This window comes from Fictibacillus arsenicus (assembly GCF_001642935.1).
GTDB classification, from domain to species: Bacteria; Bacillota; Bacilli; order Bacillales; family Fictibacillaceae; genus Fictibacillus; species Fictibacillus arsenicus_B.
In genome coordinates, this window is record NZ_CP016761.1 from 1,036,307 (window position 1) to 1,092,413 (window position 56,107).

The 56,107-nt window shown below is 39.1% G+C and carries 64 protein-coding genes and 2 pseudogenes (2 of these 66 cut by a window edge); 45 read left to right on the forward strand and 21 right to left on the reverse strand.

Translation table 11 applies throughout. The features are described from left to right. From ABE41_RS05470 to ABE41_RS05490, 5 genes are all read left to right on the forward strand, one after another. Positions 1-22, forward strand: partial view of a 5'-methylthioadenosine/S-adenosylhomocysteine nucleosidase family protein gene (locus ABE41_RS05470; RefSeq protein ID WP_066287296.1) — the 3' portion only. Its footprint begins 650 nt before the window's first position; the window shows 22 of its 672 coding nt (coding positions 651-672); the start codon falls outside the window, past its left edge; the stop codon is at positions 20-22. 587 nt (positions 23-609) lie between these two features. Continuing rightward, on the forward strand, positions 610-948 hold the full coding sequence (locus ABE41_RS05475) for an RNA polymerase sigma factor (protein WP_066287299.1): 339 nt from the start codon (positions 610-612) through the stop codon (positions 946-948). Positions 949-1,193: 245 nt separating this feature from the next. Beyond that, complete coding sequence (locus ABE41_RS05480) at positions 1,194-2,447, forward strand: L-lactate MFS transporter (protein WP_066287300.1); 1,254 nt, start codon at positions 1,194-1,196, stop codon at positions 2,445-2,447. Between the two features lie 129 nt (positions 2,448-2,576). Further along, the gene (locus ABE41_RS05485) at positions 2,577-3,029 is read left to right on the forward strand and encodes a GNAT family N-acetyltransferase (RefSeq protein ID WP_066287302.1); all 453 of its coding nucleotides are present in this window, start codon (positions 2,577-2,579) and stop codon (positions 3,027-3,029) included. Positions 3,030-3,295: 266 nt separating this feature from the next. After that, entirely contained in the window at positions 3,296-3,955 is a 660-nt protein-coding gene (locus tag ABE41_RS05490; RefSeq protein ID WP_066287305.1) for a YrrS family protein, read from the forward strand. Positions 3,956-4,047: 92 nt separating this feature from the next. Here ABE41_RS05490 and ABE41_RS05495 read toward each other — a convergent pair whose 3' ends face one another. Then, complete coding sequence (locus ABE41_RS05495; protein ID WP_066287306.1) at positions 4,048-4,809, reverse strand: class I SAM-dependent methyltransferase; 762 nt, start codon at positions 4,807-4,809, stop codon at positions 4,048-4,050. Positions 4,810-5,054: 245 nt separating this feature from the next. Here ABE41_RS05495 and ABE41_RS05500 point away from each other — a divergent pair, with 245 nt between their 5' ends. The 3 genes from ABE41_RS05500 to ABE41_RS05510 are packed head-to-tail and all read left to right on the forward strand — an operon-like array spanning position 5,055 to position 6,898. Beyond that, positions 5,055-5,627 (forward strand): SurA N-terminal domain-containing protein, encoded by a 573-nt coding sequence (locus ABE41_RS05500; protein ID WP_066287308.1) that lies wholly within the window; start codon positions 5,055-5,057, stop codon positions 5,625-5,627. A gap of 28 nt (positions 5,628-5,655) precedes the next feature. Next, a complete protein-coding gene (locus ABE41_RS05505) occupies positions 5,656-6,162 on the forward strand; it encodes a DinB family protein (protein WP_066287311.1) in 507 nt (168 codons plus the stop codon). Between the two features lie 31 nt (positions 6,163-6,193). After that, the gene (locus ABE41_RS05510) at positions 6,194-6,898 is read left to right on the forward strand and encodes a polysaccharide deacetylase family protein (RefSeq protein WP_066287312.1); all 705 of its coding nucleotides are present in this window, start codon (positions 6,194-6,196) and stop codon (positions 6,896-6,898) included. Between the two features lie 51 nt (positions 6,899-6,949). On the opposite strand, the gene ABE41_RS05515 is transcribed toward ABE41_RS05510, so the two are convergent. Then, on the reverse strand, positions 6,950-7,402 hold the full coding sequence (locus ABE41_RS05515) for a universal stress protein (protein ID WP_066287315.1): 453 nt from the start codon (positions 7,400-7,402) through the stop codon (positions 6,950-6,952). A gap of 184 nt (positions 7,403-7,586) precedes the next feature. On the opposite strand from ABE41_RS05515, the gene ABE41_RS05520 reads away from it, so the two are divergent. Next, positions 7,587-8,150: a GNAT family N-acetyltransferase gene (locus tag ABE41_RS05520; RefSeq protein WP_066287317.1), complete on the forward strand. Its 564-nt coding sequence runs from the start codon at positions 7,587-7,589 to the stop codon at positions 8,148-8,150. Between the two features lie 16 nt (positions 8,151-8,166). Further along, the gene (locus ABE41_RS05525; protein WP_066287319.1) at positions 8,167-8,847 is read left to right on the forward strand and encodes an HAD family hydrolase; all 681 of its coding nucleotides are present in this window, start codon (positions 8,167-8,169) and stop codon (positions 8,845-8,847) included. On the opposite strand, the gene ABE41_RS05530 is transcribed toward ABE41_RS05525, so the two are convergent. Together ABE41_RS05530 and ABE41_RS05535 are read right to left on the reverse strand one after the other, a co-directional pair. Further along, positions 8,844-9,428 carry an MFS transporter gene (locus tag ABE41_RS05530; RefSeq protein ID WP_066287321.1) on the reverse strand — a complete coding sequence of 195 codons (585 nt, stop codon included), beginning with the start codon at positions 9,426-9,428 and terminating at the stop codon, positions 8,844-8,846. The genes ABE41_RS05525 and ABE41_RS05530 overlap by 4 nt on opposite strands. Before the next feature lie 168 nt (positions 9,429-9,596). Further along, complete coding sequence (locus ABE41_RS05535; protein ID WP_066287322.1) at positions 9,597-10,034, reverse strand: ArsR/SmtB family transcription factor; 438 nt, start codon at positions 10,032-10,034, stop codon at positions 9,597-9,599. A 257-nt stretch (positions 10,035-10,291) separates the two neighbouring features. Here ABE41_RS05535 and ABE41_RS05540 point away from each other — a divergent pair, with 257 nt between their 5' ends. The 7 genes and pseudogenes from ABE41_RS05540 (at position 10,292) to ABE41_RS05565 (ending at position 15,832) form a co-directional block, all read left to right on the forward strand. Next, entirely contained in the window at positions 10,292-11,179 is an 888-nt protein-coding gene (locus ABE41_RS05540; protein WP_066294656.1) for an AraC family transcriptional regulator, read from the forward strand. 107 nt (positions 11,180-11,286) lie between these two features. Beyond that, positions 11,287-12,402 carry a DNA polymerase III subunit beta gene (gene dnaN / locus ABE41_RS05545; RefSeq protein ID WP_066287326.1) on the forward strand — a complete coding sequence of 372 codons (1,116 nt, stop codon included), beginning with the start codon at positions 11,287-11,289 and terminating at the stop codon, positions 12,400-12,402. 10 nt (positions 12,403-12,412) lie between these two features. Continuing rightward, positions 12,413-13,303 carry an alpha/beta fold hydrolase gene (locus ABE41_RS05550; protein ID WP_066287328.1) on the forward strand — a complete coding sequence of 297 codons (891 nt, stop codon included), beginning with the start codon at positions 12,413-12,415 and terminating at the stop codon, positions 13,301-13,303. A gap of 11 nt (positions 13,304-13,314) precedes the next feature. After that, positions 13,315-13,788: pseudogene (locus ABE41_RS20920) on the forward strand (GNAT family N-acetyltransferase); the annotation flags it as partial. Positions 13,789-13,923: 135 nt separating this feature from the next. Further along, positions 13,924-14,202: pseudogene (locus tag ABE41_RS21330) on the forward strand (GNAT family N-acetyltransferase); the annotation flags it as partial. After that, positions 14,203-14,790, forward strand: a complete 588-nt coding sequence (locus ABE41_RS05560) for a GNAT family N-acetyltransferase (RefSeq protein ID WP_066287330.1) — start codon at positions 14,203-14,205, stop codon at positions 14,788-14,790. Between the two features lie 79 nt (positions 14,791-14,869). Further along, on the forward strand, positions 14,870-15,832 hold the full coding sequence (locus ABE41_RS05565; RefSeq protein WP_066287331.1) for an NAD(P)H-dependent glycerol-3-phosphate dehydrogenase: 963 nt from the start codon (positions 14,870-14,872) through the stop codon (positions 15,830-15,832). Between the two features lie 36 nt (positions 15,833-15,868). Here ABE41_RS05565 and ABE41_RS05570 read toward each other — a convergent pair whose 3' ends face one another. Beyond that, positions 15,869-16,825: a helix-turn-helix transcriptional regulator gene (locus ABE41_RS05570; protein ID WP_066287332.1), complete on the reverse strand. Its 957-nt coding sequence runs from the start codon at positions 16,823-16,825 to the stop codon at positions 15,869-15,871. An 86-nt stretch (positions 16,826-16,911) separates the two neighbouring features. Between ABE41_RS05570 and ABE41_RS05575 the strand changes: the two genes are divergently transcribed. Beyond that, positions 16,912-17,823 (forward strand): SDR family oxidoreductase, encoded by a 912-nt coding sequence (locus ABE41_RS05575; protein ID WP_066287333.1) that lies wholly within the window; start codon positions 16,912-16,914, stop codon positions 17,821-17,823. A 29-nt stretch (positions 17,824-17,852) separates the two neighbouring features. On the opposite strand, the gene ABE41_RS05580 is transcribed toward ABE41_RS05575, so the two are convergent. The 5 genes from ABE41_RS05580 to ABE41_RS05600 all read right to left on the reverse strand — a co-directional run bounded on the left by ABE41_RS05580 (position 17,853) and on the right by ABE41_RS05600 (position 23,227). Then, positions 17,853-18,608, reverse strand: a complete 756-nt coding sequence (locus ABE41_RS05580) for a hypothetical protein (protein WP_066287334.1) — start codon at positions 18,606-18,608, stop codon at positions 17,853-17,855. Further along, complete coding sequence (locus tag ABE41_RS05585; RefSeq protein ID WP_066287335.1) at positions 18,605-18,979, reverse strand: cupin; 375 nt, start codon at positions 18,977-18,979, stop codon at positions 18,605-18,607. Before ABE41_RS05585 ends, ABE41_RS05580 begins: the two co-directional genes overlap by 4 nt. A 15-nt stretch (positions 18,980-18,994) precedes the next feature. Beyond that, positions 18,995-20,560, reverse strand: a complete 1,566-nt coding sequence (locus tag ABE41_RS05590) for a hypothetical protein (RefSeq protein ID WP_066287336.1) — start codon at positions 20,558-20,560, stop codon at positions 18,995-18,997. 136 nt (positions 20,561-20,696) lie between these two features. After that, entirely contained in the window at positions 20,697-21,554 is an 858-nt protein-coding gene (locus tag ABE41_RS05595; RefSeq protein WP_066287338.1) for an alpha/beta fold hydrolase, read from the reverse strand. 134 nt (positions 21,555-21,688) lie between these two features. Beyond that, a complete protein-coding gene (locus tag ABE41_RS05600) occupies positions 21,689-23,227 on the reverse strand; it encodes an ATP-binding protein (RefSeq protein WP_066287339.1) in 1,539 nt (512 codons plus the stop codon). A 395-nt stretch (positions 23,228-23,622) separates the two neighbouring features. On the opposite strand from ABE41_RS05600, the gene ABE41_RS21335 reads away from it, so the two are divergent. The 4 genes from ABE41_RS21335 (at position 23,623) to ABE41_RS05615 (ending at position 27,811) form a co-directional block, all read left to right on the forward strand. Further along, a complete protein-coding gene (locus ABE41_RS21335) occupies positions 23,623-24,450 on the forward strand; it encodes an ATP-binding cassette domain-containing protein (RefSeq protein WP_253805441.1) in 828 nt (275 codons plus the stop codon). Between the two features lie 11 nt (positions 24,451-24,461). After that, positions 24,462-25,352, forward strand: a complete 891-nt coding sequence (locus tag ABE41_RS21340) for an ATP-binding cassette domain-containing protein (protein WP_253805442.1) — start codon at positions 24,462-24,464, stop codon at positions 25,350-25,352. Positions 25,353-25,739: 387 nt separating this feature from the next. After that, entirely contained in the window at positions 25,740-26,612 is an 873-nt protein-coding gene (locus tag ABE41_RS05610; protein WP_066287341.1) for a hypothetical protein, read from the forward strand. A 221-nt stretch (positions 26,613-26,833) separates the two neighbouring features. After that, positions 26,834-27,811, forward strand: coding sequence for a bile acid:sodium symporter family protein (locus tag ABE41_RS05615; protein ID WP_066287342.1), 978 nt, complete (start codon positions 26,834-26,836; stop codon positions 27,809-27,811). 713 nt (positions 27,812-28,524) lie between these two features. On the opposite strand, the gene ABE41_RS05620 is transcribed toward ABE41_RS05615, so the two are convergent. Then, positions 28,525-28,722, reverse strand: a complete 198-nt coding sequence (locus tag ABE41_RS05620) for a hypothetical protein (protein WP_156774225.1) — start codon at positions 28,720-28,722, stop codon at positions 28,525-28,527. A 213-nt stretch (positions 28,723-28,935) separates the two neighbouring features. Here ABE41_RS05620 and ABE41_RS05625 point away from each other — a divergent pair, with 213 nt between their 5' ends. The 3 genes from ABE41_RS05625 to ABE41_RS05635 are packed head-to-tail and all read left to right on the forward strand — an operon-like array spanning position 28,936 to position 31,973. Then, on the forward strand, positions 28,936-30,210 hold the full coding sequence (locus ABE41_RS05625; protein WP_066287348.1) for an ammonium transporter: 1,275 nt from the start codon (positions 28,936-28,938) through the stop codon (positions 30,208-30,210). Between the two features lie 60 nt (positions 30,211-30,270). Beyond that, entirely contained in the window at positions 30,271-31,245 is a 975-nt protein-coding gene (locus tag ABE41_RS05630) for a DUF294 nucleotidyltransferase-like domain-containing protein (RefSeq protein WP_066287350.1), read from the forward strand. Further along, positions 31,242-31,973: an exonuclease domain-containing protein gene (locus tag ABE41_RS05635; RefSeq protein WP_083207676.1), complete on the forward strand. Its 732-nt coding sequence runs from the start codon at positions 31,242-31,244 to the stop codon at positions 31,971-31,973. The genes ABE41_RS05630 and ABE41_RS05635 overlap by 4 nt, the downstream gene beginning before the upstream one ends. A gap of 35 nt (positions 31,974-32,008) precedes the next feature. Here the strand turns inward: ABE41_RS05635 and ABE41_RS05640 are convergent, their stop codons facing one another. Continuing rightward, on the reverse strand, positions 32,009-32,323 hold the full coding sequence (locus ABE41_RS05640) for a MerR family transcriptional regulator (protein WP_066287352.1): 315 nt from the start codon (positions 32,321-32,323) through the stop codon (positions 32,009-32,011). A gap of 204 nt (positions 32,324-32,527) precedes the next feature. On the opposite strand from ABE41_RS05640, the gene ABE41_RS05645 reads away from it, so the two are divergent. The 6 genes from ABE41_RS05645 to ABE41_RS05665 all read left to right on the forward strand — a co-directional run bounded on the left by ABE41_RS05645 (position 32,528) and on the right by ABE41_RS05665 (position 36,494). Beyond that, positions 32,528-33,097 carry a nitroreductase family protein gene (locus ABE41_RS05645; protein ID WP_066287354.1) on the forward strand — a complete coding sequence of 190 codons (570 nt, stop codon included), beginning with the start codon at positions 32,528-32,530 and terminating at the stop codon, positions 33,095-33,097. A 197-nt stretch (positions 33,098-33,294) separates the two neighbouring features. After that, positions 33,295-33,483, forward strand: a complete 189-nt coding sequence (locus ABE41_RS05650; protein WP_066287355.1) for an alpha/beta-type small acid-soluble spore protein — start codon at positions 33,295-33,297, stop codon at positions 33,481-33,483. A gap of 111 nt (positions 33,484-33,594) precedes the next feature. Beyond that, a complete protein-coding gene (locus tag ABE41_RS21205) occupies positions 33,595-33,741 on the forward strand; it encodes a hypothetical protein (protein WP_172827332.1) in 147 nt (48 codons plus the stop codon). A 22-nt stretch (positions 33,742-33,763) separates the two neighbouring features. Continuing rightward, complete coding sequence (locus ABE41_RS05655; protein ID WP_066287356.1) at positions 33,764-34,399, forward strand: FMN-dependent NADH-azoreductase; 636 nt, start codon at positions 33,764-33,766, stop codon at positions 34,397-34,399. 252 nt (positions 34,400-34,651) lie between these two features. Continuing rightward, the gene (locus ABE41_RS05660) at positions 34,652-35,050 is read left to right on the forward strand and encodes a hypothetical protein (protein WP_066287358.1); all 399 of its coding nucleotides are present in this window, start codon (positions 34,652-34,654) and stop codon (positions 35,048-35,050) included. Positions 35,051-35,192: 142 nt separating this feature from the next. After that, on the forward strand, positions 35,193-36,494 hold the full coding sequence (locus ABE41_RS05665) for an Nramp family divalent metal transporter (RefSeq protein ID WP_172827333.1): 1,302 nt from the start codon (positions 35,193-35,195) through the stop codon (positions 36,492-36,494). 254 nt (positions 36,495-36,748) lie between these two features. Here the strand turns inward: ABE41_RS05665 and ABE41_RS05670 are convergent, their stop codons facing one another. Further along, the gene (locus ABE41_RS05670) at positions 36,749-37,726 is read right to left on the reverse strand and encodes a D-2-hydroxyacid dehydrogenase family protein (protein WP_066287360.1); all 978 of its coding nucleotides are present in this window, start codon (positions 37,724-37,726) and stop codon (positions 36,749-36,751) included. Positions 37,727-38,036: 310 nt separating this feature from the next. Here ABE41_RS05670 and ABE41_RS05675 point away from each other — a divergent pair, with 310 nt between their 5' ends. Both ABE41_RS05675 and ABE41_RS20930 read left to right on the forward strand, forming a co-directional pair. Then, complete coding sequence (locus tag ABE41_RS05675) at positions 38,037-38,459, forward strand: DUF1801 domain-containing protein (protein ID WP_066287362.1); 423 nt, start codon at positions 38,037-38,039, stop codon at positions 38,457-38,459. 25 nt (positions 38,460-38,484) lie between these two features. Further along, a complete protein-coding gene (locus ABE41_RS20930) occupies positions 38,485-38,643 on the forward strand; it encodes a glycine zipper domain-containing protein (RefSeq protein ID WP_156774226.1) in 159 nt (52 codons plus the stop codon). A gap of 232 nt (positions 38,644-38,875) precedes the next feature. Here the strand turns inward: ABE41_RS20930 and ABE41_RS05680 are convergent, their stop codons facing one another. Beyond that, entirely contained in the window at positions 38,876-39,859 is a 984-nt protein-coding gene (locus tag ABE41_RS05680) for a nucleoside hydrolase (protein ID WP_066287364.1), read from the reverse strand. A gap of 166 nt (positions 39,860-40,025) precedes the next feature. Here ABE41_RS05680 and pepT point away from each other — a divergent pair, with 166 nt between their 5' ends. Together pepT and ABE41_RS05690 are read left to right on the forward strand one after the other, a co-directional pair. Then, positions 40,026-41,258 carry a peptidase T gene (gene pepT / locus ABE41_RS05685; protein WP_066287367.1) on the forward strand — a complete coding sequence of 411 codons (1,233 nt, stop codon included), beginning with the start codon at positions 40,026-40,028 and terminating at the stop codon, positions 41,256-41,258. Positions 41,259-41,579: 321 nt separating this feature from the next. Further along, positions 41,580-42,848 (forward strand): aminopeptidase P family protein, encoded by a 1,269-nt coding sequence (locus ABE41_RS05690; RefSeq protein WP_066287368.1) that lies wholly within the window; start codon positions 41,580-41,582, stop codon positions 42,846-42,848. 39 nt (positions 42,849-42,887) lie between these two features. Here ABE41_RS05690 and ABE41_RS05695 read toward each other — a convergent pair whose 3' ends face one another. Next, entirely contained in the window at positions 42,888-43,430 is a 543-nt protein-coding gene (locus ABE41_RS05695) for an NAD(P)/FAD-dependent oxidoreductase (RefSeq protein WP_066287370.1), read from the reverse strand. Positions 43,431-43,592: 162 nt separating this feature from the next. Between ABE41_RS05695 and ABE41_RS05700 the strand changes: the two genes are divergently transcribed. The 6 genes from ABE41_RS05700 (at position 43,593) to ABE41_RS05725 (ending at position 48,627) form a co-directional block, all read left to right on the forward strand. After that, positions 43,593-44,093 carry a GNAT family N-acetyltransferase gene (locus ABE41_RS05700; RefSeq protein ID WP_066287372.1) on the forward strand — a complete coding sequence of 167 codons (501 nt, stop codon included), beginning with the start codon at positions 43,593-43,595 and terminating at the stop codon, positions 44,091-44,093. 128 nt (positions 44,094-44,221) lie between these two features. Then, positions 44,222-44,581: a rhodanese-like domain-containing protein gene (locus ABE41_RS05705; RefSeq protein ID WP_066287374.1), complete on the forward strand. Its 360-nt coding sequence runs from the start codon at positions 44,222-44,224 to the stop codon at positions 44,579-44,581. 15 nt (positions 44,582-44,596) lie between these two features. Next, the gene (locus ABE41_RS05710) at positions 44,597-44,893 is read left to right on the forward strand and encodes a rhodanese-like domain-containing protein (protein WP_066287376.1); all 297 of its coding nucleotides are present in this window, start codon (positions 44,597-44,599) and stop codon (positions 44,891-44,893) included. Positions 44,894-44,991: 98 nt separating this feature from the next. Further along, a complete protein-coding gene (locus ABE41_RS05715; RefSeq protein ID WP_066287378.1) occupies positions 44,992-46,236 on the forward strand; it encodes an erythromycin esterase family protein in 1,245 nt (414 codons plus the stop codon). Between the two features lie 100 nt (positions 46,237-46,336). After that, positions 46,337-47,176, forward strand: a complete 840-nt coding sequence (gene ypfJ, locus ABE41_RS05720) for a KPN_02809 family neutral zinc metallopeptidase (protein WP_066287382.1) — start codon at positions 46,337-46,339, stop codon at positions 47,174-47,176. Positions 47,177-47,610: 434 nt separating this feature from the next. Beyond that, entirely contained in the window at positions 47,611-48,627 is a 1,017-nt protein-coding gene (locus ABE41_RS05725) for a Gfo/Idh/MocA family protein (protein WP_066287384.1), read from the forward strand. A gap of 41 nt (positions 48,628-48,668) precedes the next feature. Here the strand turns inward: ABE41_RS05725 and ABE41_RS05730 are convergent, their stop codons facing one another. From ABE41_RS05730 to ABE41_RS05745, 4 genes are read right to left on the reverse strand one after another with little or no spacing between them, the layout of a single operon-like run. Then, positions 48,669-49,757, reverse strand: coding sequence for a GerAB/ArcD/ProY family transporter (locus tag ABE41_RS05730; protein WP_066287385.1), 1,089 nt, complete (start codon positions 49,755-49,757; stop codon positions 48,669-48,671). Between the two features lie 20 nt (positions 49,758-49,777). After that, positions 49,778-49,999: a hypothetical protein gene (locus ABE41_RS05735; protein ID WP_066287391.1), complete on the reverse strand. Its 222-nt coding sequence runs from the start codon at positions 49,997-49,999 to the stop codon at positions 49,778-49,780. A gap of 4 nt (positions 50,000-50,003) precedes the next feature. Beyond that, a complete protein-coding gene (locus tag ABE41_RS05740) occupies positions 50,004-51,209 on the reverse strand; it encodes a Ger(x)C family spore germination protein (RefSeq protein WP_083207677.1) in 1,206 nt (401 codons plus the stop codon). 15 nt (positions 51,210-51,224) lie between these two features. Continuing rightward, positions 51,225-52,814: a spore germination protein gene (locus ABE41_RS05745; RefSeq protein ID WP_066287392.1), complete on the reverse strand. Its 1,590-nt coding sequence runs from the start codon at positions 52,812-52,814 to the stop codon at positions 51,225-51,227. A gap of 164 nt (positions 52,815-52,978) precedes the next feature. Between ABE41_RS05745 and ABE41_RS05750 the strand changes: the two genes are divergently transcribed. Together ABE41_RS05750 and ABE41_RS05755 are read left to right on the forward strand one after the other, a co-directional pair. Continuing rightward, positions 52,979-53,464 carry a DinB family protein gene (locus tag ABE41_RS05750; RefSeq protein ID WP_066287394.1) on the forward strand — a complete coding sequence of 162 codons (486 nt, stop codon included), beginning with the start codon at positions 52,979-52,981 and terminating at the stop codon, positions 53,462-53,464. 18 nt (positions 53,465-53,482) lie between these two features. Next, a complete protein-coding gene (locus ABE41_RS05755) occupies positions 53,483-53,935 on the forward strand; it encodes an SRPBCC family protein (protein ID WP_066287395.1) in 453 nt (150 codons plus the stop codon). Between the two features lie 302 nt (positions 53,936-54,237). Here ABE41_RS05755 and ABE41_RS05760 read toward each other — a convergent pair whose 3' ends face one another. Further along, positions 54,238-54,513 (reverse strand): hypothetical protein, encoded by a 276-nt coding sequence (locus ABE41_RS05760; RefSeq protein WP_066287397.1) that lies wholly within the window; start codon positions 54,511-54,513, stop codon positions 54,238-54,240. 1 nt (position 54,514) lies between these two features. Then, positions 54,515-55,351, reverse strand: a complete 837-nt coding sequence (locus tag ABE41_RS05765) for a deoxyribonuclease IV (protein WP_156774227.1) — start codon at positions 55,349-55,351, stop codon at positions 54,515-54,517. A 143-nt stretch (positions 55,352-55,494) separates the two neighbouring features. Between ABE41_RS05765 and ABE41_RS05770 the strand changes: the two genes are divergently transcribed. After that, positions 55,495-55,722, forward strand: a complete 228-nt coding sequence (locus ABE41_RS05770) for a hypothetical protein (protein WP_066287403.1) — start codon at positions 55,495-55,497, stop codon at positions 55,720-55,722. 131 nt (positions 55,723-55,853) lie between these two features. After that, positions 55,854-56,107: the 5' end (the start) of an MBL fold metallo-hydrolase gene (locus tag ABE41_RS05775; protein WP_066287405.1), read on the forward strand. It continues 592 nt past the right edge of the window; only the first 254 of its 846 coding nucleotides appear in the window; the start codon lies at positions 55,854-55,856; its stop codon lies beyond the right edge, outside the window.

Consider the following 56,107-nt stretch of genomic DNA (forward strand, 5'->3'; position numbering starts at 1 on the left):
ATATTTAAAAAGATTTATTTGAAAAAATGTTATGAAGTAAAAGGGTGCGATTACGGAATGAAGCTCTGTCCAATTGCAATCAATAAAAATGCTAAAAGCACTGCGATTTGAGTGCTTTTTCGTTTGCTAATTTATATGCGATTCTCTATGTTTTTTAACTTTTTGTACTCCAAAAGAGAACCCGTTAGTATATATGCAGTACTGTTTTTTTGTTGCAATAATTAGCGGCTCGACCTGCAGATCGTATTTAGTAAAACTCGCGGATATATAGTAAAAACTCGCGGAATTATTGCAATAATTCGCGGGATTATGAATTAAACTCGCGGGAATATCACAAAAATTTCAGGAATTATAGGTTTTGAAAGACAAAAACAAGCTTAGAGGACGTAAAACTGTCTACCTTTTATTAGATTTTGAAGCGAATCCACTCTGAATAGATATTTTTTATGATCATTTTCTTATGAATTGCATGTGTAGGTACAATGTTTGGCTTCGGTTTGTCATTCTTGCAAAAAACTAATCAACTAAGTTGCACAATAATTATACAAAGATTTAACAATGTGGTTATGGGGTAATGTAAAATAAATCTATGAAAAGGGTGATGCTGTTATGAAACTGAAAAAAGAGTTAGATACTGAGCTCCTTGAAAGATTATTGTTTAAAGATCCTGAAGCTCTTAAACAATTAGTGAGTTCATACAGCACACTTCTATTTCAAATTGCCTTTCGAATAACTGGTGATCAAAAAGCTTCTGAAAAAATACTAAGTGATATATTCCGGGAACTTTGGGACAAGCCAAATAAATTTACTCAAACTGAAGATACATTTCATTCAAGTTACTTGATCAAACGCTGCAAAATCAAATGCGTTCAATTTGAAGAAACACATATTAAATCCCTTTTGTCAAAAAAATCAAAAAATTATATTGCGGCTTGCCGTTCTATCTGATAACATTAAAAGCGCTTACAACTTTTGCAAACTTGAATGGAAAATTTGCATGATCTGCTTATTTTCTATTTATAAAATAATGATGAATGATTTCTCTGCACGAGTATGTAGAGATGTTAGGCAACATTCTTAAAAGACTTATCACTGTATAAGTTCTTTTGGATGTTGCCTTTTTATTTTGTTTGCTTTAGGTGTAACAAGAAACAATACTTAACAAAATTAACTTTTTAGGGGGGATTTTTGAGATGAAAAAGACAAAAAACCGTTGGCTTATTGCATTGTCGGCTGTTGGTATTCATATTTCAATCGGGTCTGTTTATGCGTGGAGCAACTTCACAAATCCATTAATTGATAAGTTTGGCTGGTCCGCGTCACAAGTACAGATGACGTTCAGTATCGCAATTCTTTTCTTAGGATTGTCAGCTGCATTTCTAGGGCATTTTGTTGAAAAGCATGGTCCGAAAAAAGCAGGTATGCTGGCTGCAATTTTCTTTGGGATTGGTATTGCCGGATCTGGGCTTGCCGTTAATATTGGCTCTTTGCCTCTTCTCTACATTTTTTATGGAGTGCTGGGCGGTATAGGACTAGGCGTAGGATACATCGCACCGGTTTCAACACTTATTAAGTGGTTCCCTGACCGCCGCGGGCTTGCGACTGGACTTGCAATCATGGGCTTTGGTTTTGCGGCCGCAATTAGCTCGCCGATCATGGACGCATTAATCAAGTCCGTTGGGGTAGCGAACACATTCTTTATTTTAGGAATCGCTTATTTTGCAATTATGACACTTTCTTCTCTTTATTTAGAAAAACCAGAAGAGGGCTGGCTGCCGGAAGGATTTAAAGAAAACGTTGAAAGCGGAAAGGTGAAGATCAAGAAGGATCTTTCACAGTTAACCGCTAATGAAGCTGTAAAAACACGCCGTTTCTATTATCTGTGGATCATGCTTTTTATTAACGTAACGTGCGGAATTGCCATTCTTTCCGCTGCAAAACCTCTTGCGCAAGAAAGTATCGGTCTTTCTACAGCAGAGGCTGCGGCACTTGTCGGGGTGCTTGGATTGTTCAATGGATTCGGGCGTATCGGCTGGGCTTCCATTTCGGATTACATCGGGCGTCCAAACACGTACACGACGTTCTTTGTTTTACAGATTGCACTCTTTTTCATGCTGCCGCAAACAACATCATCAATCCTTTTCCAAGTGATGCTTGCGGTCGTTTACACATGTTATGGTGGTGGATTCGCATCGATTCCAGCTTACATCGGCGACTTGTTTGGTACAAAGCAAGTAGGTGCGATTCATGGGTACATCTTAACAGCATGGGCAGCGGCAGGTCTTGCAGGGCCACTGTTCGCAGCATGGATCAAAGACACAACAGGGTCATACGCAAACAGTTTATCATTCTTCTCAGGACTGTTCGTTGTTGCACTCGTCGTTTCAATTTTAGTTCGTTTTGATATGAAACGATTAGCCGCGAAACAAGAGAAGTCAGTTGCATAATCAACTATTGTAAAAATGCAGTGCTTTCATTGGCGGGAAAGCACTGTTTTTCTTTGTGTGAAATGCCTTCTTTTTGAGAAAATATGGTATTGTTAAGACGATACATAATTACAGTCAAAAGGGGAATTTATGAATAACAAACTTGTAGAGATCGTGGAACTAAATGCAGAAAATTGGTATGAATGCTGCACGTTAGAAGTGTCTGAAGAGCAATTAGGTCACATTGAGCCTAATGCAGTTTCAATTGCTCAATCTAAATTTGAACCGACTTTAAAACCTTATGCAATTCATTTTGAAGGCAAAACAGTTGGCTTTCTCATGTTTAATACGATTGAAGAAGAGCTTGGCGGGTATTGGATTTATCGAATCATGATCGATAAGAACTACCAGCAAAAAGGGATAGGGAAAATCGCGACACAATTAATGATTGAAGAAATGAGTACGCTGCCTAATGTTAAAAGAATTGTAGTAGGTTATCATCCAGAGAATTTAGGAGCGCATCAGCTTTATAAAAGTATGGGATTTGTTGATAACGGCGATAGGTTCGGTAAAGAGATGGCCGTTGTCTTGGATATTAAATAAAGTTTTTCGACTGCCTAATTTGGGCAGTCTTTTTTATTGAACAAGGAAAATACAAATATAATTGAAGAAATTTTATTTAAAAGCAAAGAAGACTTTCTGTAGCAATTTCTTACAAAGCTTCTAATACCCTCATGTTTTTACTCCTTATTTACGAATATTTGTTGAGTGATTAAATGAGATTCATATTTGATAGAACTCCTCATGTTGGAGTTCTTTTGTTTTGTTTCAGTAATTGAGGGAACGGTATTTTAAGGAGTGATTTATAGATGGGAAGATATAATCAAAAAGAAAAAAGCACGAAGAAAAGAAATGTTGTCCTTTTCAGTGCATTAGGTGCAGTTTTACTAGCTCTTTTGTTTTTACCGAAAGACGCACTATTAATGGGCAATGAAGAAGAAGAACCGGTTAAAAAAGAAAGTAAGGAACCAAAACATAAAGTTGTAAAGCTTCAGCCAGATAATGAAAGTGCATATGAAGATGATGAGAAGAGCACTGATTCTTCTCAAGCAGCGGAAGAAGAACAAGAACCTTCAGAAGAGATCGGCATAGATCCTGAAAAAGAGGCTGACAAAAAAGAGAAAGCCAAAAAAGCTGAAGAAGAGAAAAAGAAAAAAGCTGCAGAAGCCAAAAAGAAAGAACAAGCAGCTAGTCAGCCTAAAATTAACGAGCCAATTGGAACATCCCAAACCGGAACGCATACATCAAGCTATGAGGAAGGCAGCGTAGACTGGAATGAGAAATTAAAAGCTATTCGTCTCGCTACAGGACTGGATGAAAACATGACCGTGTGGAAGATCGCAAATGGTGGTGGACCTCAAAAATCAGTTGCAGAAGTAAGTCCAGACGGAAAGCCCGGTGAAAGGTATACGGTAAACCTTGAATGGGTTGACCAAAAAGGATGGAAAGTAACGAGCGTGAAGAAATAAAAAACGTCGGATTTCGCATGTGAACAAATTAATATAATGAAGCTGACTCCAAATAGGGATGAACCTATAATGGAGTCAGCTTTTTTTAATGATTAATTTTTCTTAGCTTTTAAAATGAAACGATGTTGCTTTACATCAAAATAACCCTTCAATTGAATCATCTCATGAATTTTATAAAGCTGAGCTATATAGTTTTTACTTTTAAAGTCAGGAACCTGCCACGGTATTGCTTTTAAATAATAGAGGAGAGCTCCAATATCATAAAAGCGCTGAATCGGAAATTCTTCTTTCGCTTCTAGAACTTCGAATCCATTTTCACATAATTCTTTCTCTGCATAAGCAAGCTCCCAATGTGAAAACTCATCATTTACGGGGGCACAAAGAGCATTATTAATATCTACATAATCTGAACCGCCAACCTGCTGAGTCAAAAAAATTCCATCATCCGTCATAATTCTGAGCACTTCATTTGGAGAATACGATTCATGTTTATTAATAATCAAATCAAACTGATTATTATCAAAAGGAAGCACGTCGTCCTCACCGATCTGGTATACTTCCACACCTAAAGGTTCAAGTCTTTTTCTGGCTACTGGAACATTCGGCGGATATCCTTCAGTTGCACATATTTTTTCAGGAAAAGGCTGGAGCTTCGATAAGAGCTCGCCACCGCCTGTCCCCATATCAAGCATTGAAGTTGATTTCTGTATGAGAGGTAAAATCATACTGCCATACGACCAAGAGAGCAAACTACTGCTCATCCTGTCGGTTTCAGTAATATATGAAAAATCCCATCCTGAAAAAGGCTTTTCAATATCTCTTAAGTAATTTTCAAATGATTGATCTTTTAGCATTATTGCACCTCCGTGATTTTTTTATGGTTTATTAGAAGCATTCTTTCGGAGGCCCTCTGCAAAAATAGCGTTTTTATATGTCATGTTCAAATGAATTCATTATTTACCCCTTCCACACATGTTCTCATAGTTTAGTTATTCTCTTTAATAAGGCTTTTTCCTTTGATTAAGCAGGGTTTTGAATGTTTTTGTCGAAATATTGCAGACGCCTATTTATTGAGGAGCGAGTGGATGAAGGATGAAGGATGGTTCTATTTGGAGCAGCTGCACTTATTCTGTTCATTTTGGTTGCTAGTCGAGGTGATCAGAGTTTTGCTCAATACATACGATCATTTGCGGACACAAAAATCTCAAATAAAGAAGTTCTATCGGATAACGAAATTAAAGAGCTCGCTTTTTTTTATGAGCATGTGATGAAGAAATCAAAGAAAGAAGCAACACAAACTGCCATTGATACTCTATTGAATGATAAAGCGATTCAACACGAGGCAAAAAAACTGAAGCTGAGTGTTTTAGATGAAGAAGTTCAAAAGACCATCAACTTTCAAATTGAAAATGCAAAAAAGATAGATTCACCTGAACTTACATCGCTGCTTGAAGGTTTAGATTTAACGATTGAGGAGTATTACCAAGATTACGCATATGAAAAAATCCGTGGAAAGCTAATAGAGAATAAGTTATTTGATGAGGTTACAAAAGATATTCAAGATCCTGAAGAAAAAGGCAAGGTATGGAATAAGGAGAAACAAAAACTAATTAAAAAGTATATGGCCATGAATCATGTAGAAATCGAGCAGTTAAAAAAGAAGTATCTGTAACTGAAAAAGAAATGAAGGAGGAGGATTAATGACGCGGACTCATCATGCCATTGAAATGTTTGATTATCACATTTGGGCAAATAAAACGTTGTTTAACCGTTTAGTAGAGCTTCAAAATGATGTTTATCATCAAGAAATTCAAAGTGTATTTCCGTCTATTTCTAAAGTAGTTTCACATATGTACATTGTGGATCAGTTATGGTTTCACATCATTTCTGGAGTAAGTATGAGTGAGGCCCTTGAAATTGAAAAAGTAGAAACGGATACGAGGAGCATTGAAAAAATAGTTCTTATGTTTCAGGAGTTATATGATCGGTATAGAGACTTATTAAACAATCAAGTAGACTTGGACGAAGTGGTTGTGCTGGATACACCATGGGCGGGACGAAGAGAAACGAGTCTCTCTGAGATGGTGATGCACCTTGTAACTCATGGGTCATATCATCGTGGAAATATTACGGCAATGCTTCGTCAAATGGGCCACCCATCGGTTACAACTGATTTAACATCCTATTGGTACGCTGATAGAACTTAGACACATAACGTTTTATCAAAAGGAGAAACAAATGAAAAAGGTATTACTTATCACTGTAATTTCTGCTGTAGTGTTGCTAGCTATCTCATACAGTCTATTTAAAATAAGCGGATCAAGAGATTTTCAGTTTTACGGCGGCCTTGTTACAAAAACGGAGACGACAGATAAGGTAGTTGCACTAACGTTTGATGATGGTCCTACAGATAACACAGATGAAATTTTATCGATTTTAAAAGATGAAGATGTTAAAGCTACATTCTTTGTTACTGGACGTGAAATAGAAGAGAATTTTGAAGAAGCGAAAAAGCTTGCGGAAGCTGGTCACGAATTAGGGAACCACTCTTATTCGCACAAAAGAATGGTCTTAAAGACACCATCCTTTATCGAAAAAGAAATCGAGAAAACAGACGAATTAATCCGGAAAGCCGGGTATGAAGGAACGATCCAATTCAGACCGCCTTACGGAAAAAAACTCATCGGACTTCCTCGATATTTAGACAAACATAACAGAAAGACAATTTTATGGAACTTGGAGCCAGACTCCTATCCAGATATCGCCTCTGATTCAGAAAAAATCGTGAAGCATGTAAATGAGAGAATAGAACCAGGGTCCATCATACTTCTGCATGTCATGTATGACAGCCGGGAAGAATCGATGAAATCAGTAAAAGGAATCATCAAGGACTTGAAGGCTCAAGGATATACGTTTCAAACCGTTTCAGAAATGCTGGAGTAAAAAGAGGAGCGCACTCTTGCTGAGTGGGCTCCTTTCCTATATTTGCTGGAATTATTTTGCGACAAGTACTGGCTGGTGTGCGTCGGATACGACTTTTTGACTGACGCTGCCTAGAAATAATTTTTTGAATCCGCTATGGCCTCGGTTTCCGATGACGATGAGATCGATGTTATGGGTATCCGCATACGAACAAATTGTCGCAGACGGGTCTCCATGCAGAATGGCTGACGTTGTCTTAATAGTGGGATCGACTCTTCTTTGCGCTTTATTCAGGATTTCTTCTCCATGACTTTGTTCGGTAATGGCGGCTTCTTTCACTTCAACAGTCGTGTTAGCCATACCTACAGGGTAAACGCCGCCATACAAGGGAAGAGTTACCTCATTCGTCACGTAAAGCAACGTTAATTCAGCACCCGTGTTTCTAGCAAACTCAATGCCATTGTGAAGTGCTACAAAGCTTCCTTCTGAACCGTCAACTGCTATGAGAATCTTTTTATATAACATCACGTGATCTCCTTTCATGCAGATTTGGCAACTATTCTCAAAAAAAGTTACCTTATAAAACATTACCCCTTGAAATGTTATGTAAACAATTACTCATCTCACTTTAAAGGGAATTTATTAGATGTTTAGAAATACACAAAGTAACCGATATAATAAAAAATTTATTAACAACACGGAGGTAAACATGAAACCAATCCTTCTAGACTTTCCAACAGAATTTAAAACAGACCGACTATTAATCCGCATGCCGATGCCTGGTGACGGCAAGGTTATGTATGAGGCAATTAATGCTTCTATCGAAGATCTAAAACCGTGGCTGCCCTTTGCTCATATAGATCAGACAGAAGAAGATGTAGAAGTGAATATTCGCGAGGCACATCTAAAATTTTTGAAAAGAGAAGATCTGCGTCTGCTCGTTTTTCTAAAAGATACTGGTGAGCTCATTGCATCATCTGGATTGCATCGGATTGACTGGGATATTCCAAAGTTTGAGATCGGTTATTGGATTGATTCACGTCACGCAGGAAAAGGCTATATGACAGAAGCGGTTCAGGGAATTTCTGATTTCGCAGTAAATGAGTTAAAGGCACGCCGCATCGAAATCCGTTGTGACACCAAAAATGTAAGAAGCGCTGCAATACCTGAACGGCTAGGCTTTACATTAGAAGGGATTCATCGGAACGACTCCCTTGCAGTAGGATCCACAACAATATTAAGAGATACGAGTGTTTATGTGAAAGTGTTTTAAATAGGAGGGCTTTCTTTTGATAAAAGCAGTTTTTTTCGACCTTTATGAAACGCTTATAACCGAATGGGATGGCAATCAGAAAAAAGCGGTATATTCCACCGATGAACTTGGGCTTGATTCAAAGATTTTTAAAGCTGAGTGGGATAACAGAAGAGAGCTGCGTATGAACGGAACCTATCCGGATCACCAAAGTGTATTAAAGGATATACTGAATTCCCATGGCAAGTCTTCAGATCGTGATATGATTGAAAAAGTTCATCAAAAAAGAATCTGGGCAAAGACAGTGCCTTTTCAAGAAATGCATCCAGAAGTTATAGAATTACTCGCAACCCTTAAAGAAAAAGGCAAGAAACTTGGCCTGATATCAAACTGCGCACCTGAAGAAGTCTCTTCATGGAGTAGAAGTAAACTAGCAGATTACTTTGATGCTGTTGTTTTTTCTTATGAAGAAAAGGTCGCAAAACCAAGTCCTGAAATTTATCATATAGCATCTAAAAAACTTGGGGTAACACCAGAAGAAGCTATATTCATTGGCGATGGTGGATCGAACGAATTAGTAGGTGCATCTGAAGCAGGGTTAAAAGCTTATCATGCCACTTGGTTTTTACCCGAAACTATTAGTAAAAAGATAAATGGATTCCCGAAATTAAATCATCCATTAGAACTTCTTGATCAAGTTGAATTAGCACATCATTAACGTGCTAGTTCTTTTTGTTTTGAGGCAATTGCAAATGATTGATGTGACAAATATGTGAGGAAGGTAAGGATGACAGCAGCCACTGTGATCAGCAGAGATACACCGATTACGATATGTTTTACACCGGCCATTTCACTCAGGAATCCAGCAATTACTATCGTGCAAATAAGTGAGACGCTTTGGAAAAAACCTAACGTAGCACCGATTCTGCCCATTTTCTCAGCGGGGATACTTTTTTGATAAAAAGTCTGAAACCCAGTATTAGCGAATGAGGAAAAGAAACCTAAGATGATAAAACCTGCACAGACAGGAAGAAAAGACTGTGAAAAAGCATAAATCAAATAGCCAAGGCTGAAGATTGCAGAACCAAAACCAATTAAATACGGAATAGGAATCTTACTTGCAAACACGGTCAAGAACAGCGAACCAGCTAAATAGCCAAGGCCAGTAATACTTACGAGTAAGCTGTACTGACTTTCGCTTAACCCGATAATAGATTGTGTAAAAACAACTTCTTGAGAGTCCAAGGCAATGGCGAAGGTCATGATGAGTTGAAAGAGGACGTAGATTGATAGAAACATACGGTTTTCTTTTAGGAACAAAAAGCCCCGCAACGGCTGTAACAGAGTCAGTCTTAGAAAAAATAAACAAGTTCAGTGCAACAAGATAGATGAAATCACCAACGTACGAAATGCCGACCGCTGATAACAGAAGACCAGGGTACTTCTAATCTTCAAATACTCGATTCATTACTTATTCTCCTCAAAAGTACATATAACTCGATATTCTTTTTTATCGTTATCTTGCGTGATCTGGCTTTCCCAACGCACAAAAAGCTGCTCGAGTTCTAAGAGAAACTGCTTCTTTTCATCATCGTTCAATAAAAGATTAGTAGATACTGAAGAAGGTGCTGCTGCGTTTTTGTCCTTTATTTCAAATCGGGTTGATTTTGATCGGTAGTATTTTTCGATGATTCCGCCTTTCTTTTGTTCTCTTATAAGTTCAAGAATTCCCCCATTATAGAGAAGTTGGATGTGATAATGAACGGTCCCAGCAGTTTTACCCAATTGATCTGCGACTTCTTTTGCCGTATATTCTTGTTCATTTAACAAGTGGATGATCTGGATACGTGTGGCGTTGGCAAGCAATTTTTGCTGATCAGCTGATATGGAAAGAGAAGTGGTCATGATTGTAACCTCCTGATAATCTAATTTTATAAATCATTCTATTTTTTTAGAACAAATCCTTCTTGTTAAAAAAATAATAAATAACCGCACAATGGCGAGGTATGTAAACTCGTGGATAAAATACTAAAACTTTTGGATTCATCTATAAAACTTTTGGATTGAATTCATGTAGAATACATATTAGGAAGAAGTTAGCAAAAAAGGTTAAGAACGAATAGCTTTTCGTGGATATGATAGAAGCAGGGTAGGTGATGGGGATGGATTATGAGGTTTGTATTCAGCGGACACTGGATTATATTGAGGAGAACTTGCACGAACGCATCACATTAGAGGAGCTTGCAGAGCTCGCTTGCTTCTCGCCTTTTCATTATCATCGGGTGTTTCATTTTCTAGTAGGCGAATCCGTCATGGACTATGTGAGAAAAAGAAGGCTCACGCATGCGGCCATCCGATTAATAGATTCTGATGAGAAAGTGATCGATATTGCATTGGATCTAGGGTTTCAATATCAAGAATCGTTCAATCGTGCTTTTAAAAAGTTCTTTGGTGTCTCTCCTAGACAGTACCGGAATACGACTTTTATTCCAAGGTCTCTTCATCAAAAAGCTTACCTGAATATGAGTAGTTTTACGGGAGGAATTTCAATGGAAATGAAATTAGTTACGAAACCTGCGTTCAACCTTATCGGATATGAACTAAAAACGAGAAACACAGACGGCGAAAACAACCGTGAGATCCCTAAGTTTTGGGTGAATTATATTCAAAACAATTTAGGAGCAAAAATACCGAATCCTCTTAACAGAAATGAACTCGGGCTTTGCACAGATTACAACATGACGACAGGTGAGTTCGTATATATCATTGGAATGGAAGTGGCGGAAGGGACACCGGCTCCTGAAGGCTTAACGTACAGAAGCTTCCCTGAAAAGGAGTATGCTGTTTTTACGACTCCTAAAGCGACAGAAGAAAACTTCCCGTCAACGATTCAGTCTACATGGGTAGAGATCTACTCAAAGTGGTTCCCGAATTCAGGCTATGAGCAAGAAGGGACCCTTGAGTTTGAGTTGTATGATGAAAGATGCATGAACAATGAAAAGCAAATCGATATCTATATTCCGGTAAAAAAACAAAGAGTAAAAGCATAGGAACAAGTAAGGCAGCTGCAATTGGCTGTCTTTTTTCTTTTTAAAAAAGACTTTCTTATTTTTTGTCGAATTATAAAACAGACACACTTATTGGAAGGAAGTAGTATATGGAGTTTATAATTGCACAGAGTATTTTCAGCAAAGGTCTTTCTGATGTTAGTAAAGCAGTTTCATCAAGGACACTATTACCTATTTTATCTGGCATAAAGATTGTTGCAGAAGAAGATGGAATCACTTTGATCGGCAGCAACTCAGACATTATCATTGAACGAACCATTTCGGTAACTGATGAGAAAGTTGAGATACACAAGACGGGTAGCATGGTTGTCTCTGCAAAATATCTAACTGATCTTGTTAAAAAGCTGCCCGAACAAATTCACGTTAAAGCGGATAATAACCAAATACATATACAAGCAGGAACAATTAGCACCAAGCTTAGTGGGATAGATGCGGAAGAATATCCTTCAATTCCTATAATTGTGGGCGATTCTATACATATATCAGCAGAAGAATTGAAAGACGCCGTGAAAACAACGGGGTTTGCAGCAACAAAAAATGAAACAAGACCTGTCCTGACAGGAGTGAACCTCACTTTTGCAGAGAACTCTTTCACTTCAGTAGCCACAGACTCACAACGCTTGGCATTCAAGAGAAGTGACATTCAAAGCTCAGGTGAAGGAAGCTTTGTTGTCCCGAAATCGAGCATAGATGAACTAGCAAAACTCATAAAACATTATTCTGGCATGGTAGAGATACAGTCAGCGGAAGGCTATATCCATTTTAAAACAGATGAGATTTCCCTGTATTCAAGATTAATTGCAGGGCATTATCCAGATACTTCTGCTCTGATTCCAAATGAAGTAAAAACGACCCTCGTGTTGTGCAAAGAGACACTGATTAAAGGAATCGACCGTGCGTGCTTGTTTGCTGGAGAGTGGAAGAACAATAATGTAGTGCTAAGTATAAATGAGCAAAAGCTGTCTATCTCATCTGGCTCATCCGAAATGGGCAGCATTGAGGAACTTCAAGAAATAAAGGCGATTGAAGGAGAGTCGGACTTAAAGATATCAGTTGACGGTCATTTCTTGCTGGATTCCTTGAAGACAATTAATGACGCAGAAATCAAGGTGAAATTTAGTGGTTCAATGAAACCAATCGTTATTGAATCTGCAAGAGAGGAATCAACCTACTTGCATCTGATCTCGCCAGTACGGTCCTATTAAGAGGTGCTCTGTGAAATTTAATAATGGTGAATATAAATTAAGTATTAATGGGATCAATCATTGGATAAAGATTGAAGGTTATGAGAACAAAACAATGCCTTTAATTCTTATCCATGGCGGGCCAGGCGGTAATCATTATAATTTTGAACGAACTGTTGGACGCATTATTTCTAAAGAAAGAACAGTTGTGTATTACGAACAAAGAGGATCAGGACGAAGTGATAAGCCAGAATCTGCTGATGACTACTCGATTGATTTGCTTGTGTCTGATTTAAAAGTGTTAAAAGATTTATTAGGAATAGAAAGAGCTGACTTGTTGGGATACTCATTCGGTGGAGAGTTAGCACTTGAAATAGCTTATGCTTTTCCAAATGACATTAATAAGCTGGTACTTTCTGGTCCAAGTTTAATGTATTCAAATATACAGCAGCTTATTCAGATACAGGGATTCATGTCTGTTGCTACTGACGCAATGCGAGATAGGATTGAATTTATTTTAAAAGAAAAAACATCACTAGAAGAAAAATTTAATCAAGTGTGGTCAATTGTAGACACTGAAACTGTAGATCACTTTTTGTTTGAAGATCAAAGTAATGCTGAACAAAATAGAAAGCTTTGGGAAGAAAGCGGACTGAAGAACACAGGACAAATGATGAAAGCATTGTATAAAAAACCGCCTCAAGTACCACTTATATATAGGTTAAACAAAATAAAACACAAAACATTATTAATCACAGGAATACATGATAGAAATACTGGATTGAGTGTTTCAAAAATGGTAGATAGAGAGCTTAACAACAGCAGCTTGAAGTTGTTTTCTAATAGTGCCCACTTTCCTGAAATGGAGGAAACAGAGAAATTTGTAAGATTAACATTAGAATTTTTGAATACAAAAGATTAAGGAGTCATTCAATGAACATCGTACCAACCTCAAAACTGAACAAAGTAAAAATTGATAGTTTTTTTATCGAGCATTGGGGAAGTTCAGATATGGTTATTTCAAGCGGAACGTTTCAATGTAGTAAATTAGATGGTTTTGCGGTTTTAAATGAATCAGAGGAAATCATAGGGCTTATTACATATAAATTTCACACTGGAATATGTGAAATCATCTCCTTAGATAGTTTAGTAGAAAAGAGCGGAATAGGGTCTTCGCTGATTAATAAAGTGGAACAAACCGCAATTGAAAAAGGGACTTCACAAATAAAAGTCATTACGACAAACGATAATTTGCTAGCTTTAAGTTTTTATCAAAAGAGAGGTTATCAGATTGTTGAAGTATTAGCTAATGCAGTTGATCAGGCCAGGAAGATTAAACCTGAAATACCTCTTACCGCAGATAACGGAATTCCGATACGTGATGAAATCGTCTTGCAAAAGTGTTTAAGAATTGAACAAGAACTACGAGATGACATTAAGTATATCACCCCTGATAAATCCTTATCAGCAGAAGTGTTTTTATTGTTGGTTAATGATGTTTGGCCAGGAGAATACAAGGAATCATTTACCTTCGAGGCATTACAGAGAACGATTAATATAACAGCCTGGGAGAAAGGTAGATTGATAGGCTGTGTGCGAATATTATCAGATGGTTATTTTTTTGGAACGATTTCAGAGATTCTCGTACTTCCAGATTATCAAAATAGGGGTATAGGGAAACGACTGATGCAACTTGCTTGGGAAGCCAGCCCCACCTCATTGTTCTTCGGGGCACAGCCAGGTAAAGAATCCTTCTTTGAAAAATTGAGTTATACAAGAGGAATTCAATCCTACCAAAAAAAGAAGGAACGGAGAAGATAAATGGAGACGATCATGAAAAAACAGCTGCCGAAAGTATTTTTACGAGATTTAATAATGGAAGATGCAGATGACCGTTACAAATGGGGTATGGATGAAGAGGTAACCCGACATCTCAACATGCCTGACAAATCACCACCATTTAGCTTGAATGAGACGAGGGACTGGATTGAAAAATGTATACATAAAACTAATGGATATGAACAAAAAGCGATACTTGCTGAAGATGGCAAACATATAGGCTGGATTGATTTGAAGAACATTGACTCTCTTAATAAGCATGCAGAATTAGGAATCACGATTGGAGATAAGAACTATTGGGGCAAGGGTTACGGCATTGCTGCTATGAATGAAATGTTAACATACGGATTTCAAGAGCTTGATTTAAACAAGATTTGGTTGAGAGTAGAAGTGGATAATGAAAAGGCAATTAGATCTTATAAAAGCGCAGGGTATGTAGAAGAAGGAATTTTGAGGCAAGATCGATTAAGAAAAGGAACTTACATTGACAGGTTAAGGATGAGTATTCTAAAGGATGAGTTTTATAAGGTGTTAGATAATCGGAAAACGCAAAAATGCTCGGGATCTTAAAGGTGTTTTTTTCTCAATATTGACCTAGTAAGTATCGGTACTACATCACAATTTATTTATCATAAGAGAAGGTGAATAGATGAATATTTCAGTTTTAGGATGCGGACGCTGGGGCACGTTTATCGCTTGGTATGTTAATAAAGTTGGACATAACGTAATGTTATGGGGAAGAGAAAACTCCAAAAATTACATAGGATTAAAAGAAAACCGGAAGAATGATTATCTTACATTACCTGAAGAGATTGAGTTAAGTCATTCCTTAGAAAATGCGATTTCACAAGCAGAAACTATCATTATTTCCATTAGTGCACAAGAGCTCCGTTCATTTGCTAAAAGGCTAAATTCCATAAATGAAATCGAGGGTAAAACGTTTGTTTTATGTATGAAGGGAATTGAAGCTGACAGTGGAAAAAGGCTTTCTCAGGTTATTGATGAGGAGATTGGGAAAAGGATTAACATTGCCGTGTGGGTAGGACCAGGGCATGTACAGGATTTTGTGAGAAATATTCCTAACTGCATGGTGATCGGATCTGATGATGTTGAAGTGACGAAGAGACTTGCTTCAGAGCTGAACAGCGATTTAATCCGGTTTTATTACGGTCAGGACATGATCGGAAACGAATTAGGAGCAGCTACTAAAAATGTGATGGGTGTTGCCGCTGGAATGCTGGATGGATTACAGTATAGCAGCTTGAAGGGCTCACTTATGGCAAGGGGAACAAGAGAAATATCACGTCTAGTCAGAGCGATGGGTGGAAATGATATCACCATTTACGGTCTAAGTCATCTTGGGGATTATGAGGCTACCTTATTCTCAGAGCATAGCCACAACCGCAGATTCGGACAAGCTTTTGTTGAGGGGCAAACGTTTGAAAAGTTAGCAGAGGGTGTTTCAACCGTTAAAGCTGTAAAAGAGTTATCTAACATGTATGAGGTAGAGCTTCCAATCTGTAATGCTTTGTATGAAATTTTGTTTGAAGACAAAAATGCAAAAGAAACGCTGGAAGACCTATTTTTAAGACCTGTAAAATTTGAATTTTAATTAGAAAAGAACTGACTTTCTTTAGGGAGTCAGTTCTTATTTGTATAGGGTGAGCACAGACTCCGCCATATTTTTAATTGACTCTATTAAAGAAACGGGTTGATTGATCCTGATTTGATCGCCGAACCCTAAAATATATGCCTTCGCTTCTTGTTCGGTATCAAAGGAAAGTTTAACAGGAAACCATCCATTCTCATTTGATGTTCCCGTGTTTAGAACCTGAACAAATCGGCCAGTAAACATTAAACGAGAAAGGATAGAAGGAGATACTTCAACATCCACTTCAAAAGCAGGAAGATTTTGAACAAAGCTTTGTTTGGACTGATTCCAATACTCAGCAAGTTTAAATCCTTGTGGTCTTGTAAATGACTCGTCAGTCATTTCGGCAGATTTAATCCGAGATACTCTAAAGTTTCTGAGGTCACCGTTTGAAAGAGCAATCAGATACCACGTTCGTCCTTTTGCGACCAGTCCCAATGGTTCAACGATTCTCTCTGACGTTTCTTTATTTGCTTTTTCGTATCCCATCTTTATTTTTCTTTCTTCCCAGATTGCTTGCTGCAAAGTGCTTAGTGCGGTAAGTTCTTGGCTGGACTGTCTCCAAGTATCTGTATCGATATGGACGCGGTTCCACATATCATCTGCTTGTGATTGAAGAGAGTTCGGAAGTGATGCCAAAAGCTTTTGCCGAGCTTCCTTCCAGTCCTTTGTGAAGCCAAGATCACTAAGCAGTTGAAAAGAAGGGGAAAGAAACAATGTTTTTAGCTCGTTGTCTTTTAATCCTGTTAGTTTTGTTCTGTATTGATCAACCAGCCGCCACCCGCCATGTTTTCCGCGCTCGGCCAGTACCGGAATTCCTGCGGCACTCAACGCTTCCATATCACGGTGGATGGTCCGTTCTGTTACTTCTAATTCTTCGGCTAATGCTTTCGTTGTCATCTTTTCATGATTTTGCAGCAGTAATAAGATACTGATTAATCGGTCTGCTCGCATAATTTTCTCCCATTTTCTTAATATGACATAAGGTGTCAACTTTAAAGGTTATACTAAAGATAATTTAAAAAGGGAGCGGATGCAAATTGAAACCACTAGAAGGAAAAGTAGCACTTGTAGCTGGCGGAACAAGAGGAGCTGGACGCGGTATCGCGATGGAGTTAGGAGTTGCAGGAGCAACCGTATATATTTCGGGAAGAACAACACGTAAAGAAATATCTGAATACGGAAGACCTGAAACAATCGAAGGAACAGCCGATCTCGTAAACGAATTAGGGGGTATCGGAATTCCGGTGCAAACAGACCATCTAGTACCAGAGCAGGTTAAAGCATTGATCGAAAAGATTGAAAAAGAACAAGGCAGACTAGACATCCTTGTCAATGATATATGGGGTGGAGAAAATTTGATCGAGTGGGAAACACCCGTTTGGGAACATTCACTCGAAAAAGGGTTGCGAATGCTTCGTCTCGCTGTTGATACGCATCTTATAACCAGCCATTACGCACTTCCGTTATTAATTAAAAATAAAGGCGGACTGGTGGTTGAGATGACGGACGGAACAAAAGAATACAATGATAAAAATTACCGGGTATCCATGTTTTATGATCTTGCTAAAAGTTCGGTAAACCGGATGGCAAAAGCTTTGTCTCATGAACTTTCATCTTATAAATGCACAGCGGTTTCGGTATCGCCAGGCTGGATGCGGTCAGAAATCATGCTTGAGGTATTTGGTGTAACCGAGGAAAATTGGCGGGAAGGAATAGAAAAAGACCCGCACTTTGCAATCTCTGAAACACCTCGGTTTGTTGGAAGAGCAGTGGCAGCAATAGCAGGGGATGAAGATCGTCATGTATTGAATGGTCAATCCTTTTCTAGCGGAGAACTTGCAAAAAAATACAACTTTTATGATTTGGATGGTTCACAGCCAGATTGTTTTCGTTATTTGGAGGAAGTAGTGGAAACGGGAAAACCAGCAGATATAAAAGGGTACAAATAAGAAATAGGCGTATGTTGTATACGCCTTTCCTACTGCAAAGTTTTATTCATTTCTTTTAAAAAAGGAAACAAATAATCAACGCTATCTCTCTTTTCGTTGCGAATGAATTCATCAATACTTTTATTATTGTTCTTTAACCACACTATACGTTGAAACTCTGGACTTTCACCTTTTGCCATTAAAGCTTTACAAAAGACTTTATATTGTTCATCAAGTTGTTCTAGCGTTAAGTTCAGCTGTATATGATATAGCACAGTTATGAAATCAAAATCGCCACCAGTTTTCATATATTTCACAGTACATTCCTTAACGTCATTATTATCGATTATTCCTAATTCTTCGTGTAATTCTCTCAACAAACTTTTTTCTAAGTTGAAAACAGAATCTTGAAGATCATGTTCGCTTAACCCGCCGCCAACACATTGTAATCTTCCAGGATAAGCTGTGTTTTTTCCCATTTCTCCAAAGACAAAGAAAGAATCTGCTGTTTCAACTAATCCTGCACTATAAATTACTCTGCATCTTTCCATTTCGATTTGTTTGTTTCTAACAGAATAGAGATAGTATGCGTAATCTGATCTTTTTAAGATAACATTCAAAAAATCTTGGCTTTCTTCCACTGTATTAACATGAAAGACTTCACCACGAGTAAATCTATTGTCTTTATTAATTTCACTCCAAAAATTTTCCACTTTATCTTGAAAAGGTTCAGGTAATTCTACCGGAATTTCATCAAGTTTAACTGAGAGAGGCTTGGTTACATAAGTTAAGACTGCTGGTTTCATGATGAACAATCCGTTAATTTTTTCTCTGTCATAAACGAAGCAGGATCTAGTTTCTCACTTTCAATCACAATAGCAGTCAATCCGGTTTTTGTGGTAGTTTCATGGAATTCATCTTTTACCCAAAATGCAGCTTCCCCGGCTTTGATAGGATAGATTGCCTCATCCTCACCACGGACAAAACCTTCGCCGCTAACAACAAGAAGCAGCTGAGGAACAACAGCCTGGTGATAGCCGATGATGCCATCTTTATCAAGATGCATGCACCCAATATTTGCGGGCTTATCCGTTACCATAATGTGAGACATCACAAAATCAGAATCAAATCTCGTAATGTGTTTGCCGACCTCTTTACTAAAATCAAAAATTTTCATACTAAACCTCCATCTCTAGAACATATATGGACCAACAGTTAGGGATAAAAATGTAATGTTTATGGCTACAAAGTAACAAATGGAAACGATCATACTCCAGTCTTTCTTTTTACCGAACATTACCGCAGCTCCGCTGAATACAGCGAGAATCAAAGGAATGATAAATGAACTGCCAGAGAACGTGAGAAAGTCTGGTGCAAAATAATAATAATGCTCGTTAAATAATTTCTGAATAAAAATAAGCTGTACGCCAAGATAAAGGGCTAGGATCGTAAACATAACTCGTTTATCTTCATCTTCCATCAGTGAAATCTTAACCATATAGACTAGCAGAGCAAAAAGTACTGCTGGTGTGATCCAATATAAAGCACTCATGGCGAGTACCATGCCTTGGAATAAAGATAAAATAGTGGCTGAAATAGCTTGTTTATAGTCTTCTGTCGTTTTTACTAAACTCTTTTTAATAATTTCAGATTTACTAGAAGCTCCGCTAAACGTAAATTCCTTTTGTGAGATCATGTTCATCCAAATGATTGATTTTTCATTTACCCAATGTGCATGCAGGGAGCCGTTATTCGTTGTGCTCCTTCTTTCTGTATGCCAAACATCGCCTTTCTGATAAGCCTCGTAAACATTGACTGCTTCTTTTTCATGAGATTTCATAGCGCGTGTAGTGAAAAGAACCTTTGCTTGGTTATTTTGATCCACACCGTATTGCAAATGTTTTGGATTCTCCAGTTTCATCCCATTTGTATCTTGAAATGTCATTTTATTAAACGTCCATTTGTCACCAGAGTCCAAATGATTGGTTCCCTTAAAAATATAATACGATTTGCCACCAGATGCATTTTCGAAAAGACTATAATAAATGGTTACATCCTGACCGTTTTCTATAAAATAAAAACCAAAGTGATTTTGAGTTAGCTGTTCAACAGTATCTAAAATGGTGTGTTTTTTATATTCTGAGTTATTAAATTGATAAAGAAAGGCTTTTGCTTTTTTCGTATCACCTACTATTATTCCTGAAGCTAAAAAAGACTGAGATGCATCGTTTACTACTACAGCTTCTAAACGTTCTTCAACTTTATCAATCGATTTTATTTTCCAAGTCCCCGGTTCCACACTTAGAATTTCATGTTCTTTAAAATATACGATTTTCTTTTGATTGGCATCCATACCGTAAACATCCTGATCAAGAATGTTTTCTTTCTTACCGTCAAAATGTATGAGCTGTTTGTTTTTTACAAAAACAAATTCATTATCTTTTACCCAGAAATTTTGCGGACTAGGAATAGTAACAAGTGTGGTTTCTTTATTCTTCACTTCGAGGTCACTGTTAACGGTAAAAGAAAGCACTTCATTTTCTTTCGGAACATACACATGCTGCTGCCCGTTTTCTTCATAGAAAACCGGCTTTACCTCTCCAACCGTTCCTGCTTCTAAGGGCAATGATCGGCTCCAGCCTTCAGCGGGTAGCTCTAATTCTTTTTCTAAATTCTGCCCGGTTAAAACAGAAGAAACGAGAAGGAAAAATAATAATGGAATAATAAATGGTTTTAGCTTATAGCCTATTTTTTTCATATTTCATCCCCCTAATCTAAATTTCGACACCAATCCAAAATTTCCCTTTTTTATGTTATCACACCAAGAAGGGATTACAACGGAAGCAATCAATGAAATCTCAATTTTGAAGGGAGAATATAAAACCAGCTGAGTCTTATTGCTCAGCTGTCTTGGTATTTTTCCCTGGTTGATTGTTTGTATATTCATTTACACGAAAGAGCCACTCTTTGACCAGCTCTTGCACCATCTCTCTTTTTTCAATCTGAAGCATATGACCTGCCTGATCTAAGATGATGAAGGAAGCATGCTGGAATTTTTCGAGCAACATAAATGGTTCTCGATAACTGCATATCGAGTCTTGTTTGCCAGAAATAATGAGTGCAGGCTGAGGAAAAGAATCTCCATTCGAAAACGGTTCTTCAGTGAAAAAATATCCATGTTCACGCCAGTTGGACAGTAAGAAATCTCTATTTGCTAACAATCTCCCAGGCTGAATTTCTTCTAAAAAGAATTTTAGATGCTTCTTGTCCTGATGAACCATAAGTGTTTGAAACGCTGTTCGGATGTCAGGTTCTAATTGATTAAGCAATTCTTCATCTTTTGTAAGAACGACTTTTTCAGGAGTAACTCTATTTTTAATATGAAGAGCAGGAACCAGGAGACAGATCCCTTTGATCTGATGCGGTCTTTTATGCATAATTCCTTGAGCAAGATAACCGCCAAAAGAGGTGCCAATTAAAACGAAGTCCATATCAGGAATTACTTCGTCAATAAATTCTAATAGATTTATAAGCATATCGCTCGATGAATTCATGTCTTTCGTAATCGTGCTCTGCCCGTGGGCAGGTAAATCTACATAAATTCTCTTATATTTTTGATTACTTTTAAAGATAGGTTCAAGCCATGCCATCATGGAGCGGTGATCTGACCCCATACTATGTAAGATAACAACAGGAAAGCCATCTCCGACTACTTGATAGAAAATGGTTCCTTTTGAAACAGAACAAATCATAATAATCCTCCTTCATACGAACAATCATAGAATCTAGCATGATATTTCCATTTAGTAATTACTATTATTTTCCTTTAGTCATAGTTTACTAAATAAAGAAAAAGATGTCCCTATCAAATCTGGGGACATCTTCATTACTTATTAGTAGTGCTGTATGTATTCATAGCGTTGTTTTCAATTAGCGGAAAAGTGATATCGAAGGTTGTGCCTTTGTTGAGTTCACTTTTAACAGAGATGCTGCCTTTATGATTCTGTATGATTTTGTAGCTGACCATCAGTCCTAAGCCTGTACCGGTTGCTTTTGTCGTATAGAACGGCTCACCGATTTTCTTCACTTGTTCTTCAGTCATGCCCACGCCGTTATCCTCGATTGATATTCTGACTTTGTCTTTGACTAGAGAAGTAGAAACGCGAATGATACCGCCGTTCGGCAATGCTTCCATCGCATTTTTTAACAAGTTAACAAAAACTTGAGTAAGCTGGTTCTTTTCTCCGTATAAAATTACATCTTCATCATTAAAGTCATTTATGATTACGACATTTTTTAAATTTGCTTCTGCTTCTAGCAAATAGATGACTTTCTTCAGAATGTCGGTTAAACTGCACTCCGTAAAATAAATCGCATGCGGTTTTGCCAACACCATAAATTCACTGACGATATAGTTGATCCGGTCTATTTCTGTAAGAATGATATCAGAATAAACAACTTTCTTATCCTCAGTCGTTTCCTGGAGGACTTGAACTAACCCTTTTATTGTAGTGAGGGGGTTTCGGATCTCATGGGCAAGACCTGCTGCCAATTCACCCACCAGAGATAGCTTTTCTGATTTGAGAAGCATTTCTTCCGTTTTCTTTTGTTCAGTTATGTCATATTGGATTGAGATGTGTTTATATGTCTTACCATCGAAATTTAAATATGGAATAATGGTCGTATCAACCCAATATAGAGTCCCGTCTTTTGCTTTGTTGCAGATTTCGCCTTTCCATACTTTACCCTGTTGGATGGAGTGCAAAATGTTATTAAGATATTCTTCGGTATGATAGCCAGACTTAAAGATTTCCCCATGATTTTTTCCTATTAATTCGTCCCGAGAGTATTTCGAGATTTTGCAAAAATGGTCATTCACATAGGAAATCGTGTTGTTCTGGTCGGTTACCGCGAAAATCGTTGCCTCATTTAATGCGAATTTAAAATCCTTCAACTCTTCTAACGTAATAATCAAGTCTTCATCGGTTTCGGTGCTATAAGTATTTTTTGTGTAGTTATTAGTTAACGAACTTGTTGCATGATCTAATAACGGATCAATAACCTTTAAGATTTCAAGAAGAGCAGCTGGTGATACGGTATTATCTTTAATTTCATTTTCTAATACGCACAAGATGAGTTTACGGGAATAAAAAACAGAGTTTAAATAATACGTTAACGAGTATTCATGCGGAACCTTTTGCTCCTGAAAGTCTGCCCAATCCTGAATTTCTGCTTGTGCTTTTTCATAGTCTTCACTTAAAGCAAACCCGAGGTGTTGGAAGAGCTTGCTGCGCCATTCAATAATTTCTTTCCTGTCTGGTTCAGGTGAATGATTCCTTAGCTGATGGATCTCAGTTATTTTGTTCGCTAACAGATGACTTCGCATCTGCAGCATATAACCGAACAAACTTACCTCTGTGTTCACGATTCTTTCACCTCTCGACAAAATTTGAATAGTATTCCTATTAGACATTAAGAGTAAAATTCCTTTAATTTAACGCGATTGACATTTTTGTTTTGCCAAAATATACTATAAATTGTAAGAAGTCATATGGGAAAGGAATGGTACTACGCTGATGTGGAAAAATCTTATTTTCTTAGGCTAACTCATAAAAGTGAGACCTGGAGAATAGGATCAGTCTGCCCATTTTGCGTACACAAGTACCATCATTCCGAATATGATTTCACACAAAACGTTTAAGATTTTGTGTCTATTTGGATACGTGTCAAAGCAAATTTGCGGTAACAACCTCTCTGGGATCTCCAGGGAGGTTTTTTGTTTAGCCTCCCACTCAATAACAGATGACGAGGTGATGCTGCATGTCTATCGTATTACAAGTAAAGAACCTGCAGAAGAAATTTGGAGAACGAGAAATATTAAAAGATATAAGTTTTGAAGTCCGGCATGGTGAGAAAATCGGTCTTGTCGGCTGGAACGGAAGTGGAAAAACAACGCTTGTGAATATGCTGATGGGAAGCGTGGAACACGATAAGGGATCGATCACAACGTGGCCGTCAAACTTGAAAAAGGGCTATCTGCCGCAATCGACTGATTATACGCTGAATGTGGAAAACGAATTAACAAATTCAGCGGAAGAACTGTTTCAAACAAGTAAAAGGCTTGGTCTTCATAAAGACATTATTGAAAGAGAAGAGTTTCAGTATCTAAGCGGAGGAGAGAGGTTGAAATTATCGATCGCGAAGATTTGGGCAAACCATCCAGAGTTCTTGATTCTAGATGAGCCTACCAATCATCTGGACTTTCAGGGGATCACTTGGCTGACAGAAGAGGTATGCCGTTATGCTGGAGCAGCTCTCATCATTTCGCACGACCGCCGTTTTCTGGATCAGACAGTGAAAAAAATCTTTGAGATCGAAGACGGAAAGCTGACCGTGTTTGAAGGAAACTATTCCGCATACCGTGCAGAGAAAAGTCGCCGGTATGAACAGCAGAAACGTGATTATGAGAAGCAGCAGCGAAAGGTTGCGATGATCGAACAGCAGGTCAGCACGTTAAAGAATTTTGCTGAAAAAGCACACAGACAAGCGGGAAAAGGCGGTTCTCTATCTGAAAATAGGCAGATGGGTCTCAAACAGTTTGAACGGGCAAAAGCGAAGAAAAAGGATAACCAAGTGAATCCAAGTTAAAGCGGTTGAACTTGGAGTTGTCCCAAAAGGGTGTTGATAAACCAAAAGAAGAGACAGACGTGTTCTTTCATTTCGATGCTGCGGGAAAAAGAGGAAAGAGATTGATTGAAGCTCGCGGGTTAACAAAGCAGTTCGGCGACAATCTTTTATTCGAAAAAAGTCACTTTTACATTAAGCATGGTGAAAGGATTGGTCTGATCGGTTCAAACGGAGCGGGGAAGACGACATTTATTAAAATGTTGCTTGGAGAAGAGCCGTTATCGAAAGGGTCCATCTGGAAAAGTGAATCGATGAAAATTGCCTATTTGTCGCAGGATGTCAGTGATCTTCCTGAAGAAAAGAACGTCTATCAATATTTAAAGTTGGATGAACGGAATCAGATCACAAAGGCACGAACCATCTTTTCCAATATGGGGATTGATGATGTGAAACTAACAAAACCCATCTCTCACATGAGTTTAGGGGAGCGCACACGTGTGAAGCTTGTGGAGATGATTCTTCAAGACTATGATGTTCTTATTCTTGATGAACCAACCAATCATCTCGATCTGCCGAGCAGAGAACAGCTCGAGGAAACACTGAATGAGTTTAATGGAACCTTGATCATCGTTTCTCATGACAGATTTTTCGTTGAGAGGCTTTGCGATAAACTGCTAATTATTGAGGATAAGCGTATTAATCGTTATGAGATGGGATTAAGGGAATATGAAGAAAAGAGGGCAGAGAAAAACACAGCGCATGATCAAAATTTGGTCGAAGAACTTGCCCTGGTAGAAAATAAAATTACAGAATTGCTCGGTAAGATCAGTTTCTGTAAAACTGGTACGGATGAGTATTCGCAAGTCGATCAGGACTTGAAAAATTATATGGAAAGAAAGAGACAGCTGAAATTAAAGCTATAAAGCAGAAAAAGCTAACTCAAAAAGGGCAAAACCATTGAGTTAGTCTTTTTATTGTTCAGAACATCTATTTAACAAAGTGCATGTTTACATGGAGGAGACATTTTGGAGAAAGTCTGTATCGAACGGACGCCCCTTGCTTGAAATGCCGTCTCAAATCGATAATCCCACGAAAACAGATAAAAATCCCACGTTAAATAAAATAATCCCACGAAAACGGATAAAAATCCCACGTTAAATAAAATAATCGCACGTTATTTAAAATAATCGTTATTTTCGACAAATTTAGTTAACGGCTATCAACTTCCACTATGTATTTTTTTAGTTAATGGCTCTTTTTCCTTTTTTCAAAACACTTATAGGTGAGTCAAATGTTAAGGGGGAAGAAGATTGAGAGCAGGGAATATTAAGCAGTTCACAAGATTTAGCCAGTTTACTAATGTGGGAGAGTTTAACGAACATAAGAAAAACTTTTTAGAGGATCATCATCAGCTTTTTACAAAATCTGAGTTCATGGCTTTTGAGCTGCTAAGTCAATATAGTGTGGTGGTGCCAGGTGTGGCGAACGCAAAAATCGATACGCTTGTTGAAAGAAGCAGTGAAAAGGGGGCTGGAGTGTCCAGGGCATCATTTATTCGAATGCTTCGGAAAGCAAAGAAAGCTGGCATTCTAGTTGTTTATAAGACATACAGATCAAGCGGCGGATTTGCACATAACGTCTTTGTGTTTCAGCGATTTGACCCACCGAGTGAAACGGAAGTGATCCACCGTGAAAATGATGAGAGCGCTGGTGACAGTAAGGCTGTACACGCGGAAAATGAGACGGAAACTATAAATCTCTTAATAAATCATCAAGATCAAAAGATAAACATACGTAAGGAAAACGTCCAAACAAACACAACTCCGGTAAACCCTTCCCTTAAAGACCTCGATGAAACCTTCACTCCGGGCAATGTTCCAAATGAGTTCATACAAGCTGTAAAACCTTTTTATAACAGGGCTATAGAGATTTATAGATTTTGGCAAAAGGCTCGCCTCGCTTATATCAAATATACCTTCGATATGCCTCTGGAGTTCATGGTACCCGTTGTCATCGATGCCTTCAAAACAACCGTTTTTCACTACAAACACCGTAAAATCAAGACCACTTTTGTGCAATATTTCTATGGGACATTATGTGGCATGTTTGGCGTGCAAAAGAGAAAGGAGCATATGGCGAAAAAGCCGCGTTATAACTGGCTGGATGCGGTGGAGTGTGAATAAACGAATCCATTGCTGTTACCGATCTGAGCAAAAAGTCGGAGGAACCAAACAAAAAATTGACGCGACCGTACAAAAAAACACTGTGACCGAACAAAAATAAGCACCAACCGAACATTTTCACATTTAGAGGCAGCTGAACAAACATTATTTCAACTTTTAACTGAATATATATTGAAATTTCTGATAACTAGTTTATACTCTCATAAAAGGAGAGTGAGACCATGAGTTTTTTAGAAAAGGTAAGTAAAGCAGCTGGCAGCACATTTGCAGTTTGGGTGATTCTGTTCGCCATTTTAGCATTTTTTATTCCAGGAGGATTCACATGGATAGCTCCCCACATCGCCCTGTTACTCGGAATTATCATGTTCGGAATGGGCCTTACTCTGTCGCTGGACGATTTCAAGGCTGTATTCCAGGCTCCGAAAAGCGTGATTATTGGAGTGCTCGCACAATATACGATCATGCCGCTCTTAGCTTTTGGACTGGCTTTACTTTTCCGTCTGGAGCCAGAAGTGGCAGTAGGCGTCATCTTAGTTGGCTGTTGTCCTGGCGGAACGGCATCCAATGTGATGACGTTCTTAGCTAAAGGAAATACAGCGCTATCTGTTGCGGTAACATCTGTATCAACATTGTTAGCTCCGATCCTAACTCCTGCTCTAACGCTGGTGTTTGCGAGTAAGTGGCTTGCTGTATCTGCAGGAGATCTGCTTTTATCTATCGTACAAATTGTGCTGGTTCCAATCGTTTTAGGAATTGTGGTTAAAGTTTTATTCCGCAAGCAGGTTGAAAAGAGCATTGCCGTATTGCCGCTTATTTCTGTGGTTGGAATTGTAGCGGTTGCGTCTGCGGTTGTAGCTGTTAATGCAGGAAAAATCGCTGAAACAGGACTGCTAATCTTTTCAATCGTAGTCCTTCATAATGTTTTAGGTCTTTTATTAGGCTTTTTCTTAGCAAAAATGCTAAAGCTTAACTTTGCCGATCAAAAGGCGATCTCGATAGAAGTAGGTATGCAAAACTCAGGGCTGGGTGCCGCCCTTGCAGTTGCTCACTTTTCGCCGCTGGCTGCTGTACCGAGTGCTATTTTCAGTGTATGGCATAACATTTCAGGTCCGCTGCTTGCGACGTGGTGGGGGAAAAAAGAGGAAGAACAAAGAGATAAGTTACAGGATCCAGATCTAGAAAAATCTAAAGTTATTTAATATAGAAGGATCTAATCTAAAGATTGTTGCTACTGAGTATTTTGTCACTTCTCTTCATTGACAAGTTGATTGGAGTGTAAGGTGCGAGACTCCTGCGTGCCAACTACCTGAAAATACTTCTAGCAAGGCATGCGACGAGGAACACGCTTCGATGCTGTTTTGCTAGTAGACGCAGGAGCACACAAACTTCCTTGAAGGTGAGGCTCCTAAGGGTGCAAAACGCCAAGGTGGCTCACCGCACGCCCCGCGGAAAGCGAGCACCTGGAGCGGAAATCAACCACTTACAAGCAACAAAGATTGCGAAAACAGCCATATAGAAAGAACATATTCTTATTCAATAAAAAAAGCCTGGCCTCGAAAGTTTACACTTCTAGGTCAGGCTCATTTATTTAGGCTCTTTTCTAAAAGATTGTTGTTTTTGGTTTTTTTCATCTCTACATTGGCAAGTTGTTTGGAGTGCAAGGTGCGAGACTCCTGCGTGCCAACTACCTGAAAATACTTCTAGCAAGGCATGCGACGAGGAACACGCTTCGATGCTGTTTTGCTAGTAGACGCAGGAGCACACAAACTTCCTTGAAGGTGAGGCTCCTAAGGGTGCAAAGCGCCGAGGAGGCTCACCGCACGCCCCGCGGAAAGCGAGCATCCTGTAACGGAAATCAACCACTTTCAAGAGCTACAAAGTTTAAGATAACAGCGTTTATTTATATGAATCTCTATTTAAAAATGTCTAGCGGTATCGTTCCTTTTTTTACGGAAAGTGATTTGATTTTTTGGATATCCTGGTTGCTTTTAATTTCTCCCATAAACTTTTCATAGGCTTCAGGTACAGTTGGAACCGTGTAGATCACGCGATGCAATCTGTTTTCAATGGCAGCTTCAACTAGAAACAGTTCAAAATGATCTTTATTCAAAATTGAACCCCCTTCATATTTCAGAATAATAATTAATTCTCTTTTCAAGTAACTTGTCCCTTTATTCTTCAAGTATTTGTAATAGAAAAGTAAAGAAAACTTAGCTGACTCAAAACATTCAAAAAACCATGTTAGATTTTCTGACATGACAGTAGAATCTGCGCCAGAACTGTATAGAATGAAAGAAATATCACATACAGGGGGCGTTAAAAAATGGAAGAAATCATATTTTCTTTAAACAGTGTCTGGTTAGTACTTGGTGCACTGCTCGTTATTTTGATGCAAGGTGGCTTTATTTTACTTGAAGCAGGTTCGACTAGAATGAAAAATGCAGGTCACATTTCCGGGAAAACGGTCTTTACGTTTGGATTGGCGTCGATCGTGTTCTGGGCAGTAGGTTACGGTTTTATCTTTGGCGGAAACTCAAATTTCTTTATTGGTTTATCTGACTTTTTCTATTCAGGTGAACAAACAGGTGACATGCCTTATTCGACAGCAGCATTCTTCCTTTTTCAGCTAGCTTTTGCAGGCATCTCATTAACCATTGCGTTCGGCGGTTTTGCCGAGCGTGCAAAGTTATCCGCATATCTCGTATTCGCAATACTCTTTTCGGTTCTTGTTTATCCGGTGGTTGCACATTGGATCTGGGGTGGCGGATGGCTAGCTGAACACGGGAAGCAGGATTTCGCGGGATCGACAGTTGTTCACTTAACAGGTGCGATGGCTGCGTTCGCTGCAACGATTTTACTAAAACCGAGAATCGGTAAGTTCAATAAAAACGGGACAGTTAATAACATCTTCGGTCACAATCAAGTCTATACGGCGCTGGGAGTTATCGTATTATGGGTCGGCTGGTTTGGATTTAACGGCGGCAGCACGTTTGTAGTAGATGATGGTTTTTTTGGATTCGTAGCACTTAACACAAATATTGCCGCTGGTGCCGGAGCGGTGGCCGCTCTCATTATTTCATGGATAGTTCTTGGGAAATCAGATATACCAACGATTTTAAACGGTGCACTAGCTGGTCTTGTTGCTATTACGGCATCTTGCGCTTTCGTTGAAACGTGGGCATCGGTTGTAATCGGCTTTGTGGCAGGGATCTTAGTATTCTATAGTGTAAAGTTCTTCGATAAATTAAAAGTAGATGATCCAATTTACGCATTGTCTGTTCATGGTGCAGCAGGAGTTTGGGGCACGTTATCAACGGGTCTTTTTGCAACACCGGAACTCGCATCAGTTGGTCAGCCTGGATTATTTTATGGAGGAGGATTCTCTCAGCTTGGTGTGCAGGCTATGGGTGTTTCTGTATCAGCAATCTACGCTTTCGCCGTCTCATTCGCTATTTTATATATCATGAAAAAAGTTATGAAGGGATTGCGAGTAAGTGAGGAAGAAGAAATCATCGGTCTGGACGTAAGTGAGCACGGCAACTACGGATATCCAGAAGCGTTTATTGCAAATGAAGAAAAGAATAGAATTGCAAATTAATTAAGTGGTGAAAGCATTGGGGATCTCCTCAATGCTTTTACACAATTGGATGTGTTATCAATGTCATATATGAAAATCAAACAATGGCGTGACAGTGAAATTGAAAAACAAGAAAGTTCATATGATCTAAATGCGTTTCACGATTTAATCATGAAGCAGGTTTTTGAAGCGGTTCTGAAAAAAGTGAAAGAAGAAGCAGGGTCTCCGCCATGTCAGTATGCCTGGTTTGTGATGGGTAGTGCAGGGAGATTTGAACAGGCAATCATCAGTGATCAGGATCACGGAATCGTTTATGAAGAAGAGAGCGAGGAGAGTGGCCGGTACTTTAAAAACCTTGGGAAAGAATTAGCCTTTGGGTTGAATGAAGCTGGCTATCCGTATTGTGATGGAAATGTGATGAGTTCAAATCCGGTTTGGTGCCGATCGAAAGTGAGCTGGAATGACCAGCTTGCAAAATGGCTGAATGAAGAAAGCTTTGACAGCATTCGTTATTTGCTGATCTTTTATGATGCGAGGGTGCTTGAAGGGGAGCAAGAATATATCCTTCACTTGAAAAAACACATACACGACGCCATCAAGGAAAAACCAGATCTGTTAGAACGTTTTTTAGAAAATACGATCCATACTAAAAAGGCAGTTGGTTTCTTTCAGCAGTTTTTACCGGAAACCCATGGTTCGCATGCAGGGAGCATTGATATCAAACAATCTGGATTCCTGCCTTATGTGAATGCTGTTCGATTATTAGCTCTGAAAGAAAGTGTTAAGGCAGCTTCGACGCTGTCGAGGATTGAAGCATTATCCCAGCTTCCGAAATACGGCCGCGAGCTGCAAGATTATAAAAGTGGTTTTGAGAAGCTGCTTCATTACAGGCATATGTATCATAAGAAAATGACGGAAAGTTATGATGATATTCATTATCTAGATGTTAAAGAATTAAACAAAAATGAAAGAAAAGAACTAAAACAGATTCTAAAAGATGGACAGAAACTGCAGGATTATACACAGTCAGTCATCAAAGGAATGATGAGAAGGTGAGAATCAATCCGCTCATACAGTTAATGAAACAGATGCAAGGCAAGATCAATTCGAGTGTTTATGCGTCGATGCAAGGGCAGTCTAGTGCGCAGCAAATCGCTTTTTTAAGACAATTGCAAAAAGAAGTGAAAGTAGAAGAAAGTCTTGAGGTTCCGCTGAACGAACTGAATGTAGTCGTATTCGATCTGGAAACAACCGGGTTCTTTCCTGATCAAGGAAATGAGATTCTTTCGATTGGTGCTGTAAAAGTAAAAGGTGGAAAAGTACGCTATGAAGAGTGTTTCTATTCATTAGCCCAATGCAATGCTGAACTGACCCCTGAGATCAAACAGCTGACAGGACTAAAGGAAGAAGATTTTGAAGGAGCTCCAGAATTATCAAAAGTACTTATCGACTTTTATGAGTTTGTAAAAGGCGACGTCCTCGTGGCGCACCATGCGAGCCATGAAAAAAGTTTTCTGCAGCATTTCAACTGGAAGCTTTTCAGGACCCATTTCAGACACAGAATCGTGGATACTTCATTTATATTGAAAATTGCAGAACCAGATTCAAATATGATCCGTCTGGAAGATTGCTGTGAACATTGCGGGATTTCTGTGGTCGACCGACATCATGCATTAGGAGATGCGAAGATGACTGCTGAACTTTGGAGTGTATATGTGGATAGGATTCAAGAGCAGCAGGGTTGTAAAACGCTGCGTGATGTATATGAAAAGCTTTCAAAATAAGACAGCTGGCAACCTTCAATGGGGAGCCAGCTGTTTTAATTCCTTATATTAAACTGGGCGTTGATCTGTCCACGGATCATCTTGTTCCGTTCTTCTCGCTGTTGTCTTTTCGTCATTTCCTTTTTAATCTCAAAGGTTTGTACACCGTCTTCTATCTGGTTTGCAATCTCCATCAATATTTCCACGTCAGAGAAGGAATACTTTCGAGTCCCGCGTCCTGTGCGCTCAGGAAAGATAAGCTTTCTTTCTTCGTAATATCGAATCTTCCGCTCTGACAAACCTGTCAGCTCACTGATGATACCGATAGACATGACTTTTTTGTCTTTATAAGAAGTTTTATCAACAGACATAGAGTGACCTCCATATTAAGAATGAAAGAAAGCTAACAAAACCATGTTTTTCAGAATATTGTTAATTATTATATCATATTTATGTTAGAATTCCTTACATTAATTTTATGATAGTAGTTGAAAAAGGTGATAATTCCTATTTTTATGGCTTCTATATACAGAAAGGTCAGAATAACTCTAATAATGAGAGGAGTGTATTCGATTATGGATGTGTTAGATGCGATTAAAACACGAAGGAGCATCGGAAGAGTAAAAGATGACCCAGTACCTTCTGACTGCATTGAAAAAATCCTTGAAGCAGGAACGTATGCACCAAACCATTACAGGACAGAACCTTGGCGCTTTTTTGTTATAAGCGGAGATAGCCGAAAAAGATTAGGAGCCGTTTTAGAAGAAATAGTTCGAACCGATCATGCAGATTTAGAAGCTGATGAAGTGGACCGGAAAGCAGAAAAAGCAAGGAATAATCCTTTAAGAGCACCAGTCATCATCGCTGTGGGGGTGGAACCGGGCGATAAGAAAAACGTTATCATGAAAGAAGAATACGCAGCAGTCTGCAGTGCGATCCAAAACATGCTGCTTACCGCACACTCATTAGGATTAGGCGCGATTTGGAGAACGGGTGCAGTAACTTATCAAGATAAAGTAAAGGAATTCTTTGGACTGACGCCAAAAGGAGATATGGCTGGTTTTATCTATATCGGTTATCCAGATTTAACGCCTAATTCAGTAAAGAAAAAAGGATTTGAAGATTTCACAGTATGGATGAACTAAGAAAAGATAAAGAATATTAGTTAAATATTAGGAGAAAATAAAAATGAAAAATTAGGGTTTGCCATTAGTTTCACAAGAACGATTGTTTTCAATCGTTCTTTTTTATTTCCCTTAACAAATACTACCTCTGCTTAAAGGCGTATAAGAAAAATTTGAAGTGGAATTATAATCTTAATCATTAAAAGGAGGTGAAAACAATGGCTAGAAACAACAACAGCAACCAATTAGTAGTACCAGGTGCTCAACAAGCTATCGACCAAATGAAGTATGAAATCGCTTCTGAGTTCGGTGTAAACCTTGGACCAGACTCTACATCTCGTGCAAACGGATCTGTAGGTGGTGAGATCACGAAGCGTCTTGTAGCACAAGCTCTTGGCGGACGTTAATAATTAAATAACATGGCTATGGCTATCTGTTTAAGCAGGTAGCCTTTTTGTAAATTGGAAATGTATAGATGTAAATATATGGTTTAAATAAAAAGGGGAGGTGAGTGATTAATGGATAACAAGCCTATTCATTATGATGGAAGTTTGCATAGCACAAATGAAACAGAGGAAGAAACAATCACAGAGCCGTTTGCATTAACTGATGAAGTAAGAGTAAAGATCAGCGGAAATCCTTATCTGCATGAAGCAAATGAATAACTAGAAAGGTCAGGTTCATTCTATGACAAAAGTCTTGTACATACCAGCACATCCGCATGATGATACAATGTCGTACAGCATGGCTGTAGGAAAAGCATTTATTGAAGAGTATAAATTAATTAATCCAGATCATGAAGTAGTGAATGTTGACCTATATAAAGACGATGTTCCGCAAATTGATGTGGATGTCTTCAGTGGTTGGGGGAAACTTCAATCAGGTAAAGGGTTTGAAGAACTGTCTTCAGAAGAAAAGGCCAAAGTAGGAAGACTCACAGAGTTGTGTGATCAGTTCGTTTCAGCAGATAAATATGTATTTGTTACGCCAATGTGGAATTTTTCGTTTCCTCCAGTAATGAAAGCATATATTGATTCAGTAGCTGTGGCCGGAAAAACATTCAAATACACAGAACAAGGGCCGGTTGGTCTTTTAACAGATAAGAAAGCCATGCACATTCAAGCCCGTGGAGGCATTTATTCTGAAGGACCTGCAGCAGGAATGGAAATGGGACACCGTTATCTGAGTATCATCATGCAATTTTTCGGGGTTCCTTCCTTCGAGGGAATTTTTGTTGAAGGACATGCCGCAATGCCTGACAAAGCAAATGAAATAAAGGAAAATGCCATCGCAAGAGCTAAAGACGCGGCACATACGTTCTAAAATAACTTCTAAAAACAGAATGACTAATAAATCGAGCAGAAGATCTTTATATTTTCTGCTCGGTTTTTTATTTTACTCTTTTCTAAAAGATTATAATTTATGAGCATTTTTTCTTTTAATTCTTAGACTAAATTGATAGGAGTGCAAGGCGCGAGACCCCTTGAAAGTCACTAAAACAATCTTTATTTTTTAGGGTTTAGTAAAATTATGGTAAAATATTAGTGTGGTTATAAATTATTGGGGGATGGTAAATTGATTGGGATGACTGTAGAAGAAACGCTTATTATAGTATGGTGTATCATACTGTTAATAAATAATATAGAGTTGCTTATTAGATATCGTTTTATAAAAGACAAATACATAGAACTTCAAGGATCGGATGAGTTTTTTCCAATCAGCAAATTTAGATTAAATTTAGGGATACTTATAGGAACTTTTATCTTCAAAGGGCTGATCTATATCATTGCAGTGTTTGTACTGAATAATATGTATGCCAAAATAATAGGTTTTTTGCTTTTGGCTATAAGGATGATTGTTGGGACCCAGACTGAGGAAGAATTCCGTAAAACAAAATGGGACTTAATAACTTTAATATTAGAAACGCTTTTTGTCATTTACTTCATACTAGCCTTCTTCTTTTTTAACTGGTAAGAAAAGCTCAGAATTCTGGGCTTATTTATTTTTTGTATTAATTTTTAAACTTATAGTTGAGTAAATTTTCCGAACTATGTCATAATGAGTAAATACTATTTTGAAAACGTTTTCTAAAATCGGAGCAAAAGGAGGAGTAAACATGAAAAGTGAATCATCTTTGAATTATGATCTGCATCACGCAACAGCAAACACTGGTCCTTTGCCGCCACAGACAATAGGGCAAAAGCTGAAAATGATTGGCCCGGGATTTGTTGTTGCTGCCACTGGAGTCGGAACAGCGGATATGATTACTGCTATTGTCATCGGAACTTCTTTCGGTATGACCTTCGTATGGGCAATTATTGTGGGAGCTATCTTAAAATACTACTTAAACGAAGGTGTGGGACGCTGGTATCTTGCAACAGGGCAAACGATTCTGCAAGGATGGCATTCCCTTGGCAAATGGGCAACAACCTATTTTGGAGTGTACTCGGTTATCTGGGGTTATATTTACGGTGCAACAGCCGCGATGACTTGCGGGTTAGGCATGCACGCTATGCTGCCGATCATGCCGATCTGGGCATGGGCCATCGTACACTCACTGATTGGATTCGCTCTTGTGTGGACGGGCCGCTATTTATTGTTTGAACGAATCATGACTGTACTCATTGGCGTTATGTTTATCACGATTATCGGAACATCCCTGCTCTTTTTGCCATCATTCGGTGAGTTTGCAGGTGGTTTTGTACCTCGCATGCCTGAAGGGTCACTCATGCTCGCATTAGGTTTAATTGGTGGTGTAGGCGGGACGATCACGATGGCGTCCTACGGTTATTGGCTAAAGGAAAAGGACTGGAAAGGAAAAGCTTTTGTTCCCATTATGAGATTGGATACGAAAGCAGCTTATGTGATCACGGGAATTTTTACGATGGCAGCACTTGTGATCGGTGCTAAATTCTTATTTGGGACAGATGTGAAACTTGAAGGTGACCAAGGCTTGCTGGATCTTGCCGGATTATTGGGGCAGGAATTCGGAACACCATTGCGGTGGCTTTTCCTGATTGCTTTCTGGTCAGCAGCTTTCACTTCACTTCTCGGTGTATGGAACGGCGTGCCGTACTTGTTCGCTGACTTCTTAAGAACGATTCGAACCAAAAAGGAAGAGTTGCACAAAGTTAAGCCTGTTTCGGAAAAAGATAAGTCTTACCGTGCGTATCTTGCTTGGCTGACATTTCCGCCGATGCTCATTTTCTTTTTGGGGAAACCAGTGCAGCTCATTATTATTTATGGGGTTCTCGGAGCATTGTTCATGCCGTTTCTGGCCATCTCACTGATCATTTTATTGAACTCTAAAAAGGTGGACGCAGAGTACCGCAACAAATGGGTGACGAACGCAGTCTTGATCGGATGCCTCCTTATGTTTGCTTACCTCGGAATAAACGAACTTCAAAAGCTGTTTTAATAAAGGAAACGTCTCGTGAATAAATACGGGACGTTTTTTGTTGTGGTGATAAAATCAAGGTTTTTAATGGGCAACTAGAGGTTGCGGGGCATCGCAACCACAGCTATCTTTACATTTATCAAATAAATTAACAATAATGGATTATAGATTATTGAAAGGTGACTAGTTTCACTGATATTAATGATCGTTTCTGGGATTGGTTCGGACATTTTGAAAAAAAGGTATAAAGAAGATTAAAAAAGGCAAAAGGCTCGTCATTGACGGGCCTTCAATTGGATTTTTTCAAGATTCACGATTCGTTCTGGCTTACCTTGGATGAAATAAGAAAGGATGTTATCAATGCTTACAGATAAAAACTGGTGAAACATATTATCTGTTTTCCATCCGATATGAGGCGTTAAGATTACGTTATTCAGCTTTAAGAGCGGGTGATTCTGATCGATTGGCTCATGATTAAATACATCGAGGCCGGCTCCGCCGATCCAATTTTCTTCTAATGCTCTTACAAGTGAAGCTTCATCCACTACTTCTCCCCGTGAAGTGTTAATAAGGAAAGCATCTTTTCTCATAAGTTTATAATGTTTTTCTGAAAGTATGTGTTTCGTTTCTGGAACGAGCCTCACCGTAATCACTACAAAATGAGATCTCTGCAGCAGATCCTCCAGTTCACTGGATTCAACACTCTGAGCTCGTGCACGTTCTTCAGTTAATCGTGGTCCCCATGCAATGACATTCATATTGAAAGCTTTCGCGATTTTTGCGACACCTGAACCGATTTTACCAAGACCGATAATACCTATCGTTTTGTTCTCAAGTCCTAAACCGACCGATTCCGCCCAAAGACCTTGTTTCATCTGCTTATGTAATAACAAAAGATTGCGGGAGTGGTTGATCATCATACCGATGATTAACTCTACAACAGCTGCAGATCCTCCAGGAGTGGCAGCTACAGGTATGTTCAGACGGTTGGCCACATCCATGTCAATATGAGCAAGACCAGCACCTGTTTGTGCAATAAGCTTAATATTCTTCAGGTGCTGTAGCACATCTTTAGAAAACCTCGTACGTTCTCTAATCGGTAATATGACATCTGCCTGTTCGATACGGCTTAGAAGAACATCCTGAGAGGGTTTATCGTGATAGATCTCAACTTGAAAATGCTGCCGCAATCGCTCTATTTCTGGGTTTTCCGCAAAACTTTTTTCCCAATCATCTAATATAACTACTTTCACTATTGCCCACCCCATCCTCGTTACTCTCATTACCTTTTTATCATAACGAAAAAAGAAGAAATCATCTTCTTTTTTAATGCGCATTTAAGACTGGAAGGTTGGAGGTTTGCGGAATTTGTTGACAAATAACATCTTGTGGATAAATGAACAAAATTTTTGAATTCAAGCCACATGTTAGTTAAATATATCCCTGGGCGTACCTTTGAATGGCTAGTTTCGTGCACTTTATTAAGCCTATCTTCTAAAAGGAGAACGATTTTACGTGTAGAAGACTTATCATAGGTTAAAAAGACGGAAAAGGAGTGGAATTATGTACGAACTGAAAACAAAAGTGAACGATAACAGTGTCATCGAGTTTATTGAAAACGTAGAGAATCCAAAAAAACGTGAGGATGCTTATAAACTTTTAGATCATTTCACCGAAACTACTGGTTTTGAAGCAAAGATGTGGGGGCCGAGCATTATCGGGTTTGGATCATATCACTATAAGTACAAAACTGGTCACGAAGGGGATGCACCACTAGTTGGTTTTTCGCCGCGTAAAGCGAAAATAAGCCTCTATTTTGCTCCAGGCGATCCCGAACGAGAAGAATTGTTGAACAAGTTCGGCGAGCATACGACCGGAGCAGCTTGTGTATACATAAATAAAGTAGCTGATATTGATGTAGACGTACTAAAAGAATTGATTAAGCAGTCTGTGGCATTTTTGCAAAAGACGTATCCACAAGAATAGAACGGTTTATAAAAAGGAGGTCAACTTGAAAAAAAGAAAACATTTAATTTCGAATAGTGGATTAGCAATCGGTATCGCGATTGGAGTTGCGATCGGACTCGCACTTAATAACATTGCTATTGGCATCGGAATAGGAATTGCGTTAAGCCTTGCCATATCAAGCGGTCAGAATAAAAAGAAATAACGAAAAAGGAGCCCAATTGGACTCCTTTTTTATGATTTAAAATCAGTCTTTTTCTTTGCAGTCGCACTTCTTTTTCTTTTTTCTGCATTTTTTGCATTTTAGATAGATGTAGCTAGAAGAAGAAGAAGACTCGCATTTATCCCAACAACCCATGAAAAATCACCCCCGCTATTGTCACAGCACCTTAACTTTAGCGCTGGTACTATATCATATGCGGGAGGAGACAAGTTGTTTAGACGGATGAAGATTTTTTGTGAAATATACGATTGCCTCTATGGGTCATAGTTTTAATAAAATCCTGTACAAAAGCGTTATAGTCGAACCAATTGGCGATGTGATCAACGGCATCAGGAGGTCCTTCTTGAGGAGCTCTTGGTCTAAAGTCTGCTTGGCTGAGTCCTTTTGTATCGTCCATGTTGATAGAAACCGATGCTTTTCTGTCCACATAGCGTACTTTATCTGGATTGGTCAGCGCAAATAATGGCAATACATCATGTATTGGACTTCCTTCAATTCCGGGTACCAGCTTTTTATACGCTTCGTTATAGAAATCAAAGATCGGTTTAATAAAAGGTGAGAAAGAATTATAGTTTGCAGAAGATATTTGACTGATTGTTTCAGGTTTTATGAGGGCATAGTTTGTCACGTTCAATGGAAAGATATAGACGTTTCTCGCTTTATTGAGTACTAGATTTGATGCAATCGCATCACCATGAAAATTGGCTTCGGCAAGCGGGGTGACATTCCCAGGAACTAAGAACGCTCCTCCCATGATATAAAAAGCTGAAATCTTATGCATCTGTTCGTCGCCACCCAAAATAAAAGCGGTTGCTAAAGAAGTTGATCTGCCGACATCCACCACTACAAGGTTGTTTTCATATTTATTTATGATTTTGAAAACCTCATCAAAATTAAGAATTTCTCGTGGAATCGTTTCCGGCGGCAGGATGGGTCCAAGACCTTCTTCCCCATGAATTTCAGGATAATAAACCGCTATCTCACCGCTAAAAGGACTTCTTGCGCCAGTAATGATGGGGATGTCAGGCCGGTTCGCAAGCTGCAAGAGATACGCGATATTCTGAGTAGCTTGCTGCTGAGGCACGTTTCCATAACTAGAGACAATCCCTACAACATTTATTTCTGGGTTAAGCAGTGCATACATGATCGCGAGTGAATCATCAATTCCAGGATCACAAAACAATAAAGTATTGTACATTGGTGTGCCCCCCTTAACTATAAATATATGCATACATTTAATGAATTTAACTATTGAAATTTGAACATTATTTCAATGTGTTAAGTATCTGCTGGTGTTTTTCAAAATAGGTAACCATTAACAAAACATGCTATGATAAAACAAAATAAGAGGAGTTGAGTGAAAATTGAAACAAGAGATTATTGATAGATTTACTTCTTATGTAAAAGTCGACACACAATCAGACTATGGCAGCGAAACTACTCCATCAACACCGGGTCAGATGACATTGGCAAATATGCTCGTTGAAGAATTGAAGCAAATCGGAATGGAAGAAGTGGCGATTGACGATAACGGCTATGTGATGGCAACACTCCCCTCTAATACGGAAAAAGAAGTGCCAGTTATCGGTTTCTTGGCGCATGTTGATACGGCAACAGATTTTACAGGAACGAACGTCAAGCCGCAGATCGTTGAAAACTATGACGGAGAAACAATCATACTAAACAAAGACTTACATATCGAACTATCACCAAAAGACTTTCCTAGTTTAAAAGATTACAAAGGTCATACCCTGATTACGACAGACGGAACAACACTGCTCGGTGCTGATAACAAAGCAGGTATCGCAGAGATCATGACAGCAATGAATTATTTGATCGATCACCCAGAAATCAAGCACGGCAAGATCAGAGTAGCATTCACACCGGATGAGGAGATTGGGCGCGGTCCGCATAAATTCGATGTTGCAGCATTCGGCGCTAAATTTGCCTATACGATGGACGGAGGACCTCTTGGCGAACTGGAATATGAAAGCTTTAATGCAGCAGATGCGAAGATTAAAATTCTAGGCAAGAACATTCACCCAGGTTCTGCAAAAGGAAAGATGATCAACTCTGCTAAAATCGCGATGGAGCTTCATAATAAACTTCCTGCAGAAGAGGCACCTGAACATACGGAAGGATATGAAGGTTTTTACCATCTGCTTGGATTAAAAGGTGACGTCGAAATGACGGAGATGTCTTATATCATCCGGGATCATGATAAAGAGCTTTTTGCGAAAAGAAAATCAATGATTCAAGCGATCGTTGATGAACTTAGAGAAAAGTACGGCAAAGACAATATTCTGCTGAAGATGGAAGATACGTATTACAACATGAGAGAGAAGATCGAACCTGTTAAGGAAATTGTAGATCTCGCTTACAGAGCGATGAAAAACTTAGAGATCGAACCAATCGTTAAACCGATCCGCGGCGGCACTGACGGTTCTCAGCTATCCTATATGGGACTGCCGACACCAAATATCTTCACAGGCGGGGAAAATTATCACGGCAGACACGAATACATCTCAGTCGACAACATGATTAAAGCGACTCAAGTCATCGTCGAACTCGTTCAGCTGTTCGAACAGGAAGCATAAACAGACAGAAGCTAACCATTTTATGAGGTGGTTAGCTTTTTTAAGAGATACAGAGGATAAATGAAGCTGGCAAGAGTCTGGATAGCAATAATCACATAAAAAAGTGTCATAATCACATAAATATAGAGGTTCATCACATAAAAAATGTCACTCATCACATAAAAATCACTATTCATCACATAATTTACCTTTTATTGTTAATTTAGTATCAAAAAATTCAAAAAATATCTGTTATTAGTTTGCTAAACTATTTATAATATAATTACATAAATAAACTACTCAGTCGGTTTTAGCTTTTAACAATAAATAAGGAGGATCAATATGGAGTCCTATTTTTTTGAAAGAAATCGCAGCAGATTGAAGGAATTGCTTCCAGATGAATCACTCACAATTCTATTCGCTGGAAAAGCACCTCAAAAATCAGCGGATGAGCACTATGCGTTCGTACCGAATCGAAGCTTTTATTACTTAACAGGTATCAACGAGCCAAATGTAATTCTTATGATGAAGAAGAACGGCCAAACGTTTGAAGAAACTCTTTTTATTGAAAAAGCGGATCCGGTAATGGAGAAGTGGGTCGGTAAGACAGTTTCAAAAGAAGAAGCTGAAAACATCTCAGGAATCAAAGACATTAAGTACGCAGATAGCTTCGAATCCCTTGTAGCAGGCAACTTCTTTACGAATCAAGCGAAGCAAGTATGTTTAGATTTAGAACGCCGCGGCTGGTCAGGTGCACCGACGAGTACCTCTCTATTTGCAAAACACATTCGTGAGCATTATCCGCACGTTGCGATCAGCAACATCTATCCCGAAATTTGTAAACTGCGAGTCTACAAGACAACAGAAGAGATTCAGAAGATTAAAGAAGCGATCGCAATCACAAAAGACGGAATCTACAATATCTTGAAGAACGCTAAACCGGGAATGATGGAATACCAGCTCGAAGCCCATTTTGATTTCACATTAAAATCAAACGGTATCCGTGATTATGCGTTCAAAACAATTACGGCAAGCGGCAAAAATGCGACGGTGCTGCACTATGAGCACAATAATGCGCAAACGAACGATGGTGATCTCGTTTTGCTCGATCTTGGCGCACAAAAGGACTATTACAATGCCGATATCAGCTACACTTTCCCGGTAAATGGAAAGTTTACAGACCGTCAGAAAGAGCTTTATAACATCGTGTTAAAAGCGCTAAAAGAAACGACAGCACTTATCAAACCGGGCCTTCCTTATGAGGAACTTGATAAGCATGCAAAGAAGGTTTTATCAGAAGAGTGCAGAAAGATCGGCTTGATTAAAGAGGACTCAGAAATTTCCAAGTACTATTATCACAGTGTAGGACATTTCCTTGGATTGGATACACATGATGTTGGGTCGTACAAAGACCGCGTGCTGGAGCCAGGAATGGTCATCACGATCGAGCCAGGATTATATATTGAGGAAGAGTCGATCGGAATCCGAATTGAGGATGACATTTTAGTAACGGAAGATGGATACGAAAATCTTTCTAAAGATATCATGCGTGAGACAGAAGAGATTGAAGAGTTTATGGCGACTCAAGGTGCTCAGGCTGTAAAAGCATAATGGTAAAGAAGGGGCACCCGCCTCTTCTTTTTTTGTAAATCATTTTCTTTTAAATAAACGATCAATCCAACAATTAATGTAAGTAAGCATAGAACCGCTGTTCAATGATTCAAGCTTTTGACCAAAAATATATCTTTTCATATTATTCCACAACACATAACCTTGTTTGTCTGTGGATTTAGCGTTCTTTGTATTCCCAACAATAGAAACACACTCACCTGCACCAAACAAAAACGGAAATTCTGTATTTTGCAATGTGTCTTCAACAAGCATACGGCCGTCTGAATCAACTGGAACCAAAGCCTGCTTAAAGAGGGAATATTTCGTATCGATATCAAATGAAATGACATCAAAACGATAGATTCCACCTGAAAAGCTGAGCAGCATTTTTTGCAGGGGATCAAATGAGATCACCGTATCTTCTTTAAAAGTAACAGCAGCTTCTTCACATCGTTTGTATGTTTCAGCTGATTTTGAAGAGGATATCATGGTAACTTCTAAATCATTTGTTTTTTCCTTTTTAACATGCTCGAGAATTGATTGATGAGATTCTCCAGCACCAACGAGTAAGATTTTAATCAAAATAAACACTCCCGGCTAGAACTTCAATTACAACCATATCGAATAAGAAGAAAAGGGACAAGACATGAGAACTTTCTCAAAAAAATGGTTGTCAGAAAACCTTACAAAAAGATTGTAAGGTTACCATAATAAAATTAGAATGTATAAAAAAGAAAAAGGGGCATGGGTGTGGAGATCATTAATGTCAGAAATATAGATGAGTATGTAGAAGAGCTTTCGGACCTTTTGATAAAGGTGGTCCATGATGGAGCTTCAATCGGATTTTTGCCGCCGCTTAAAAAAGACGATGCAGATGCTTATTGGAGAAGCTGTACAGCACCTGAAATAATTTTTTTAGCAGCGAAAATAGAAGGCAAGATTGCAGGGACGGTCCAGCTCCACTTATGCACAAAGCCAAACGGCACGCACAGAGCTGAAGTAGCAAAGCTGATGACGCATCCATCACATCGTCAAAAAGGAATTGCACGTCATTTAATGAATGAGATCGAAAAACGGGCGAAGCAGGAAGGAAGAACATTACTGGTTTTAGATACGAGAGAGGGAGATCCGTCAAACCTTCTCTATCAATCAATTGGTTACATAGAAGCGGGGCGTATTCCGAATTTTGCTCAGTCTGAAACAGGGACATTAGATACGACGATCCTTTATTATAAAAATATATAATTAAAGCGAAGAGAGGTTTCTCTTCGTTTTTTTAAGTTGACATTATACCCCATAGGGTATATGATGACGTTAAGAAATAAAGATTAAAATATAAATTCGATACAAATCATAGGAAGGCGGAAAACAGATTGGAATACCTTAATTATATTCTTTTTGGTCTTATTATTTTGTTTATCGCTCAACGTTTTATACCGGCTAAAGGTGTGAAAAATATCACTCCAAACGAGCTTAAAGCAGAACTTAAAGATAAGAAAAAACAATTTATTGATGTTCGTACACAAGGGGAGTTTAACGGGTACCATATTCCTGGATTTAAGAATATTCCGCTGCACCAATTAGCTCAAAAAACAGATAAGCTTTCAAAAGACAAGGAAGTAGTCGTGATTTGCCAAAGCGGTATGAGAAGCCAAAAGGCAAGCAAGATCCTAGTGAAGTCAGGTTTTAAACATGTAACAAACGTAAAAGGCGGAGTCAGTGCCTGGAGATAAAGAGGAGGGAAAATGATGAAGCAATTAACAGCTAAAGAAGTAGAAGCGAAGTTGAATGAAGGAAAAGCGTTAAATATCATTGATGTACGTGAAGTGGACGAGGTGAAGGCGCGTAGGATTCCTGGAATCACTCATATTCCTCTTGGATTGTTAGAATTTCGTATGCACGAATTAGATAAATCTAAAGAATATGTGATGGTATGCCGTTCTGGCGGCAGAAGCGGCCGCGCATGCCAGCTGCTGGATAGCCATGGTTTTAAAGTGATCAACATGGCTGGCGGTATGGACGCATATGAAGGAAAGACTGAATAGCTTAAACTTAAACAGAGTGCGATAAGCACTCTGTTTTTTCGTTTCTGTTTAAGAAGAAACTTAGCTGGTTATAGTACAGGTAGAAAGCGGGTGGAAAGATGGAAAAAACGTTGTCCGATTATCTAAAGAAACATATGGTCCGGTTAAATAACCACATAGATCTGGATGCCATTGTAAGTGAGATTGGCGACTCGCGGTATGTTCTATTGGGAGAAGCATCGCATGGAACGTCTGAATTTTACACAATACGTGCTGAACTTTCTAAAAAGCTAATCCAAGAAAAAGGTTTTTCGTTTATTGCTGTGGAAGGAGACTGGCCCTCATGTTATCGGATTAATCGTTACATAAAGGGCTACTACGCAAATCAGCCTCAGTTGGACTTTCTATTAAAACACAGTTTTACACGCTGGCCGTCTTGGATGTGGGCAAACAAAGAAATTCTCGATTTTACAACTTGGCTGAAAAAACATAATGATCAGCAGTCAGGGCAAAAAAAGGTCGGTTTTTTCGGTATTGATATGTATAGCCTTTTTGAATCAATGGAAGAGATTATACGATATCTGGAAAAGCATGACTCGGAAAGGGTTGAGTCTGCCAAAAAAGCTTTTTCTTGTTTTCAGCCGTTTCAAAAAGATGAACAAACTTACGCAATGTCGGCAGGATATCTTTCTGAAAGCTGTGAGGATGAAGTGATCAAGCTTCTTGTTGAAATTCAGACGAATCGGGATTTATACGATGAGGATCCTGAGGGCGGTCTTAGCTTGGAACTTAATGCACTGGTTGCTGCACACGCTGAACATTATTACCGATCTATGGTGAAAGGAGATACAGAAACATGGAACATGAGAGATCGACACATGGCAGAAGCGGTGGAACGGCTGATGGATTTTCACGGCAGTGACGCAAAGGTAATCATTTGGGAACACAACACACATATCGGTGATGCACGGGCTACTGATATGGCTGATGAGGGCATGGTGAACGTATGTCAATTAATTCGTGAAAACCATGCGCCAGAGGATGTATTTGCAGTAGGTTTTGGTACTCATAGAGGTACCGTGATCGCAGGAGATGAATGGGGGGAACCTTATAAAAAAATTATAGTACCGCCAGCACCACCAGACACTTGGGAAGGGGTTTTTTATGCTGCAGGTGCACATGACCAGATCATAATGCTGAAACAGCATCACGAAAAACTGCAAGAAGTAAGAGGACATAGAGCCATCGGAGTCGTGTACAACCCTCAATTTGAGCATCTTGGCAACTATGTTCCAACAAGTCTTTCAAATCGGTATGATGCCTTTGTTTTTATTAACCATTCAAATGCACTTCATCCTCTTTAATTATAAAAAGCTTAATAAAAAATAGACTCGTCTAATTTTATAAAACTTGGGGTATACAAACTATTAAAATTAAGTTTGATATGAATGAGGAGGATACAAGATGAAATGGCGAGGCAGACGCGGAAGTGCGAACGTTGAAGATCGGAGAGGGATGGGCGGTAAAGGACTAGCTGTTGGAGGCGGAGTCGGCGGTCTTATCATCGTCTTAATTATAACTTTATTAGGAGGAAATCACGGTGATCTTCTAGGTGGAATCACCGGAACAGAGGAGAATGTTCCTTATGAAGAAACTGAAAAAGAAAAAGAAGATGCTCAGTTCGTTTCTGTCGTTCTAGCGGACACGGAAGACGTCTGGACAGATGTCTTCCGTGAAGAAGGCATGACCTATAAAGAACCAAAGCTTGTCTTATATTCCGGCAGTGTCCAGTCGGCCTGCGGAGCAGCGGGTTCATCTGTCGGCCCTTTTTATTGCCCAGGTGACCAAAAGCTCTACATAGACCTTAGTTTTTATCAGGAACTTCAAAGTAAGTATGAAGCACCTGGTGATTTTGCAATGGCTTATGTTATTGCCCATGAAGTAGGACACCATGTTCAGACACTTTTAGGAAAATCCCAAGAGCTCCAGGATATGCGCTCAAAACTCAGTAAAGAAGCTTTTAACAGGTACCAGGTTAGGTTCGAACTTCAGGCAGATTACTACGCAGGTGTCTGGGCGAATCATGCTCAAGATATGAATGTACTTGAAGAAGGAGATCTGGAAGAAGCACTGACCGCGGCGAGTGCTGTAGGTGATGATACCCTTCAAAAGAAACATCAAGGCTACGTCGTTCAGGAAAGTTTTACACATGGTACATCCGAACAGCGGAAGCGATGGTTCCATAAAGGATTCAAAAATGGAACGATCGAGGGTGGAGATACGTTTAAAGCGAAGGAGCTTTAAGTGAAGGACGGATTATTGTTGGGAAAAGCTGACCGATTGGGGTCAGCTTTATTTTTTTAGACAAAATCGTTAAATAAAATAAGAGTCCTCATTAGCTGTTAACATCAGGCGAACAAATTATTGAAATGTCCTCGCTTAAAGGACATTTTGAAATGATTATTTCGGAATCGCACGTTATTTGAAATAATCACACGTTATTTTGAAAAATCCCACGTTAAAGCTATTAAATCCCACGTTAATTTAAAAAATCCCACGAAACCATTCTGCCAAAGGTACGGGGATCAATGCATCCCAAAAGTTTGAATGGATAATCGGAAAATTCTCCAAAGGCCCCCACTATTTAAACTAGTTTTGACTTAATATCAAAATAATAAAACTTCCCGACGGGTTTATGTATAATGAAATAAAATTCAACTTTTGAGGAGTGATGATCAATGAACGTAGCTCTACTCAGCAAATGGCATGTGCACGCGGTAGATTATGCACGTGAAGCGCACGAAAATGAATCGATCTCTATAAAAATGGTCTGGGATGAAAATCATGAACGTGGATCAGAATGGGCAAGTGAATTAAATGTTCCTTTTGAGCCGAACCTTGATGACGTCTTATCGAATCCTGAAATTGATGGAGTGATTGTAACAACAGCCACGAACCGTCATAAGGACATCATCATCGCTGCCGCCAACCATGGAAAACATATTTTCACGGAAAAGGTGCTTGCTTTCACGGTGGATGAGTGTGAAGAAATTTATAATGCGGTTGAAGAAAACAACGTTCAGCTGATGGTCAATCTCCCGAGGCTGACAGAGAGTTTTTATTTATATGCGCAAGAAGCTGTGGACAAAGGTTTGCTCGGAGACATTACATACATCAGATGCCGGGTAGCGCATAATGGTTCAGTTCCTTCAAAAGAAAATCCGAAGGGCTGGCTGCCGGAGCACTTTTATAATAAAGAGGAGTGCGGTGGCGGTGCGTTGATCGACCTTGGTGCTCATCCGATCTACTTAACAAATCGGTTAGGCGGAAAAGTAAAAGCATTGAGCGGGAGACTGAACCACTTTTATGATCTCGGGGTAGATGATAACGCGGTGGTGATGGTAGAGTATGAATCAGGTGCTATGGGGTTGATCGAAACTGGCTTTCTATCATACGGAAGTCCGCAACAGCTGGAACTTTATGGAACGGAAGGAACTCTCATGATCGAGGGGCACAATGTTCGAATCAAGAGTAAACATCTTGGTACCGAAGAGTGGATAACTCCAGAAAAGCTGCCGCAACCAATTCAGTCTGCGATGGAGCAATGGATAGAAGCCATTCAGAATAATAAAAAGCCTTCGATTACGAAAGAAGACGTACTAAACCTTACTGCAATAAATCAAGCTGCGGCGATCTCAAGTCAAGAAGGCCGCCGGGTGCTGCTATCTCAACTTGGAATAAGACAAGGAATCTAAATACACAACAAAAGAGCTTACAACAAAAGCTCTTTTTTCTTTTACACAGGTTTGCCTCTTATAAGTGAAACGAGCCAAATGAACACGGGCATGAGCATCCATAGCACCGCATAAAAATCATAGATCGGTGTGAACTCAATAAGGTAAGTTGAGCTTGGAAAAATAACAAGAGACACTACATACAATAAAAGTCCGATTGGCAAAGTTAAAAGTTTGTAATCCTGTACATTGAACACTGAAGCTAATCCTAAGCATAAAGCATAAGTCAGAACGACAAGTTTTACGAAAACGGTAATGAACCAGATAAGAGCCATAAAGGATTCAACACGCTGGAAAAACTCCCGGATGTTGATCGTCTTGGATAAATCATACGTTGGATAGATGCTTCGTGTTGTTTCAGTGACACCGATCACGAGAATAGAAAGTGTGGAGATCAAAATAAGTAAGCCGCCGCCAAGCGCAGTACCGAGCAGAAAGGCTTTTTTCGTCTTTTTCGGCTCATTCACATAAGGAATAATCATCAGAAAGACCACCAATTCCAGAAAAGGAAATACAATAAATGAGAGTGATGATCTTAGAACAGGCTGGATGCCGTTTTCCATTACAGGCAAAATATTAGTGAATTCGATTTGCGGGAGGAGTGTGATGAATAATACAACGAACAATATCACAATCCAGGGGAGAAACAGCTCAGTCGTTCTTGTAAATGTTTCTAGACCGAGCTTAACTCCATAAAGTACCACAACTAAAAAGATAATATGTATAGCTTCAATAGGGGTTTCTACCATCATAACAGTCAGCATGAAGTCGCCGATATCCCGCAGAACAAAAGTAGATAATATAAAAATATAGAAAGTGAAATAAGAAAATGCAACAGCCTTTCCAATCCATTTTCCGAAGCATTTTTCGAGAATTTCAACAAGATTCATAAACTGAAAGCGTTCAGCTATTTTCCAATAAAAAAATACCATTAATAAACCGGCACCGAGACCGATCAGACCAGCAATCCAAATATCTTGCATCGCTTTTGCAGCAAGAATGGAGGGGATGATTAAGATTGCAGTACCTACCGTATAAAGGGCTACTAATACCGTAAACTGCCGGACACTTATTTTGCCATTTTCAAGCATGATAACCACCCCATCCTTTCTTAAAAAATGCTAATGATCGGTTTTAATACCGCGGAGATCCAATAAAGAGGTGTAGGGAGAGTCCTACCTGAACCGTGGATAAGCAATAAAATAGAGCCGAACCCTAGAATCCCAAAGTACACCCATAGATCTTTTCTAGAATTTTTGTACTTTTTTAATTTAGGTTTATCGATAAGAAGGATAGCTCCGATGATCAGCAATGAAATGATTGTGTAAACCATGTTGTTACTCCTTCAACTCATTAATATAAGAGTTGCTTCTTTTTCCTAGCTTATGAATGTGAACATGCACTTTACTTTTTATAGGAATGTCAACAAATTCTTTATCCCAATCTTTTTTTACACGTTTCCAATACTTTGGTTCAGAACGGTGTACAACTTCTCCGAATCCTAGGAAGTCTAGTTTGTACTTTTGCTGAGCAGTTTTAATAGCAGATTTGATGTTGGAGTTGATATCTTTTTCAACTAACTTCTCAATTTTATTTATAGTTTCTTGCTTTGTTAGATCAATTGAACATCCAACCTCTGCAATATTTGCGTCTGTCTTAACAGAAACACTCATTTCAGGGTGGCTGTTCATAGAATTGGTTTTCAGTTTTGTATCTGAATCAATTAGCTCGACTGATAAATTTTCTTTTTTGTTCGTAAAACACGGTACGGTTACGATCGTACTTTTTATCTGATTCTGTATGTAATTGTAACCTTTACTTTCTTTTTCATTCAGCCAGCCTTTTAACTTATCCACCTTAAACACAGCTATATTCGTGTATTTTAAGCGGACTTTCGGGTTTACTCTCTGTAGGTTCTCCATCTTTTCACCCTCAAGAGGATCTCCAGTAAGCTGAATGCCTGTAACCACGGGCTGTTTTCCCGGACTTGTGAGGTCATGAAGCAAGTCTCCAAAAGTAAGAGCTAGGGTTGGAGCAAATACATCTGCTGAAGTTTTTAGCTTCGAATACATGTTTTGTGCTGCGATTTTTTCTACCGGAACTAGAACATTTAATACTTGATCCGCTCTATGATCTTTCGCTACCACTACATAAAAATCTGAGCGAAACTCAGGGTCGCGTGCAAGCAGGTCAAGTGAGTTTGCAAAACCTTCACGTGCAAGTTTTTCACCTATTACTAACATCTTCAAGTGAGGATAAAAAGTTTTTCTTGGAGCTGTTTTCGTAAGCCGTCTTATGGCATCAAAAATTGTTTTGCCTTTTTCCTGATAAGTTACTATTGGCGCTCTGGATGAATCGCCCGTTCTTGCAGAGATAGAAGATGGATTTACGAGCTGAACCGTCACAACATATTGGTTGTCCACTTTATCGATGCCCATCGCAACTGCAATTCCTATGTCTTCAATTTCCCTATTGTTCCAGCAGCCCGTCAGAATAAGCATGAGGGCACAAACCGGAATTATCCATTTTCTTCTAAGTTTCACCCTTCATGCTCCTTTCTACTTGTTTTTTGGTGGCACAGTTTCTCTAACGATATTGGTTTGATTAATTAATCGCGGACGTGTTACTAATTTCCACCTTGGCTTTCTCCACAATGTATCTTTCATGTCTGATGCGATATATGGGGCGAGCGGCTCCATATAAGGAATCCCAAAAGACCTAAGACTGCAAAGGTGGAGCGACAATGCAAATATTCCGGCTGCAATGCCATAAAGTCCGAAAGATCCAGCAAGGAACATAAATAAAAATCTTAAAATACGGACAGCAATTCCCATATTATAAGCAGGCAGAATAAAGTTAGAGATTGCGGTGATGGAAACGACGATAACCATGGCAGCTGATATGATTCCAGCTTCAACGGCAGCCTGTCCGATAACTAAAGCACCAACAATGGAAACGGTCTGACCGATTGCTTTTGGAAGCCGAAGTCCAGCTTCCCGCAAAATTTCAAGCGTGACTTCCATGATCAAAGCCTCAATTAAGGCAGGGAATGGAACGCCTTCCCTTTGCGCTGCGAGACTGATCAAGAGAGGTGTCGGAAGCATCTCCTGGTGAAAGTTAATGATAGCGATATAAACAGAAGGACCAAGCAATGAAATAAAATAAGCCGTAACACGAAGCAACCTTAACAGGGTAGAGATATCCCAGCGCTGGTAATAATCTTCTGCAGCTTGGAAGAAATGTGTAAACAAAGCGGGAACTAATAAAACAAATGGAGTCCCATCGATAAAGATTGCGATGCGTCCTTCTAAAAGAGCAGCAGCAACTACATCGGGTCTTTCCGTATTAAATACAGTAGGGAAAGGTGTATATACTTCGTCTTGAATAAATTCTTCAATATAGTTGCTTTCCAAAATACCATCAATGTCTATTTTATCAAGGCGTTCATGTACCTCTTTAATGATTTTGTCGTTAGCGATGCTATGAATGTACATGACGGAAATGCTTGTTTGAGTAATGTTACCGATCTCTTTTTTCTCAACCCACAGTCTCGGATCTTTTATTTTTCTTCTGACTAATGCCGTATTGGTCTGAATATTTTCCGTAAAAGCTTCTTTCGGACCACGGACTACATTTTCAGTTGCTGATTCCGAAACATCCCGATCTCTCCAGCCTTTCGCGTTAATCACGAGAGCATTTGGAATTGAATCCACCAGCAAAACAGCGTTTCCTGCGAGTATGGCTGATACGACTTTCTTATAAAGTTGAACTTCTTTTACCATGTTTGCAGGTGCAAAAAACTGTTTCATAAAATCAGAAGCTTCTAGTGTCTCTGTTAAAAACTCCGAGTGTTTAATCAAATGCTCAGATCGACCGATATTCTCGAAAAAGTGACTGATAATCATCTTGTCTACAAGACCATTTATATAGATCAAAACTGCTTTTTTATTCCCAAGCTCAAAATCTGAAAATGAGAGGTCGGAGCTGTTACCGAACGTTTGTTGAAGATACTGTATGTTCAGGTTCAGCTCGGTGGACAAAGCATCCTTAGGCGGAGCTTCATTTTTTGGATCTTCAAGTTGCGGCTGGGCATCAGCTTCATTCTTATCTTTTACCAGCTTCTTGAGCGCCCTTTTCTTAAATACCATCAGCAAAACTCCCGTACAGGTTTTTTGGTATTTTTACCAAGAGAGCGCCTGATTATTCTTAAGGGTACTCTCGAACACAGAAGGGAAAGAAGTCGAATTAAAGGAGTTCCAGTTAGTTTGAAGAAATGATACCTGATGATTATTTTTGTACAGGAGGTTTTTTCATGGATCAGAGGACGATTCTTTTGAGGCAGATGGCAGCCAATCATAATGAGCCGAACTGGTTTGTCCCGATAGAACGGGCACTGGATGAATTGACGCCGGAACAGGCCAATGAGAAAAACGGTATCAGTAACTCAATCTGGGAGATTGTAAATCACTTAATCTTTTGGAACGAGCGTTATTTGAGCAGATTTAAGGGAAATCCGACTTCAAAAAAGATTGAAAGCAACGATGTGACGTTTCATAGCGAAAACAATCAGGACTGGGAAAAAGCGAAAACACAGCTCTATCGGGTACTGACAGAGTGGGTAAGTGCTGTAAAAGATGCAGAAGATGACGTGTTTGAACGGTCGGCACATGAAGACAGGCACGATCCATGGTACTCGGTTCTTGCAAACATCAATATCCATAACGCTTACCACATCGGTCAAATTGTAGAGATTCGTAAAAACAATGGAAACTGGAATCCAAAGAATGGCGTTCATTAATAAAGGAGGAACATCATAATGGAATCAAAATTCGTTTATGTCACATATATCGGGGCTTCACCGGAAAAAGTATGGGAAGCATTAACGGAAGGGGACATTTCAGAGCAGTACTTTTTTGGTACTAGAATAGAATCAAAATGGGAAGAAGGATCAAGTGTTACTTACTCTCGTAATGGAGAGGTGACGGATGAGGGAAGCGTATTAAAATATGACCCGGCTCACGAACTTTCATTTACATGGACAAATAAAAGTGATGACACTCCCCGCGAAAGTCCTACGGTGGTAACGTTTAAGCTGCAGCATATGGAATCAACAGTTAAACTGACATTGATCCATGACAATCTCGTAAAGACAGACTTAGTCGAAAAAGAGGGGACGTTTGAAGGTTTTAATAATGGCTGGCCAGCGATATTGAGCAACTTAAAGACATTCCTCGAAACGGGGAAAACACTTCCAGCTTTGAGTTTGTGATGAAGTGGGAATTTAAATGAACAGCTCCGAACCGATTTTTAATTGATAATGTCATAATTTGTTGGCAAACGTCGACTCGTGTTTTTTTTAGATTTAACGTGGGATTATGGATGTCTTTCGTGGGATAAATAAAAATAACGTGGGATTCTTGAAATTAACACGGGAATCAATTTTTGTGAAAGTTAACTGTCCATCCCATCCATACAAAGTATAGAATATGTTTATTCGATAAAAACACAATTTGAAAATAAACGGCTATCTCTATTCTCAATAGAGTTCTGGCCGTTTTTTTATGAAAATGTTTATCGTTTTCTTTGTTTTTCTAAGAAGATAATAAATTTTTCACGAGCTAGAGGATTAATGATCAGTTTACGGACACGCCGTTTATTTTCTAAATAACGGCGCACATGAACATTAGTGAAAAATAGCTTTCGAAAGTTTGCGTCTTCATATAAGGTGTTAAACCATCGATGTTCGTTCAGTTCGTGAATATGCCGGTCGATTGTTTTGGTATCTAATCCAATGAACATACGAGGAGAGCTTAACCGTAAAAAGAAGTCCAATAAATCTCTAAACATTTTACAGATCCCACTTCTCATACAACTCTTTAATCTCTTCACGATGTGTAATCCCGTATTCGGACGGAGTCTCCAATATAAACGGAACAACCTTCATTATACGAGAAAGAACGAGTTTAGAAAACTGCTCCTCTGAGATATGACCGTTATGAAAAATATTGGCATGACGGTCTTTTCCTTCACTCGAAGCATACCTCGAATTATTTAAATGGACAGCCAATAAATGGTCAAAGTAACCTAACTCAGTACCTTTTTCCTCGAGTTCACCCCAGTTATCACCATTCCACAAACCGCTTGCAAATGCATGGCATGTATCTAAACAAAAGCCGATTTTCTCAGGATGCTCACACAGGTTTCGAACTTGGGCAAGCTCCTCTATCGTTGTACCCATTGAACCTGGCCGTCCCGCATTATTTTCTAATAAAATTTTACAGTGTCCGTCCCAATCCGTAAGAACAGCATTCAGCATATGTATCATTAGCTGATAACTTGCAAGAGGATCCTCACCAGGAATCGGGCTGCCGAAATGTACAACAACACCTGCAGACCCGCACGCTTCAGCGATCTCTAAATCATTCTGCAAAGACTGAATCGTAATCTCTTTTTTATCGTCAGAAGGAGTAAGGCTGGTCGGATAGGGAGTATGGGCCACCGAGATTAGATCATGATCCATACAAAATGCTTTACAGCTGGCTGCGTCCCCTCTATTAAAATCTTTCACAGACAGACTGCGCGGATTCTTTGGGAAGTATTGATATGCGCGGGCACCTAAAGAAAAAGCATGTTTTGCTGCTCCCATATAACCGTTCCTTATACTGACATGACAGCCGAATCGCACAATAACCCCTTCTTTCGTTCAGCAAATGATAAGAATAAAGTTTCCCTATTTGAAAGATGATATGCGAATTTCAGTCCAATGGTCTTAGTTTTAAAAAAATGGGGAAGGGAATATTGATACAAACCATAAAGGAGGTGGATAGCATGTCTGTTTATGATCAAATCAGCTCTTGCTGCAGCAGGATTGAGGAAGCAGACACAAAAGAAGACGTACTTCGCGAAGTAGATAAGCTGGATCAATACGCCTCTTATCTGAACGCTGACAAAGCAAAAAGACTTCATATTTATTGCGATAATATCCGAAAACTAAACGTAGATGTGAAAAGTGAAACCGTTAACCAATCCCAATCTATCCGGAAATTATTTTCATAGAATGCCAATAGAGACAAGGCTGCCATCGGGTGGTCTTGTTTTTGATGTGTCACATATTTTTTTTGCGACGTGGAACAATGAAACCAAACACTTAAAGTTAGATACTTAAGAGCCATAAGGGGTTGATTAATATGGAACATCAATCAGAGAATAAAGATATGAATCATGAATTTTTACCAATGACGAGTGTTGCGAATAACACTGGCGATCAGATTGCACCAGGAGTTTATGTACTAACAACCAAGATCGTGAACGTCTATTTCATCCAGAGTACAGAGGATCACCATACTTATTATTTAGTGGACGCAGGAATGCCGAAATCCGGAGATATGATTTGTGAATGGGCTGAGAAATGGTTTAATCATCCGCCAAAAGCAATCCTTTT

Excerpts from the sequence above, each read along its gene's own strand:
- ABE41_RS05475 (WP_066287299.1), top strand. The coding sequence starts at position 610 with ATGAAACTGAAAAAAGAGTTAGATACTGAGCTCCTTGAAAGATTATTG.
- ABE41_RS05480 (WP_066287300.1), top strand. The coding sequence starts at position 1,194 with ATGAAAAAGACAAAAAACCGTTGGCTTATTGCATTGTCGGCTGTTGGT.
- ABE41_RS05485 (WP_066287302.1), top strand. The coding sequence starts at position 2,577 with ATGAATAACAAACTTGTAGAGATCGTGGAACTAAATGCAGAAAATTGG.
- ABE41_RS05490 (WP_066287305.1), top strand. The coding sequence starts at position 3,296 with ATGGGAAGATATAATCAAAAAGAAAAAAGCACGAAGAAAAGAAATGTT.
- ABE41_RS05495 (WP_066287306.1), bottom strand. The coding sequence starts at position 4,809 with ATGCTAAAAGATCAATCATTTGAAAATTACTTAAGAGATATTGAAAAG.
- ABE41_RS05500 (WP_066287308.1), top strand. The coding sequence starts at position 5,055 with ATGGTTCTATTTGGAGCAGCTGCACTTATTCTGTTCATTTTGGTTGCT.
- ABE41_RS05505 (WP_066287311.1), top strand. The coding sequence starts at position 5,656 with ATGACGCGGACTCATCATGCCATTGAAATGTTTGATTATCACATTTGG.
- ABE41_RS05510 (WP_066287312.1), top strand. The coding sequence starts at position 6,194 with ATGAAAAAGGTATTACTTATCACTGTAATTTCTGCTGTAGTGTTGCTA.
- ABE41_RS05515 (WP_066287315.1), bottom strand. The coding sequence starts at position 7,402 with ATGTTATATAAAAAGATTCTCATAGCAGTTGACGGTTCAGAAGGAAGC.
- ABE41_RS05520 (WP_066287317.1), top strand. The coding sequence starts at position 7,587 with ATGAAACCAATCCTTCTAGACTTTCCAACAGAATTTAAAACAGACCGA.
- ABE41_RS05530 (WP_066287321.1), bottom strand. The coding sequence starts at position 9,428 with ATGTTTCTATCAATCTACGTCCTCTTTCAACTCATCATGACCTTCGCC.
- ABE41_RS05535 (WP_066287322.1), bottom strand. The coding sequence starts at position 10,034 with ATGACCACTTCTCTTTCCATATCAGCTGATCAGCAAAAATTGCTTGCC.
- ABE41_RS05540 (WP_066294656.1), top strand. The coding sequence starts at position 10,292 with ATGGATTATGAGGTTTGTATTCAGCGGACACTGGATTATATTGAGGAG.
- dnaN (WP_066287326.1), top strand. The coding sequence starts at position 11,287 with ATGGAGTTTATAATTGCACAGAGTATTTTCAGCAAAGGTCTTTCTGAT.
- ABE41_RS05560 (WP_066287330.1), top strand. The coding sequence starts at position 14,203 with ATGGAGACGATCATGAAAAAACAGCTGCCGAAAGTATTTTTACGAGAT.
- ABE41_RS05565 (WP_066287331.1), top strand. The coding sequence starts at position 14,870 with ATGAATATTTCAGTTTTAGGATGCGGACGCTGGGGCACGTTTATCGCT.
- ABE41_RS05570 (WP_066287332.1), bottom strand. The coding sequence starts at position 16,825 with ATGCGAGCAGACCGATTAATCAGTATCTTATTACTGCTGCAAAATCAT.
- ABE41_RS05580 (WP_066287334.1), bottom strand. The coding sequence starts at position 18,608 with ATGAAACCAGCAGTCTTAACTTATGTAACCAAGCCTCTCTCAGTTAAA.
- ABE41_RS05585 (WP_066287335.1), bottom strand. The coding sequence starts at position 18,979 with ATGAAAATTTTTGATTTTAGTAAAGAGGTCGGCAAACACATTACGAGA.
- ABE41_RS05590 (WP_066287336.1), bottom strand. The coding sequence starts at position 20,560 with ATGAAAAAAATAGGCTATAAGCTAAAACCATTTATTATTCCATTATTA.
- ABE41_RS05595 (WP_066287338.1), bottom strand. The coding sequence starts at position 21,554 with ATGATTTGTTCTGTTTCAAAAGGAACCATTTTCTATCAAGTAGTCGGA.
- ABE41_RS21335 (WP_253805441.1), top strand. The coding sequence starts at position 23,623 with ATGTCTATCGTATTACAAGTAAAGAACCTGCAGAAGAAATTTGGAGAA.
- ABE41_RS05615 (WP_066287342.1), top strand. The coding sequence starts at position 26,834 with ATGAGTTTTTTAGAAAAGGTAAGTAAAGCAGCTGGCAGCACATTTGCA.
- ABE41_RS05625 (WP_066287348.1), top strand. The coding sequence starts at position 28,936 with ATGGAAGAAATCATATTTTCTTTAAACAGTGTCTGGTTAGTACTTGGT.
- ABE41_RS05630 (WP_066287350.1), top strand. The coding sequence starts at position 30,271 with ATGTCATATATGAAAATCAAACAATGGCGTGACAGTGAAATTGAAAAA.
- ABE41_RS05640 (WP_066287352.1), bottom strand. The coding sequence starts at position 32,323 with ATGTCTGTTGATAAAACTTCTTATAAAGACAAAAAAGTCATGTCTATC.
- ABE41_RS05645 (WP_066287354.1), top strand. The coding sequence starts at position 32,528 with ATGGATGTGTTAGATGCGATTAAAACACGAAGGAGCATCGGAAGAGTA.
- ABE41_RS05650 (WP_066287355.1), top strand. The coding sequence starts at position 33,295 with ATGGCTAGAAACAACAACAGCAACCAATTAGTAGTACCAGGTGCTCAA.
- ABE41_RS21205 (WP_172827332.1), top strand. The coding sequence starts at position 33,595 with ATGGATAACAAGCCTATTCATTATGATGGAAGTTTGCATAGCACAAAT.
- ABE41_RS05655 (WP_066287356.1), top strand. The coding sequence starts at position 33,764 with ATGACAAAAGTCTTGTACATACCAGCACATCCGCATGATGATACAATG.
- ABE41_RS05665 (WP_172827333.1), top strand. The coding sequence starts at position 35,193 with ATGAAAAGTGAATCATCTTTGAATTATGATCTGCATCACGCAACAGCA.
- ABE41_RS05675 (WP_066287362.1), top strand. The coding sequence starts at position 38,037 with ATGTACGAACTGAAAACAAAAGTGAACGATAACAGTGTCATCGAGTTT.
- ABE41_RS05680 (WP_066287364.1), bottom strand. The coding sequence starts at position 39,859 with ATGTACAATACTTTATTGTTTTGTGATCCTGGAATTGATGATTCACTC.
- ABE41_RS05690 (WP_066287368.1), top strand. The coding sequence starts at position 41,580 with ATGGAGTCCTATTTTTTTGAAAGAAATCGCAGCAGATTGAAGGAATTG.
- ABE41_RS05700 (WP_066287372.1), top strand. The coding sequence starts at position 43,593 with ATGGGTGTGGAGATCATTAATGTCAGAAATATAGATGAGTATGTAGAA.
- ABE41_RS05710 (WP_066287376.1), top strand. The coding sequence starts at position 44,597 with ATGAAGCAATTAACAGCTAAAGAAGTAGAAGCGAAGTTGAATGAAGGA.
- ABE41_RS05715 (WP_066287378.1), top strand. The coding sequence starts at position 44,992 with ATGGAAAAAACGTTGTCCGATTATCTAAAGAAACATATGGTCCGGTTA.
- ypfJ (WP_066287382.1), top strand. The coding sequence starts at position 46,337 with ATGAAATGGCGAGGCAGACGCGGAAGTGCGAACGTTGAAGATCGGAGA.
- ABE41_RS05725 (WP_066287384.1), top strand. The coding sequence starts at position 47,611 with ATGAACGTAGCTCTACTCAGCAAATGGCATGTGCACGCGGTAGATTAT.
- ABE41_RS05730 (WP_066287385.1), bottom strand. The coding sequence starts at position 49,757 with ATGCTTGAAAATGGCAAAATAAGTGTCCGGCAGTTTACGGTATTAGTA.
- ABE41_RS05735 (WP_066287391.1), bottom strand. The coding sequence starts at position 49,999 with ATGGTTTACACAATCATTTCATTGCTGATCATCGGAGCTATCCTTCTT.
- ABE41_RS05745 (WP_066287392.1), bottom strand. The coding sequence starts at position 52,814 with ATGGTATTTAAGAAAAGGGCGCTCAAGAAGCTGGTAAAAGATAAGAAT.
- ABE41_RS05750 (WP_066287394.1), top strand. The coding sequence starts at position 52,979 with ATGGATCAGAGGACGATTCTTTTGAGGCAGATGGCAGCCAATCATAAT.
- ABE41_RS05755 (WP_066287395.1), top strand. The coding sequence starts at position 53,483 with ATGGAATCAAAATTCGTTTATGTCACATATATCGGGGCTTCACCGGAA.
- ABE41_RS05760 (WP_066287397.1), bottom strand. The coding sequence starts at position 54,513 with ATGTTTAGAGATTTATTGGACTTCTTTTTACGGTTAAGCTCTCCTCGT.
- ABE41_RS05770 (WP_066287403.1), top strand. The coding sequence starts at position 55,495 with ATGTCTGTTTATGATCAAATCAGCTCTTGCTGCAGCAGGATTGAGGAA.